Here is a 56,600-nt window from a genome sequence, read left to right on the forward strand (position 1 = left end):
CGCTTGATCTTGTGCTGCCGCAGCCATTCCACCAGCACTTTATGGCCATCCGGCGTGTTGTCGGCCTGAAACCGCTCCGAACCACCATCAAGTGCAACATCGAGCTTACGTTTGCCGGTATCGATCCCGGCACACATCGTGATACGCTTGGCCATCTTCGTCGACCCTCCCTTGTTACGCGAACCTGAAGTTCGTTCAACCATCCGGGTCCCGATGAAGTGCCGATCGCGATCTTGCTACGTCTGACAGCCCTCAAGGCTTCGGTGGGCATCGATCCGATCGAACGGCGACCCAGCTCGGGCGGCCACCCGGGCTGGGCCATTCCTCACGGAACGCCCCCATTATATGCCGGCGCGCTGATACAAGGCTGGGCAAAGGCGCGTTCGCCCCGTGCCCATCATCTCGCCTTGATTTGCGAAAGTGGTTGGCAGGCTTCCGCCTTCGCTCTGCGAGCTAGTCGCGCGGCCGGACCTTCCAGGCACCGGCCGCCGGCCGCTCGAGCCCGAGATTCTCCCGGAGTGTCTTGCCACGATAGTCCTTCTGGAACAGGCCGCGGCGCTGCAGCTCCGGCACGATATGCTGGACGAAATCGGCGTAGGAGCCGGGCACACAGGTCGCGGCGATGACAAATCCGTCGCAGCCGCGCTCGACGAACATCTCCTCCAACTTGTCGGCGATCTCCTGGGGCCCGCCGACCATCGCATCCTGAACCTGGCCGCGGCCGGAAAAGGTGACGAAGTCGCGCGCGCTCGGATTGCTCTTGCCGGACGCCTTCAGCACGCCATCACGGATACCCAGAATGCCCTGCATGCTCTTCAATTCGTCCGTCGTCAGCGGCTCGTCGAGGTTCTTGGAAGCAAAGTCGTAGTTGAGCGCTTCGGCAAGCAGCGACAGGGCGTCGATCTCAAGCGGCAGCTTGTTGATCAGCGCCATCTTGTCCTCGGCCTCCGCCCTGGTCGCAGCACAGACCGGCGTCGTCAGATTGCAGAGGAACATCCGGTCGGGATCGCGGCCGGCCTTGGCGGCTTCGTTGCGCACGGCAGCATAGCCCTCCTTAGCCGCGGAGAGATTTCGCGCGGCCGTAAAGATCACCTCGCCCCATCGGCCCGCAAAGCGCTGGCCGCGGCCGGAGGCGCCGGCCTGGATGATCACGGGATGGCCCTGTTGCGAGCGCGGCACGGTGAACGGGCCGCGCGACTTGAAGGCCGGCCCCTTGTGATCGAGCCGCTTCACCTTGCTCGGATCGGCAAAGCGGCCGCTTTGCTTGTCCATGATGAGCGCGCCGTCTTCCCAGGTGTCCCAATGACCGAGCACCACCTCCATGAACTCGTCGGCGCGATCGTAGCGGGAATCGTGTTCGGGATGCGAATCCCGTCCCATGTTGAGGGCTTCGCCGTCGTTGAGCGAGGTCACGACGTTCCAGCCCGCACGCCCGCCGGACATCAGATCGAGCGTTGCGAAACGGCGTGCGACGTCGAAGGGTTCGTAGTAAGTGGTCGAGCAGGTCGCGCCAAGGCCGAGCTTGTCGGTGACCATGCCCATCGTGGTCAGCACGATCAGCGGATCCATCTTCACGCAGCGGATGCCGTATTCGACGGTGTGGGCGTGGTCGTTGCCGTAGCGGTCCGGCATGGCCAGGCGATCGTCGAAGAAGGCCATGTGGAATTTGCCGGCTTCGAGAATTCTGGCGATCTCCTGATAATAGTCGGCCGACATCGAATCGTCGCGGGAGTCCGGATGCCGCCAGGAGCTCGGCAGGTTGGTGCAGTTCTGCGCCTGGAGGAAGCCGACCAGGACCATCTGTCGCGTCATGCTGTTCTCCCTTCCGTCACGCCAGACCGAGGCCGGCGTCGAGCCGGTATTCCCTCGCCAGCGCGCAGCCTTTGCCACGCGGCACCCTCGACCTCGATCCTGTCGCGCAGGCGCTGTTGCGCGCGCAGGCCTTCGATCTCGCCGGGATAGGGGACGCCCGGCGGAGCAGGGGCCGCGCTGACGTGCGTGAGACGATCGGCCTTGGCGATCGGCATGGCGTTCCCGGAGATTCCTGCCCTTCGCGGGCAATGGTTGTTGAGGCCATCGTCTCAAAGCGCAGTTGCGATATCAACCGGCTGTAAACCAATACAGGGCTGCAAATTCCAAGAGAGACCGCCTTCGGTGGAGGAATCGTCCACGCTGCGGTATTTTCCGGCAGTCTGGCGCGGTCGTTCGCAGCTCGTTCACTTTGATTGACAGTTTGCAGCGCGCAATAACGACCATTTAGGCGATGGGCCTTCATAAGGTCACCTGGGAAAAACAGGCAGAATGCCCCGGGAGCTGAGATCGTGACGACGACACTCGCGCGCACCTTTGCGGCGTTGAGCGCCATCAACGAAGCGATTCTCTATGCGACATCGCCGGACGAGCTGTACCAGAAGGTCTGCGACGCCGGGTTCTCCAGCGGGGATTTCGTGGCCGTCGCCGTGTTCCTGGTCGAACCGGACGGTCGCCGTTTGCGGTTCGCGGCCGGCTCCGGCGACGACCTCCCGCGACTTCGCTCGATCGTCATCACCACGGAGGCCGGCACGCCCGAGGGTTCGGGCGTCGGGGGCGAGGCGTTTCGCCAGCAGAAGCTGTGCATCAGCAACGATTACCTCAACGATCCGCGCTCGCTGGCATGGCGCGAGGGCGCGGCTTCGGCCCACATCGGCGCGGCTGCCGCGCTGCCGCTGCTCTGCAACGGCAAGAGCGTCGGCGTGCTCTATGTGACCCGCAGCGAGGCCAATTCGCTAGACGACGAGATGGTGTCGCTGTTCGAGCGCATGTCGGCCAATATTTCCTATGCGCTGGACAATTTCGCGCGTGAGACCGCGCGGCAGACCAGCGAACGGGCGACGCGGCGGCTCAATCGCATGTTCGGCGCGCTCAGCGCCACCAACGAGGCCATCCTGCGCGCCAAGACCGAGCAGGAGCTCTATCAGCGCGTCTGCGACGCCTCCGTTCATGGAGGCAAATCGCTCTCGACCGTCATTTTGCTGAAGGAGCCGGATTCCGATTGGCTGAAGCCGGCTGCGGGTACCGGCCAGAACCTGGAATTGGTTGCTCGAACCCGGTATTCCGTCGATCCGGCAAATCCCTATGGCCGCGGAATTACAGGGGAAGTATTCCGCTCGCAGAAGCCGTGCTTGGAAGACGATCTGCCCGGCCGGATCAAGGGGACGCCGTGGGAGCAAGCCAACATCAATACCGGCGTCGCCGCCTGCGTCGCAGCGCCTCTGATCAAGCATGGTCAGAGCGTCGGCGTCATGCTGTCCTTCATCAGCCGGTCCTGGGCCAAGGACGAAGAAGTCGTCGCGCTGATGCTCCGGCTTGCCGAAAACGTCTGCTTTGCTCTCGACAATTTCGATCGTGAGTCCGAGAAGACCAGGATTGCGGTGGAGGAGGAACGCCTGGCGCGCATGTATGCCGCGCTCAGCGCCACCAACGAAGCCATCCTGCGCGCTCACTCGCGTACCGAGCTGTTCGATCTCGTCTGCGAGGCGACCGCCAAGGGCGCCAAGTTCACCTCGGCCAACATCGCGCTGGTCGACCATGAGGCCGAGCTGCTGCGCGTCGTCGCCTGTTACGGGCCGAATGCGAACGAGGTTCGCAACTTCAAGTTCTCCACCTCCGAGCAGGTGCCGGAAGGCCGCGGCCTGACCGGCACCGCCTATCGTACGCGCCGGCCCGCCGTCAGCAACGACGTGTTCGCGGACGAGCGCATTGCGCCGTGGCACGCCAGCGCGCGCCGCACGGGAATCGCATCCTCCGCCGCCTTGCCGCTGTTCAGCGGCGACCGGCTCGAGGGCGTGTTCCTGTTCAACTCTCCGGAGGTCGGTACCTTCACGGACGAATTCGTCGAGCTGCTGAGCAGGCTCCAGGCCAACGTCGCCTTCGCCCTGGAAAGCTTCGATCGCGCCGAGGAGAAGGCGCAGGCCGACAGGCAGCGCAATCGCCTGAGCGGAATGTTCGAGGCACTGAGCGCAACCAATGAGGCCATCATCCGCGCCAAGACGCGCGAGGAGCTGTTCGAGGCCGCCTGCCAGGCTGGCGTCCTCGGCGACGTGTTCGCTTCGGCCACGATCGGCATCATCGACAGGGACAACGAAGTGCTTCGTGTCGCCGCGGTGAAGGGACGTCTGCGGGAGCAGATGGTCGGGCGCACCTGCAATCTCGCCGCCGGCCATCCCGAGGGTCAGGGCATCATCGGGATGTCGATCCGGACCCGCCGGCCCAGCGTCATGAACGACTATCTCAACGACCCGCGCTCGATGCACTGGCGGACGAAGGCGATCGAGGACGGAACGCGCGCTGCCGCCAGCTTTCCGCTTCTGAAGGCAGGCCAGGAGCCGATCGGCATCCTGCTTTTCCTTGCGACCGAAGACAACACGTTCACGCCCGATCTGGTCCAATTGCTTGGCCGCCTCGCCGAGAACGTGTCGTTCGCGCTCGACAATTTCGACCGGGCCGAGGAGAAGGCCCGCACCGAGAGCCAAAAGGAGCGGCTGACGCGCATGTTCGCGGCCCTCAGCGCGACGAACGAGGCGATCATGCGGGCGAAGTCGCGCGCCGAGCTGTTCGATCTCGTGTGTCTCGCGGCCTCGAATGGTGCCAAGTTCACCTCGACGACCATCGCGCTGGCCAGGGCCGAGAGCGATCAGCTGGAAATCGTTGCGAGCGCGGGCCCGTCTGCCGATACCACGCGCAACGTCCGCCTCTCCATCGATCCGGAGCGGCCCGAAGGGCGCGGGATGAGCGGCACGGCGTTCCGCACGCGCCAGCCCTGCATCAGCAACGATTATCTGAACGATGATCGCGTCCGCGCCTTCCACGCCATCGTGCGCAGCGACGGCGCCCGCTCGGGCGCGGCGTTTCCGCTCATCGTGCACGACCAGGCCGTCGGCGTCATGATCTACATGTCGACCGAGCCCGGCACCTTCACGGCAGAGTTCGTCGAGCTGTTGCAGCGTCTCGCCGACAACGTTTCCTTTGCGATGGAGAATTTCGATCGCGCGGACGCCAAGAACCAGGCCGACGAGCGGATCGAATACCTCGCCTCGCATGACAGCCTGACCGACCTTCCGAACCGCGAGACCTTCAACGGGCTGTTGCGCGAGGCGATCGCCACGGCAGAGCGTCACGATCACCGCTTTGCGGTGCTGTTCATCGATCTCGATCGCTTCAAGGTCATCAACGATTCGCTGGGGCACGAGGCCGGCGACCTGCTTCTGCTCGAAGTGGCGAACCGCCTGCGCGGCGCGTTGCGGGCAAGCGACGTGGTGGCGCGGCTCGGCGGCGACGAGTTCGTGGTGATCCTCGACCAGTGCGGCAGGATCGACGACGTCCAGCGCATCGCGACCGAGCTCCTGGCCGCGCTCGCCAAGCCCATGGAGCTGGCCGGCCACGAATGTCACACCACGGCGTCGATCGGCATCGCGATGTATCCGGCCAACGGCGCCGACGCGCAGACGCTGACCAAGAACGCCGACATGGCGATGTATCTCGCCAAGGAAGACGGCAAGAACGGCTATCGCTTCTTCTCCAAGGAAGTGAAGACCCAGTCGATCGAACGGCTGTCGCTGGAGAGCGCGCTGCGCCGGGCGCTGGAGCGCGGGCAGTTCTCGCTGAACTACCAGCCCAAGGTGGAGATGGAGACCGGCCAGATCACCGGCGTGGAAGCGCTGCTGCGCTGGGCCCATCCCGATCTCGGCAACGTCTCGCCGGCGCAGTTCATTCCGCTCGCGGAAGAAACCGGACTGATCGTGCCGATCGGCCGCTGGGTGCTCAACGAGGCCTGCGCGCAGGCCATGGCCTGGCAGCGCAGCGGCCTGTTGCCGTTGTCGATGGCGGTCAACCTGTCGCCGCGGCAGTTCGCCGACGAGCATCTGTTGCAGGACGTCGACGAGGCGCTGGCGGCCAGCGGCATGTCGCCGGTGCTGCTCCAGCTCGAAGTCACCGAGAGCATGATGATGCGCAATGTCGGCCGCGCGCTCAAGGTGCTCGACGCCATCCAAAGCCGCGGCATTCGCCTCGCCATCGACGATTTCGGCACCGGCTATTCGTCGATGTCGCTGATGAAGCACTTCCCGATCGACACCATCAAGATCGACCGCTCCTTCGTGCGGGACCTGCCGCAGGATTCGGAAGACCAGGCGATCGCGCAGGCGATCATCAGCATGGGCAAGGCGCTCGGCATGACCGTCGTCGCCGAAGGCGTCGAGAACGCCGAGCAGGAGGCGTTCCTGCGCGCCCATGGCTGCGACGAGATGCAGGGCTTCCTTGTCTCGAAGCCCCTGCCGGCACGGCAGATGGCCGAGCTGCTGCGGCCGATGGTCCTGCCTGTCGCCCCGCCGCTCCAGCCGGAGCCGGACGCTGCCGCCACGGAAGCCGCGGCGTCACGGCTGAAACGCGCCGCTGTCTGACGGCTGCGGCTCGTTCACCTCTCCCGCTTGCGGGGGAGAGCGAGCGCAGCTCCGATGTGTCGATCAGACCTGATCCGAAGGCCCTATCGCGCCCTGAACGGATGTGCCTTCTGGTGCCAGGCCCAGGCGGTGCGGATCACATTCGCCAGGTCGGAGTGACGCGGCACGAAATTCAGCACCTTTCTCGCTGCCGACGGATCTGCGACCAGATACGTGGGATCGCCGGCGCGGCGCGGCTTGACGGTGTGCGGCACCTCGCGCCCGGTCTCCTGCCGGATGGCATCGAGGATCTGGCGCACCGAGAATCCGGAGCCGGTGCCGAGATTGAAGCTGCCGCCGGCGTGTCCGCCTTCCAGAAGCTTCAGCGCCGCGACGTGCGCCGCCGCGAGGTCGGTGACGTGGATGTAGTCGCGGATCGCGGTGCCGTCGGGCGTGGCATAATCGTCGCCGAACACTGCGAAGTCGACATGTCCCTGAAGCGCCATCATCGCGCGCGGAATGAGATGGGTCTCGTTGTCACGCAGTTCCCCGATGCCACCGCCCGGATCGGCGCCGCTGGCGTTGAAATAGCGCAGGCAGAACGCGCCGAAACCATAGGCGGTGCGATAATCAGCAAGCATCCGCTCGATCATCAGCTTCGATGCGCCGTACGGATTGATCGGCGCGCAGGGGAAGTCTTCCGGCAGCTCCCTGGAATCGGCGTTGCCATAGACCGCGCCGGTCGAGGAGAATACGATGCGATGGCAGTTCGCGTTGCGCATCGCCTGCAACAGCGACAGCGTCCCTTGCACGTTGTTGACATAATACTTCTGGGGGTCGGCCATGGACTCGCCGACCAGGCTCGCCGCCGCGAAATGCATCACCGCCGTGATCTTGTGGTCGGCGAAGGCACGTGCCAGCGCCGTGCCGTCCAGCAGATCGCCTGTGACCAGGGGGCCGGAGACGAAGCTGCGATGGCCTGTCGAGAGATTGTCATAAACGACGGGCTGATAGCCGGCGGCGGTCAATGCGCGGCAGGCATGCGAGCCAATATAGCCCGCGCCTCCTGTGACGAGGACAGTCGGTCGGTCGGTCATGTCGTCTTGTGCTCTTCTCTTAGCGGACGGGTCGGTTGCGGCTGAAGAGAAGATAGAGCGCGCGGGGGTTGGTGGTCAAATAGCGCCAGAGCAGGCGGCGTGGCTCGAGCAAGGTGCGCCAGGCCCATTCGAGTCCGACTTTCTGCATCCAACGCGGCGCGCGGGAACGGCTGCCTGACAAGAAATTGAAGAGGCCGCCGGATGTCTTGATAACGCCAACATTGGTGAGATGCGGCGTGAATTCCTTCACGAATGCCTGCTCGTTGGGCACGCCGAGCGCGACCCACAGATAATCCGGCGCAAGCGCGTTGATCTCCTCGACCTTCGCGCGCAGCTCTTCGCCGCGCAGATAGCCGTGGCTGTGCCCGACGATCTTCAGATTTGGATACATCTTCCGGACGTTCGCGACCGCCGCGATGTTCTCGGCCTCGCTGGCGCCGAACATGTAGAAGGTGCGGCCCAGCGCTTCCGCCTTGCGCGCGACGACGTGGAACAGGTCCGTGGTCGCGACTCGCTCCGGCAGCGGAAACCAGGATTGCAGCTTCGAAGCGGCGACCAGCGGCTGGCCATCGGCGTTGATCAGGTCGGCGGCGCGGAACAGGCGCTCGGTCTGCGGCTCGGTCGAGCAGCGCGCCAGCACCTCGCCATTGGCCGATGTCAGGAACAGCGGACGGCCGATGCGGCTGTCGGGATCGGTCGCCTCGATCATGAAATCGGCGGTCTCTTCCAGATCGATCGCGGCCATGCGAAGCCCGCCGACGGTGATCCGCGGCACGTCGGCAGTTGCTGCCCGTCCGTCGAGGTTGACGCGGCGCTCAAGCATATTGTCTGCCTCGCTGACGCGTTTCAATTGCAGGGGTGAGCTCGTCGAGCACGACGCCGACGAGCTTGCGCTCGGCGCGGCCGAGCGCGGTCAGGATCTCTTCGAGACTGTCGTTGATGTCGAGGCTGGTCGGCAGCACCGCCACCAGCGCGTCGGTGTCGTCGAGCAGCTTGCGGCTGCCGGCAAGAAGCGGCATCGCAGGGCCGTCGAGGATCACGAGGTCGTAGCCGCCTGCGGCGCGCGCCTGCGCGATCGCCTTGCGGATCGCGTCGGCGGCCTTGCCGGCATCGCCCTCCCCGGCCGGCAACACCGAAATGCCGTTGACCGTCTTGATCTCGCGTGCGGCCTTGCTGCCGATCGAGAGCCAGCCGAGCCTGCTCGGCTCGTTCCTGCCGGGGCGGGCGACCTTGTTCGACAGCGTGTGGGCCCGATGGTCGGCGTCGATCATGAGCACGCGGGCGCCGTCGCGCGCCGCCGCGAGGGCGAAGTTCAGCGCACTCACGCTGCGCCCGGCGGTCTCGCTGCTGCCGACCAGCGCAATGACGGGCATCGTCTTGCCGCCGGCGCGCCGGGCCGCGGCCGTGCGCATGTCGCGCCATGCGTTGAGCAGCTTCGTCAGCGGAAAGCCGGGCCGCAGCGTCGGCCAGCCCAGCCGGGTGAGATCGACGCCGCCGCCGGTGGCGAGGATGGCACCGAGCGTGTGAATGACGTCGGCCTCCTGAAGGCGCGCGATCAGCGGCTTCTCGATCAGGGGGTTTTCGACCATCGCGGGCTGCAGCGGTGGTGCGGCAAGCTCGGGCGGGAGCTGCGCGATCTCGGGGGCCCGCGACGGCTGTTCGGGCCACGGAGCTTCCAGCGCCCGCGAAACCTCGGGAGCGCGTGCTGTCTCCGGTACGGGCTTGCGTTCGCGGCGGGCTGGCGCGGGCACTGGCGCGTTGGCGCCGGCGAACAGAAGCTCGACTGCGACGAACCAGCTCGAGGCCGCAAGCGCGCCGAAGATGAAGCCGATCATGGCGAACAGGCTCATCGCGGGCGGGAACGAGCGCCGCTGCGGCACGGTCGCCTCGCCGATGACGCGGGCCGCCGAGGTGTTCAGGCTCTCCTGCTCCTCGGTCTCGCGGGAGCGCTTGAGGAAGGATTGGTAGACGTCGCGGCTGGCATCGGCCTCGCGCTCCAGCTCGCGCAGGCGCACGGCGGCCTGGCTGAGCTGGACGCTCTGCCGCTTCTGCGCTTCCAGCGCCCGGTTGAGCGAAGCTTCATAATCGCGGGCGCGCGTCAGGTCGTTCCTGGCGGCCTGGGCGAAACGGTCGATCTCTTCGCTGATGGTGCGCTTGAGGTCCTCGACCTGCTTCTCGGTCTGGCGCAGCGCCGGGTGGCGTGGCCCGAGCTCGCCGGCCTGCTCGGCGTATTTCTTGCGCGCATCGGCATATTGCGCGCGCAGATTCGCGATCGTCGGCGATTGCAGCGCTTCCGGAATCGCGCCGGCATCGGCTGCGGTCCGGCGGCTCGCCTCGATCTGGTCGAGCCGTGCCTGGGCATCCATCGTCGCCGCGCGCGCCGCGGAAAGCCGCTGGTTGCTGGCGGAGAGCTGCTGGTCGCTGATCAGCGCATCCTGGGTGCCGACGAAATTGTTCTGCGCCTTGTAGGTGGCGAGCGCGGTCTCGGCGTTGCGCAGCCGCTCGCGCAGCTCCTTGAGGCGGCCGGAGAGATCGCTGGTGGCGCGCCGTGCGGCCGAAGCCTGCGAATTGCGGGATTCCGCGAGATAGGCACTGGTCAGCGTGTTGGCGAGCATCGCCGCCTTCGCCGGATCCGTCGACCAGACCTCGATATCGACGATGAAGCTCTTCTCGGTCTTGCGAATCGTGATGTGCCTGTTCAGCGCCTCGAGCGCCGCAAGCTGCACCTCGGTGTTGGCTGCAGAGGAGGGCGCCCGGGGCTGAAGGCCGACCAGGCCGAGCAGCGAGGACATCAGGCTCCTGCCGTCGCCGCCGCCGAATTCCGGATCCTTGTCGAGACCGGCCTGCTCGATCACCTTGAGCAGGACGCTGTTGGCGGTGATCAGGCGCGCCTGGCTCTCCACCACCATGGACATGCCGGAGACGTCCTGCGCGCGCGGCGTCAGCTCCCGGTCGACGAGCTGAAGCTCGCGCGGGTCGACATAGAGCTGGGCGGTGGCGGTATAGCGGGGCGTCAGGCTCTTGCCGATGGTGACGGCAAGCGTTGCGCCGAGCAGGGCAGCCGCAGCAATCGCGACCTTGCGCCGCCACAGCAGATGGGCGAGCTCCACCACGTTGAAGCCGACCTGGGATCTCTGATGCAGAGGCTCGGGTCTCGCCCGATCGATCGGCTGGTTATAGTCAAGCATGATCCCCAGCTTTCATTCCAAGTGCCGCAGGCTGAGGGGTTACTCTTCGCTCTACGCCACGCACCCGGGATATAGGTGCCCAATCAACGCAACAGGGAAAATTAACCATACTCATTGAGGGACTATTCACCGAAATGGCAAACAAAGCGTTTAAGCGCCTGCCGGCCAGCACAGCCCCCTTGTGACGTTCGAGCCGCGGGGGCTCTCCGGAGATTAACGGTTCGTTACCGCGCACGGCGCTGCCGCGCGACTCCGCTTGCTCTGTGATGGGCCGCGCGCGTGCCATGATGTCAGCGTTTCCGCAGGATGACGTGATAGTCGCCGCGGCGGACGTCGACGCCGCGCGGAAGCACGGCGTTCAGCACCGCGGCGCCGGCGTCCACGAGAGAAGCAAACAGCGGCTTGCGCCGGCGCATCTCGGGATAGCGCGGACTTTCCACCTCACGGCGGTAGATCATCTCGAGGCCGTTGGCGGCCGCGAATGCCTCCAGCCGGGGCAGCGTCACCAGCGGGTGAAAGAAGGTCGGGAATGGCGGCTCGCCGGGCAGACCGGCATCCTTGATGCCGCGAATGTGCCGGTAGAACCAGACGTGGAACCAGTGCGGCGAATATTTGGTGACTATTCCGGACAGCGAGCGGGGATTGGGTGCGCCGATCAGGATCAGGCCGCCGCGCTTGAGGGCGTCGCGGAAATTCAATAGCGCGGCGTCGACCTGGGGCAGATGCTCGATCACGTTGTAGCAGATCACGAGATCGAAGCTCTCGCGCCCGAAACGGTAGGTCTGCACGTCGCCCAGGATCGCCTCGTCCGCGTAGCTGTTGTTGCGGACCTGGTCCTCGTCGATGTCGACGACGGTGACCTTGCTGCGGCGGAGCAATTCCGGCGGGAGCACGCTGCACGAACCGCCGCCGGCTTCGTAGATGGCGAGCTGGGTGGTCGGCAGTTCGCTGCGCAGCACCTCGTGCACGGCGAGCAGGCTGTCGCGGGCTTCACCGGGGACGAGATCGTGCAGGGCCTGGACGGGTGCAGCGGCGGGGATACGGATCGCCGTGGCTGTCGCGAAGTCGATCGTGGCTGGCTTGTTCATGTTTTTTGACCGCGCTTGTTCTAATCAAATTTACAGGAAAAGACTCCCTTGCCCGAAGAGCAAATCCGATGCCGCGCCGTCTCACCGGTTGCGGTGCTTACGGTCGGGTTAATGCGCACACGCATTAACTACGGCATTGTTCATGTTGGGGCTCCGTCGGCGCGTGGACCGCGAATTGCAGCATCACGCACGCATCATTGCGCGGGAGAAGCAGGCGAAAGCGGTCAAGCGTGCGATGATGCTTCAGCACGGCCGGCAGACCGGCGCGAGGGCGCGGCACGCGCCTTCGCCGGGCTGCCCATTTTGGCACGCATCTGTCCCGCGGCGGTGTGCCGTCGCGGGATGCACGATTGAAGCAGGGCTTTCTCAACATATCTCGGACATCTAGAACGTCATGACATTGATCCCGACAGACCTGTCCGCCACGCACATCTCCGATGCCGTGCGCGATCCCAACCGGGAGATCGCGGCGAGCTCCCGCGTCATCGACCTGTCGGTCGGCATTGTCGTCTGCATTCCCTGCTTCCGCCGGCCGCAGCACCTGCGGCTGACGCTGGAATCGCTGGCGAACCAGCGTACTCCGCGTTCCTTTGCCGTCGTCATGGTCGAGAACGACGCCGCGCGGCGCGAAAGCGCGCCGGTCGCTACCGAGTTTCTGGCCGCCGGCCGGCTCCAGGGCGTGTGCCTTGTCGAGAAGCGGCAGGGCAATTGCCAGGCGATCAACGCTGCGTTCGAGACCGCGCAGGCGCTGTTTCCCGCCGCGACCCGCTTCCTGATGATCGACGACGACGAGATCGCCTCACCCGACTGGCTCGAACTGATGGTCCGCACCGCGGAGGCGACCGGCGCCGACGTGGTCGGCGGGCCGGTGCTGCCGGTGTTTGAGGATGACAGCAAGCCGTGGCTGTCGGGTCATCCCGCCTTCCGCCCGGCCTACGACTATTCCGGCGCGGTGCCGCTGATCTACGGCTGCGGCAATTGCCTGATCACGCGCGCGGTCTTCGAGCGGTTCGGGCGTCCCGCGTTCGACCTGCGGTTCAACTTCCTCGGCGGCGGCGATTGCGACTTCTTCGTTCGGTGCCGTGATGCCGGAATGACATTCCACTGGACGGCGGAGGCCGTCATCACCGAGACCGTGCCGCAAAGCCGCACCAGCCTAGGCTGGATCGCAAAGCGCGGCCTGCGCATCGGCGCGATCAATTATCGCGTGCAGTCCAAGGCTGCTCGCAGCGCAGGGGCGCGCGCATGGGTATTTGCGCGGATGCTCGGACGGCTGCCGCTGTCGTTGGTCCGGTCCGTTCGCCTGCTGGCGACGTCGAAGGCCGTCGTGGCCATGCATCCGGCGCTGGTGGCGCTCGGCTCCATGCTCGCGGCGTTCGGCTTCGCGCCGAAGCCCTATGAAGCCTCCAAGATCGTGTCGTGACGGCTAGATGCCGAATCGGGCGAGGGCGGTCCTTGCCGCGGCGCGCGGCAGCGCCTTGAGCGAACGCCGGCCGATCATTCCGAGATAGCCGAAGGCCTGGCGATATCTGCCGAAGCGAACGGCCTGCATCGCCGCATAGGTGATGAGGTGCAGTTCGGCGGCAAGGCGCAAACCGGGTGCGGTTCCCGCCGGTAGTCTCGCCAGGATCAGGCCGTCGTCGAACACCCGCGCGATGGCCGGGAAGAAATCCTTCGGCGTCCGGACCGCCGCGTTCATGGTGTTGGCGGTGTGGAGACGATAATCGAGCAGCAGCTTCGGCGCGAACTCGAACTCGCCGATCGCGGCGAGGCGGCACCAGCAATGCCAGTCCTCGCAATATCGCAGCGAGGTGTCGAAGCCACCGACGGCGCGGAACGCCTCCGCACGCGCGAGCGCGATGCCGCCGTTGACGATGAAATTGCCGGCCGCGAGCCGCGTCAGCACGTCGCCGGACGGCTTGCGGCGTCCCTTCAGGAGGCCGCGCCGGCCGATCTGGCGTCCGTCGCTGTCGATCGTGTTGTAGTCGCCATAGACCAGAACCGCCCGCGGTGCGCCGCGCGCCGCCGCCAGGAGCGCAGCCACCGCGCCGGGGCGGAGGCGGTCGTCGGCATCGAGGAAGAGCAGCCATTCGCCGCCGGCATATCGTGCACCGAGATTGCGCGCGGCCGATACGCCGGTGGAATCATTCGTCGCCAGGCGCAGTCGAGGGTCGTGAATGGCGCGGACGATCGCCGTGGTGTCGTCGGTGGAACCGTCGTCGACGACGATCACCTCGCCCACCTCGCGCTGCGCCAATGCGCTGGCCAGGGTCTCGCCGATATAGGCGGCAGCGTTCTTGGCGGGAATGACAACAGATACCGATGTGGTCGGGTTCGACGGCAGCGGCTGGCGCGAAGCCGGCACGATGCGGGTGGAGGCCGGCAAATCGAGAACCTGTTCGGCGGTGATCTGAACCACGGCTCGCCCTTAAGAGTCTGTTAACCAGGGCGCGTCTGCTGAATGGACGATACGATCGAGCGCAGCGTTGGCCCCTTGCGAATGATACCCGCATTACGGCCTGATCGTTGACGCGAAGGCGTATGTCGGCGTGCTTTCGTCAATTAGCGTTAAGCCGCTGGCATTAAGCCTGTGGCAAATTTGGAAGAGGGCGTCAGCCGGTCCCATGCGAGAATGCGGATACGGTTGCCGCGGATGGATCCAGTGCCCGCCAAGACGTTCGAACACGACCCCGATGCGATGATCCTCAACCTCTTCTACGAGGACAAGGACGATCGCTGGTTTCCCGGCGACCGGCATCTGCGGCGCACGGCGCGCCGCTTGCTGCTCGGCGAGCCGCGCATGAGCGGACAGCTTCGCGTGTTCCTCAATCTCTGCGCGGGGCTCGACCGGCTCGGTATCCGCTACCGCGTCAACGATTACCGATACATCGCGCAGCATCCCGACGAGCTCGCCTGCATCATCGGACGGACCTTCCTGCTCGACAAGTTCGCGTGGAAGAATCCGATCCTGCTCGGTGTCGCCGCCCACAATCATCCGCTCGACGATCCTGATCTGTTCAAGCGTCTGCCGGTCAAGAAGGTCGTGGTGCCCGGTTCCTGGTACGTCGACATGTACCGGCCGTACTGGCCCGACACCGAGGCCTGGCCGGTCGGCATCGACACCGATCTGTGGGCGCCGTCGCAGGCCGCGCCGAAATCCGTCGACGTGCTGATCTACGATAAGGTGCACTGGGATCGCGCGCGCTATGCGCCGGAATTGATCGAGCCGGTCCGTGCCCGGCTCGCCAGGGAGGGACGCTCGTTCACGGAGTTACGCTACGGCAGCTACAAGGAGGAAGAATATCGGGAGGCGCTGGCGGCCTCGCGCGCGATGATCTTCCTGTGCCAGAGCGAAAGCCAGGGCATCGCCTATCAGCAAGCTTTGGCTTGCGGCATACCGGTGTTCGCCTGGGATCCGGGCGGGCCGTGGCGAGACCCCGATTATTATCCGCACCGCGTGCAGTTCGCGCCGGTGTCCTCGGTGCCCTATTGGGACCAGCGCTGCGGCGCCAAGTTCGTCGACGTCGCGGGGTTCGAGGCGGGATGGGACGAGTTCTGGGCCGGCTGTGCCGCGGGCGCGTTCGACCCGCGCGGCTATATCCTGGACAACCTCACGCTCGAGCAGCGAGCGATGCAATATTACGAGATCGCGCGGAGCATCGTGCGGCCGCACGCCGCGCAGAGCTCCGGCACGGCTGTTGACGGCCGCTCGACGGCGGTGAGCCAGGACCCGGAGCCCCACCGGCGTCTCCAGATGTCTTGAGCGATGGACCGCAGCATGGACCGCAGCATCGCCGATACGACCGACCTCGAGACCCGATCGCTGGGCGGTGTCCTGCGCGATGGCCTGGCGGAGTTGAACGCGGCGCGGGCCGGGCGCTGCCTCGTCGCGGTCGCGTCGCTGCTGCTGGTGCTGGTGACGCTCGATCCGTTCCCGGACCTGCGCAATCCCGACGTCACCACGATCGTCGGCGGTCGAATGGCCCTGACCTACGTCTCCTGGGGTCTGTTGGCCGCGGTCGCGGTGCTGTTCGCAGCTCGCACCGATGCGCCCGCGCTGAAGACCCTGGTGACGCCGCTTCATTTCTGTCTCTTGGGCTGGCTGCTGATCAATATCGTCCTGTCCGAGAGCCGCGGCGTGTCGATGCAGCGCTTCGTGCTCCTCGTCAGCATGACGTCGCTCGCCGTCCTGCTGCCATTGCTGCCGCCGACGCAGCGCAGCTTCAACCTGTGCCTGGGTGCTGCCGCGCTGGTGTTGCTCGCGCTCTGCTATCTCGGCGTCCTGCTCGCGCCGCAATACTCGATCCACACCGCGCTCGATGTCACCGAGCCGCAGCTCGCCGGCGACTGGCGCGGCAGCTTCGGCCACAAGAACGTCGCCTCGCCCGTGATGACGATCCTGGTCTATGTCGGCATCTATCTGTCCGCCGTCGGCTCGTTCGTGATGGGGCCCGCGATTGCCGCGCTGGCCGGCCTGTTCCTGATCTTCACCGGTGGCAAGACCTCGTCCGTGCTGTGCCTTGCGATCTATGCGCTCGCCTCGCTGGTCTATGTCACCCCCAGCCTGTGGCTGAAGCGGATCATCTGCTTCGTGCCGCTGATCGCGATGAACCTGCTGACCGTCGGCAGCGTCCTGAGCCCGGCGCTCGGAGTCATGACGCGGCTGCTTCCGCTCGATCCCACCTTCACCGGCCGCTCCGCGATCTGGGAGTTTGCGCTCGCGGCCGTGGCCGAGAAGCCGATCATTGGTCACGGCTATGCGGCTTTCTGGGACGACGTCACGGCGCGGCAGACCGCGCAGGGCGCCGAATGGGCGACGTCCGCGGCGCACAGCCACAACGCTTATCTCGACCTCGCGGTCACCATCGGTCTGCCGGGGCTGCTGCTGGTGGTCCTGGTCTTCGTGCTCGCACCGCTCGGCAATTTCCAGTTGGCCCAGGCCCATAGCCGCAGTGGGGCACTTGCAAAGCTGTTCCTGACCGTCTGGCTGTTCGGCCTGTATTACGGCACGACCGAGTCCTTCCTGCTCGAACGGCAGAATCCGATCTGGTTCATGTTCGCGCTGGCCGTGGCCGGCCTGCACTTCCTGGCGCGGTTCCAATGCGTCGCGCACGCGGATCCGAAGCCATGACGTGTCTCGGCGTCGAGCAATTGGATGGCCTTGTCGCCACCACGTCGGGACTGGCGATCGATTTCGTGCGTGACTGGCGGCAGGCCGCTTCCCGCCTGAGCGCCGGGCATCGCACCGCCTTCCAGCATGGTTACTGGCTCGATGCCTGGTATCAGGCGTTCGATGACGTCGCGCCGTTGATTGCCGTGATCTGCGATGCCGCCACCGGCAAGGAGATCGCGATGGTGCCGATGATCAGCCATGTCAGGCGCGGCATCCGCATCGTCGAATTTGCCGATCTCGGCGTTTCCGACAACAATGCGCCGATCGTGGCGCCCGATGCGGCGTTGGACGCGGCGGCGGCGAATGCAATCGGGATGGCGCTGGTCGAGGCGTTGCGCGCTTTGCCGGACCGCTTCGATCTGCTGCGGCTGAGGAAGATGCCGGTCCAGGTCGGCGGCAAGCCGAACCCGCTGGTGGCGCTCGGGCGGATCGGATCCTGCTCGCTCAACGGCAATCTCGTGCTGATGGGCGATGACTACGGGACCTATCAGGCGTCGATCAAGCGCATGCAGATGCCGCGCTGCTGGCGCGTCTTCGACCGGCACCAAGGCGCGCGGTTCGAGATCGCGACGGACGTTGCGCGCGCGCGTGAGCTGCTGGACGTGATGGACGTGCAGCAGCAGGCGCGCATGCAGAAGCTCGGCTCGCCGTTCGTTCTCAACGACGAGACCCACGCGCGATTTTATCGCGAAGTCGTCCGTCAGGGCCTGGACGAAGGCTATGCCGTGGTTTCGGCATTGGTCTGCGACGAGGGTGTCATCGGCACCTCGTTCGGCATCAGGCAAGGCGCGACTTATTACTTGCTGCGCATCAGTCACGCCGGCGATTCCTGGTCGAGCTGCTCCCCCGGGCTGCTCATCATCGAGCGCACCATGGCGGCGCTGCATGCAAAGGGCGTGCGCCGCTTCGACCTCAGCATCGGCAACCAGGACTACAAGCGCCGTTTCGGCGCCGAGCGGATGCCGCTGACCGACGTCAGTATCGCGCTGTCATGGCGAGGCCTGCCCTTCGCATGGCGCGATCATGCCGCGCAGGGCCTGCGCCGCTATCCCGCGGCCGCTTCCCTTGCGGCGCGAGCCATGGGAAAAGGCATACGCTGAAGCGGCATTCCCGGATGGGAATGCCGCGGGCGCATCGGCCTTGCGGCCGTGCAGCTCAACCATGAAGCTTCCTGGCGGTCTCCGCGACCTGGCGGCCCTGGTAGCGCGCGCCGGCGAGCTCGTTGGCGCTGGGCTGGCGGCTGCCGTCGCCGCCGGTAATCGTGGTGGCGCCGTAGGGCGCGCCGCCCGTGACCTCGTCGAGCTTCATCTGGCCGGCAAAGCCGTAATTCATGCCGACCACGACCATGCCGAAATGCAGCAGGTTGGTGATGATCGAGAACAACGTCGTCTCCTGGCCGCCATGCTGGGTCGCGGTCGAGGTGAAGGCGCCGCCGACCTTGCCGTGCAGCGCGCCCTTGGCCCAGAGCCCGCCGGCCTGATCGAGGAAGTTCGCCATCTGCGAGGCCATGCGGCCGAAGCGGGTGCCGGTGCCGACGATGATCGCGTCGTAATTGGCGAGGTCATCGATCTTGGCAACGGGAGCGGCCTGATCGAGCTTGTAGTGCGAGGCTTTAGCGACCTCGGCTGGCACCAGCTCGGGCACGCGCTTGATGTCGACGGTCGCGCCGGCCTCGCGCGCGCCTTCGGCGACGGCATTGGCCATCGCTTCGATATGGCCATAGGCGGAATAATAGAGAACGAGAACTTTGGTCATGGTGGTCTCCGTTGGTGTTGGTCTAATTGTTGAGGTCGTCATGCCCGGTCCCGGGCATCCACGTTCTTTGTGCTCCGGGCCAGGCCGTGGATGGCCGGGACAAGCCCGGCCATGACGGGGAGGGTGGCTTACGCCGCGTCGACGAGCACGAGCTCGGAGTCTTCGAGCGCGGTGATCTTCAGGTGCGCCTCGTCGCGGATCGCGGCGCCGTCGCGGGCGTTGACGCGGACGCCGTTGACCTCGACGGCGCCTGCCGCGGGCACCAGGTAGAGGTGCCGCGCTTGCTGCGGCGCGTACTCCGCGCTCTCGCCGGCTTTCAGCGTGGTGGCGAGCACCCGTGCATCGGCGCGGATCGGCAGCGCGTCGGTATCGCCCTCGAGGCCGCTCGCAATGGTCACGAGCTTGCCGGAGCGATCGGCCTTCGGAAACGGCTTTGAGCCCCAGGTCGGCTGTCCGCCGCGCTGCGTCGGCTCGATCCAGATCTGGAAGATGCGCGTCCTGGTCGGCTCCAGATTGTACTCGGAATGGCGAATGCCGCTGCCGGCGCTCATCACCTGCACGTCGCCCGCTTCGGTGCGGCCCTCGTTGCCGAGGCTGTCCTGGTGGGTGATCGCACCCTCGCGCACATAGGTGATGATTTCCATGTTGGCGTGGGGATGGGCGGGAAAGCCGGTGTTCGGCGCGATCTCGTCGTCGTTCCACACCCGCAGGGCGCCGTGACCCATGTTGTTGGGGTCATAATGGCTGGCGAAGGAGAAATGATGCTTTGCTTTCAGCCAGCCGTGGTCGGCGCCGCCGAGCTTGTCGAAAGGTCTGAGTTCGATCATGCGGAGATCCTCGGTGAAACGTACGAAGCAGTTGGTCTGCGGTTGACCCCTTGGATAAGCCGTCGGCCGTGGTATAGAAATAGAAACTATCGAAACACATTGTTTCCTAGAATAACCCAGGCATTGCTCTCATGGCGAAACTCCCGGATTTCGAGGCCCTCGCGATTTTCGCAAAAGTCGTGGAATTGCGGTCGTTTGCGGGAGCCGCCGGCGAGCTGGCGACGTCCAAGGCGACGGTGTCCAAGGCGGTCACGCGCCTGGAGGAACGGCTCGGCGCGCGGCTGTTCAACCGCACCTCGCGCCGGCTTGCGCTGACCGATGCCGGCCACAAGCTGGCCGAGCGCGCCGCGCGCCTTCTGGCCGACGGCGAGGCGGCGGAGAACGAGGCGCTGGCGCAGTCGGTGGCGCCGCGCGGCCTGGTGCGGCTCGCCGTGCCCATGACGTTCGGCGTCAAGGCGGTGGCGCCGCTGCTGCCGGAATTCTTCGAGACTTATCCGGAAGTTTCGGTCGATCTGCACTTGAGCGATGCGACCGTCGACCTGATCGGCGAAGGCTTCGACATGGCGGTGCGGATCGCGCGGCTGCCGGACTCCTCACTGATCGCGCGGCGGCTCTTCACCATGCCGCGCTTCACCGTGGCCGCGCCGTCCTATCTCAAGCGCCATGGCCGGCCGACGCACCCGATGCATCTGGCCGCGCACAAATGCTTCAGCTACGCCTACATGTCGACGCCGAACGTCTGGCACTACACCAATTCAGCCGGCGAGCAGGCCAGCGTGCGGCCGGGTGGACAGCTCCGCGTCAACAATGGCGAAGCCGTGATGCCGGCGCTGATCGCCGGCCTCGGCATCGCCGAGCTGCCTGAATTCATCGTCGGCGAGGCGATCTCCTCCGGCGCCGTCGAAGTGATCCTGAAGGACTGGAAACAGGCCGAAGGCGCGGTGCACCTGGTGACCCCGCCCGGCGGCCCCCGGCCGGCGCGCGTCGAGGCGCTCGGTGACTTCCTCGCGGCCAAGCTGCCGGGCACATGCAAGCGGCGGACGCGCGGGAAGGTCAAGGCGTCGTAAGAGAGCGAGCAGCTTCGACGCCCGTCATTGCGAGCCGAGCGAAGCAATCCAGAGTGTCTCCGCGGAGAGATTGGTTGCTTCGTCGCAAGAGCTCCTCGCAATGACGAAGCGTCCCCTCGTGCTGGCTACGACACCTTCACGCCGTCGATCGCGACGACGCGCAAGCTCGGCTTCAACGTCTCGTCGAGTTGCGTCTTCAATTCGTGAACGCGCGGGTCGCGCGATCGTGCGGCGCACACGCCGTATTGACGGACCGATTGCGTCAGGGCGCGCCGCGCCTCCGGCGTCCGCGTCAATTCGGGCTGTGCAAGCCGCAGCACGATCGCGGCGAGATTCACCAGCATCTCGTCGAGCGCGACGTCGATGGCCGCCGGATTCCGCATCGCTCACTCTCCTCGATCCGGCAACGGCGGGTCCAGACATGCGTTCCAGGCGAAGCCGGAGATGGTGAACGCTTCGTAAACGCCTTGTTCTCGCCGCCTGACGCGTTAGGCTGGCAGCCAAACAAGATCAGGGGGAGGCACCATCATGGATCGACGCGGTCTCCTGCGCGCCGCCGCAGCATTGCCGTTGTTGCGCATTGCCTGGCCTGCTCCGGCCTTCGCGCAAGCCTATCCGGCGCGCAACATCACCATGATCGTGCCGTTCCCGGCCGGCGGTCAGGCCGATCTCGCGGCGCGTCCGGTGGCGATGGCGCTGGAGCGGATCCTGGGCAAGCCCGTGGTCGTCGACAACCGGGCCGGCGGTGGCGGCGGATCGGTCGGCAATGCCGCGGCGGCGCGCGCGGAGCCCGACGGCTACACGCTGCTGATGACGCTGTCCTCGCTCGCGGTGCTGCCCGAGGCCGACCGGCTGTTCGACCGTCCCGCCGCCTACGAGGTCTCGCAGTTCATGCCGATCGCGCGGGTGCTCGCCGATCCCACGCTGCTGGCGGTGCCGGCGTCGGCTCCATGGAAGACGGCGCAGGAATTCGTCGAGGATGCGAAGCGGCGCCCCGGTCAGATCACCTACGGCTCGTCAGGGCCGTACGGCACGCTGCATGTGGCGATGGAGATGTTCGCAAGCAGCGCTGGCATCAAGCTGCTGCACGTGCCGTTCCGCGGCGCAGGTCCCGCGCTCACCGCGATCCTCGGTGGTACCGTGCAGGCGATCGCCGCAGCGCCGGGGACGTTGAAGCCGCAGGTGGACGACGGCAAGCTGCGCGTGCTCGGCAATTGCGGCGCGCAGCGCATCGCGAGCTTTCCCGACCTGCCGACCTTCCAGGAGCTCGGCTACAAAGATGTCGAGTTTTACATCTGGGCCGGGCTGTTCGCACAGAGCGCGCTTCCCGCGCCGATCGCGACCCGCCTGCGCGAGGCGATGGCGCAGGTGATGGCGAGTCCCGACGTGCTCAAGGTGTTCGAAACCTCGGGCAGTCTCGTCGCCTATCAGGACGCACCCGCCTTCGCGCAGTTCGTCGCCGCGGACAGCGCGCGGCTGATCGCGGCGGTGAAGAAGATCGGCAAGGTGGAATAGGTTCCGAACCTGTTTTCACATTTTGTTGTTGGTCCAGAACCGGCTGCCGCCTCATTGATTGATGAAAGTCGACGGCAATCGAGAAGGATCGGGACATGCGAACAGAGCGGATTGCGCTGAGTATGGCGCTCGCGATCGGCGGCATCCTCGCGCAGAGCGCGGCTTCCGCGCAAGAATACCGCGGCACGATGGAGCAGCAGATGGCCTGCACGCCGGATGTGTGGCGCTTGTGCAGCGACCAGATTCCGGACGTGGGCCGCATCACGGCCTGTCTGCAGCAGAACACACCGCAGCTCTCCAGCGGCTGCCGTGCGGTGTTCCAGGCCAACAACCAGATGCCGCCGCAGCAGCAGGTTCCGCGAGGTCGCGCCGCGCCGCCCCCGCGCTACAATGCTGCGCCGCCGCCAGCTCCGCCGGCGCAGCCGGGTCCCTATGATCGTCCCTATGATGACGAATAGACTCGTGGAAGCTTGATCGGGAAACCACGCGCGGCACGGGGCCAGATCCGGCCGCGCCGCCTCGTTCAGCGCTCTGGTCTGCTATCCGATTCCGGTCGGTTTCCGAGCACCATCCGCATGACCGCTCCGAACAGAATGGCTGCCACGGGCCAATGGAACCAGATCGTACGGCTTGTGAGCAGATTGATCACAATCAGCAAGGCCGACACCGTGAGGGCCGCCGCAACCGGACGGGGCAGCCTTGCGAGCCAGGCCGAGACGACATTCGTCGCCGAAATTGGCAGGCCCCTGTTTTCCATCCGCGCAGCACGCGCACGCTCTGAGGGAGCCGCGCTCGCCGCGGTCGGGAAGCTCCGGTGTGCGGCTTGGCCGCCCAAGGTCAGGCGATAACTGGTCAGGGGAGCGATGTTCTTCAGCGGGCGCTGGCCGAGACAGTCGAAGCCGACGGACAATTTGTTGTGGACCTGATCGTAGACGGAGCTCGAGATCACGACGCCGCCGGGCTCGGCGAGCTCCTGCAGCCGGGCCGCGATATTGACGCCGTCGCCATAGATGTCGGAGCCGTCCACCATCACGTCGCCGAGGTTGATGCCGATGCGAAACTGCATCGGGCTCGCCTGCGGCGCGTCCGACGCCTGACTGGAAATTTCCTGCTGGATCTCGACCGCGCATTGCACGGCTTCGACGACGCTGGCGAACTCGGCGATCACCGCATCGCCCCAGGTATTCACGATGCGGCCGTCATGGCGCTCGACCAATCGCGCAATGGCCGCGCGGTAGCGGCGCAGCGTCTCCAACGTTCCGGTCTCGTCCGCTTCCATGAGACGGGAATAGCCGTACACGTCAGCGCACAGCACGGTGGTCAGTCGTCGTTTCACCTTGTCGTCGGCCATGGTCGCCATGCTAGCCTCCCTGGCCGGCAAATGCATCAGGCATCCTGCCCGGTGCCGCCGTTCGCCCTGACCTCGCAGACATCGACCCATTCGGCCGCGGTCAGCTCGGCCATCCGCTCCGGCGTGATGCGCACCGCGCTGTGGGTCGAACCCGCGGCCGGCACCACGACGTCGAACGCCTTCAGCGACACATCGCAATAGACCGGCAGCGGCGACTTCAGCCCGAACGGGCAGACGCCGCCGACCTCGTGGCCGGTGATGGCGGCGACCTCCTCCAGCCCCAGCATCTTCGGCTTGCCGCCGAACTGCGCCTTGACCTTCTTGTTGTCCATCCGCGAGGTGCCGGCCGCCACGATCAGGATCACGCGCTCGCCGACGCGCAAGCTCAGGGTCTTGGCGATCATGCCGGGCTCGACGCCATAGGCCTCGGCGGCGAGCGGCACCGTGGCCGAGCTGATCGGTGATTCCATCACGGTGATGTCGGGGGCTTTTTCGGCGAAGAAGGCGCGAACGGATTCCAGGCTCATTCCAGGCAGCTCATGTCAGACGTGCGGGCGGCGATGCCTAAGCAATCCCTGGGTCATCCGTGGATGATCCCTGGCAGCTCGGACAGCGAACGGACGCGGTGGTCCGGTGCAAAGCCAAGCTCGTCCATCTGGGTGCGGATCGCCTTGAACATCGTCAGCGGTGCCACGAGTTCGGTCTCGACGCAAGCCAGCGCCATGGCTTCCGGCGTCACCCGCTCGATCCAGGCGACGTTGAGCCCGAACGACTTTGCCCCCGCCGCGTCCCAGGGATTGGAGGACACGAACAGGACCTCGTTCGGCGCCGTGCCCAGCGCCTCGCCGATCAGCTCGTAGGCCGCCGGGCTCGGCTTGAAGATCTTCTTGGCGTCGACGCTGATGGTGGCATCGAGCAGGCGGTCGAGCCCGGAATTGCGCACCAGCGCATTCAGCATGTCCGGGCTGCCATTGGAGAGGATGGCCAGTCGCCGCGGCCTCAAGGCGGTGAGCGCGGCGGCTGCATCCGGATAGAGATCGAGATGCAGATATCTCTCGATCACCCGCTCGAACGCCTCGCTCTCATAGGCAAGTCCCAGCATCCGCAGCGTATAGGCGAGGGAGTCGCGGGTGACCGCGGAGAAATCCTGGTAGCGTCCCATCAGCGAGCGCAGCCAGGTGTATTCGAGCTGCTTGATGCGCCAGACCTGCGTGATGATCCCGCCATAGCCCGGAAACGCATCCTCGGTGACGTCGGCGACCGACTGGATGTCGTACAGCGTCCCATAGGCGTCGAACACGACGGCTTTGATGCTCATGGGCTGTCCTTCCAGGCAGTTGCGGTCACAAGAACTCCGCTTCAGGGAGTGCGCATCATCGTCAGCTTACCAGAGCAAAGCGGAAGTCTGCCACTGCAAGTGTGATCGGCGGCTCGTGACCCAGAGCGGTCGATTGCCCTTTTCGACCTCCATGGCTTACGTTCGGAGCACAGCACGATCCCGCAAACCAGCCGAGAGCCAGAATGCCTAGACTTGTGTCGTTCACACACTTCCTTGCGCTGATCGCTGTTGTTCAACCGACCGCCGCTTTTGCCCAAGACAAGGAATGCGTTCCAATTTCTTGCCGCGCAGTATACCGACTTACGACATGTGATAAGCCAAGATCGGGCGCCACGATCTTTTCGGGACGCGTGGTCAGCGTGTCGAGGGAATGCTCGAATGATGTTGTCCAGGTGCAAATTGAAGATGGGGAGACGAACAGGGTGCCGCCAGTGGTCGAGATCATCGTTCGGCCCTGCGGGCACTTCGTTGGAAAGGTCGGTGATCTTACTCGGGTTGCTGTGATGAACCCAACACCCACCGTCCGGCGCTATGATCTCGCTTGCAGATACTATTGAGGTGCGATTTCCGCTTCTGGCCCTTCTCGACCATCCGTGGCAGTTACTCGAATGTCGGTTGTCGGCTGCAATTCCGACCCGGCCGGGAGCGTCGACGAAGGGCTGGCGTAGCCTCAAGCGCCTGAGGGTGAGGGCTTCGATCATGGGACCGAAGCCCTCTTTTCGATGACGAGTCCGAGGCTAGATCCCCAGCAGCTTCCTTGCGTTGGCCTTCAGCACCTTCGGCCGGACCTCGTCGCGGATGTCGATCTTGGCGAAGTCCGACAGCCAGCGGTCCGGCGTGATCACCGGCCAGTCGGAGCCGAACAGCATCTTGTCCTGGAGGATCGAGTTGATGTAGCGCACCAGGATCGGCGGAAAGTATTTCGGCGACCAGCCGGAGAGATCGATATAGACGTTCGGCTTGTGGGTCGCGACCGACAGCGCCTCTTCCTGCCAGGGGAAGGACGGGTGCGCGAGGATGATCTTGAGGTCGGGGAAATCGGCCGCGACGTCGTCCATGTACATCGGGTTGGAATATTTCAGCCGCATGCCCATGCCGCCGGGCATGCCCGAGCCGACGCCGGTCTGGCCGGTGTGGAACAGCGCGATGGCGCCGCCATTGTTGATCTCTTCGTAGAGCGGATAGGCCATGCGGTCGTTGGCGTAGAAGCCCTGCATGGTCGGATGGAATTTGAAGCCGCGCACGCCGTATTCCTCGATCAGCTTGCGCGCTTCGCGCGCCCCGAGCTTGCCCTTGTGCGGGTCGATCGAGACGAAGGGGATCAGGACGTCGAGATGATCGGACGCGATCTCCAGCATCTCCTCGTTCTTGTAGCGGCGGAAGCCGGTCTCGCGCTCGGCATCGACAGGGAAGATCACCGCGGCGATGTTCTTGGAGCGGTAATAGGCCGCGGTCTCCGGCACGGTCGGCGGATGCTTGTGCGGCGACTTGAAATACTCCGCCATCTGCGCCTGGAAGTCGTCATAGCCGTCGTCGGGATGGGTGCCGCAGGGCTCCTCGGCATGGGTGTGGATGTCGATCGCGACGACCTTCTCGATATCAGGCAGCTTCAGCTTCGGCATGGGTGTCCTCCCGACGGGTTGCCGAATTGATTATAGGATATAACGAATTTGGCAAGGCGTCGCGAGAGGCGACATTGTTGCCTGCAAGCGGTCCTGACTCCCCTCGGCTGGTCGGGAGGGCAGATCGGGCCGATCCGGCCGCTTTGACCGTGCATGGGGTTGTCTTCGAGAATTTGCCGGTTCGGAAGGCGGCAGTGAACATTGACATCACCTGCCGCCATGCCTTAAGAACCGCCCCGTCCCGGGCGGTCGTCCGCCAGCGGGAAAAATCTCATTTTGCCACATTCGCGCGTGCCGCAACGGTAGTGCCGAACACGGCCTTTCGAACGTTCAGGATTCCGCCATGAAGGTCCGTAACTCGCTGAAATCGCTGCGCGGTCGCCATCGCGCCAACCGCTTGGTCCGCCGCAAGGGCCGGGTCTATGTGATCAACAAGGTGCAGCGCCGCTTCAAGGCGCGCCAGGGCTGATCTCAAGGCTGATATCAGCCCGGCCGGACGCCCTCGCGCGTTCCCGCAACACCACGGCTCACACGAGTTTGACGCCGCCTTTGCTTTGCAAGGGCGGCTTTGCGCGTTTAGACTTTCACCATGGCAGTGAGATTCCCGCATCCGCGCACGTTATGTCTGGCCCTTGTGCTGGGAGCCGTCGGGCTCGCTCCGGCGCTGGCGCAGCAGATCGAACCGCCGAACCCGCCCGGCAAGCAGAAGAAGCTGCCGGAGGCACCAGCCAAGCTGCCCAAGGTCGATCGCACCAAGAATCTGGATTTCCTGTTCGGCGCGCTGAAGGCGGCGCCCGACGAGGTCAGCGCCAAGCATGTCGAAGCGCGGATCTGGGCGATCTGGCTCCAGACCCCCAGCGACACCGCGGCGCTGTTGATGGCGCGCGCCAAGACCGCGGTCGACGCCAAGAAGATCGAAGTCGCGATCAAGCTGCTGGACTCGGTCATCAAGCTCAGGCCCGACTATATCGAGGCCTGGAACCGGCGCGCCACGCTCTATTACATGCAGAACGATTATGGCCGCTCGCTCGCGGACATCCAGCAGGTGCTGATCCGGGAGCCGCGCCATTTCGGCGCGCTCGCAGGTCTTGGCATGATCATGCAGGAGGTCGGCGACGAGAAACGCGCGCTCGACGCCTACCGCAAGGCGCTCGCCGTCAATCCGCACCTCGAGAAGATTCCCGACCAGGTCAAGTCGCTGACCGAGAAGGTCGAGGGCCGCGATATCTGAAGCGGAATGGGCTTTGGTCGAATCGATGCGTCTCGGAGAACTCGGATCTCCTCTCCTGTAGGGAGAGGTAATCGCCCGTGCCGATCGAGTCTCGCTCCATCATGCTTTAGCCGACAACTCGATCATTTCTTGAGGGAGCGCGGCGTCTTCGGATTAACCACGATCGCAGGCGCGGCATCGTGAGCACTATTGCCCGGGCCGCCGCAGGCCTACCTGCATGGCAGGAGCGAAAGCCATGAAGCGTTTGATTTTTGCAGGGTGCTTGCTGCTCGCGTCGGGGACGGCGAGTCTGGCCGACGGATTGTTCTGGGTGGTCGGCAACCGCGCCACCGGAAAATGCAATATCGTGACCAGCAATCCGGTCATCATCGGCGATATCTGGTTCGGCGACGGTCCCTACAAGTCCAGGGCCGATGCCAAGCTTGCCCGTTCGACGATCCGCGTCTGTCCCGCGCTCACGCCGGACGAGGAAAAGGACGAGGACGGCACGAACTAGCCTGCCTTCAATGCAGGACGCTGCCGCCGCGCTCGACCAGACCGCGATCGGCCGCTGCCGCATAGGCCCTTGCCAGCTCCGCTTCGAGATGCTCGTTGATCAGCAGCAGCGCCCGCACGGCACCGCGCAGGTCGCCGTTGCAACTCGCGACGATTTCGTCGATCGCAGTGTCGTTTGATCTGAAGCTCATCGAAAATCCTCCGGTTCAAACCAGGACAATTTCTGCCGGTCTTTCCCACATCCCCTGGGGCCTGCGAGGAGGATCGGCGCCCACCCGCGCCTAGATGGCGGAACCGACCATGGCGATTATATGGACGCCGCGATGACGGCTGCATGAAGCCGTTCCGGGCTTGCGTATGCCCGTGGAATATTGTTGATTCCATTGAGCTTTTACGTTCTGCAATTGTGCACATATCCACAGCCCCGGCATTTCGGTGGACCACGGAAAGCCGGTGGCGCGAAACTGCCGCCCTCCAGACCCGTAACTGCCCTGTGCCCAGGATCACCCGGATTCTCCCCATGATCGTGATGTCAGTCGTGACGGCGCTGGTTGTGCTGGCGCTGGTCACGCAGGCCGGGATCGTCGCCGTGCAGCGCGCCTTTCCGCCGCAGGGCGAGATGGTGGACGTCGACGGCGCGACGCTTCACGTCGTCGACATCGGCCCGCGCGGTGCCGGCTTGCCGATCGTGATGCTGCACGGCGCGAGCTCCAATCTGGAAGCGATGCGGCGCCCGCTCGGCGACATCGTTGCCAGGGACCATCGCGTCATTCTGGTCGATCGCCCCGGTCATGGCTGGAGCACGCGTGCGCGGCGGCAGGATTCCACGCCGCAGATCCAGGCGCGGATGATCGACGAGGCGCTTGAAAAGCTCGGGATCGAGCGTGCGGTCTTCGTGGTGCATTCCTGGAGCGGCGCGCTCGGCGCGCGGCTTGCGCTCGATCATCCCGGCCGCGTCGCGGGCCTCGTCATGCTCGCGCCCGTCACCCATCCCTGGCGCGGCGGCGTCGGCCGTTACAACGAGATCATCGCGACGCCGGTGATCGGTCCGCTGCTCGCCTACACCATCACCCTGCCGCTCGGTTACTTTCTCGCCGAACCCGGCGCGCGCAGCGTATTCCTGCCGCAAATGATGCCCGATGGATTCGTGCGGGATTCCGCGACGCCGCTCTTGCTGCGCCCGCGCGAGTTCATCGCCAACGCCTATGATCTGGTGACGCTGAAGCAGGCGGTTGCGGCGCAAGTCGCACGCTATGGCGAGATCGAGGCGCCGGTGACGGTCATCGCCGGCGAGCCCGACAAGACGGTGAAAACCAACATCCACGCCCGCCCGTTCGCGGCCACGGTGCCGAATGCGAAGCTGATCGTGCTGCCCGATCTCGGCCACATGGTGCAGAATGCCGTGCCCGACCGCGTGAAGGCGGAGATCGAGGCAATGATCGGGAGGATCGTCCCGGCACAGGCCGCGGCCGATTAGAGTTCTTGCGGGCGAGTTGATGCTCCCGTAGCCCGGATGGAGCGAAGCGCAATCCGGGGCCCGCTCGCACCGTCCCGGATTACGCTGGCGCTCCATCCGGGCTACGGCACCGTGCCTGTGTCGCCTCTGTCAATCCCATCGCGCGAAAATATTCCACTTTACCGAAATTCGGTTTTGACGTATGTGTCGTTCATCCCGGCTCAACCAGGAGGGGCGATCTCGAGGTCGTCTTGATCGCGAGCCGGGCTTGCGGTGGACGCGGCAGCGTCGGCACGAGATGGGACGGGCAGGGCGGGTAGTCCCTGTGAGCCCGAACCCCGCGTGTGACGAACGGCGCTGCTAGGCTTCGTCTCGCTTGTAAGTTTCCGGCTTCGTCGACAGGGCTGGAAATACTGCAGCGAAAGGACGGGCCGTGCGTACGGCAAAACCGTGTGGTCCTGGCCGTCGTTGCTACGGTCAAGCCTACCGCGGAGGTGCGAGCGAGCCCAACCGGGCAGACTGCATCATCCAATCCGCGGGGCGAGGGAGGCCAGAAGGACATTCGGCTCCCGGGAGAGCACGGCATAAGCCGTCCGACCACCGCGCAGGGAAGGCCGAGTGATCGGCACCACCTGTATGCTGCTGTGCGGTTCTTCCTGCGTGTGCATTTCGCGCAGCGGACCGCGGGTGCGTTGTCAGCACCCGGCCTTCCCTGCGCCCTCTTGGATCAGAGGGTGGAGACGCAAGCAAAGCTCGGGCGAATTCAGCCGCGAGAACAAGAAGGCGTGTCTGCAAGCGAGCTGGTGCGGGAAGAGCGGAACCGTTGCGTCACACTCCGTCATGGCGAGCGCAGCCACTTGTCCGCCGAAGCCTTGGCGAAGGCGGAGCAATCCAGAATCGCTCCGCGGGGGCGGTCCTGGATTGCTTCGTCGCATCTGCGCAAAATTGCTTCGCAATTTTGTCGCTGAGCCCCTCGCAATGACGTGAAGAGAGTCTGCGTCACAACAAAAAGCCGCAGCTCCGGTCCTGATGCGATCGGAACCGAAGCTGCGGCGGCCGTTTCAGGCGAAGCTTACTGCTTGATCTTCCCGTCCTTGTCGTATTGGGCAAGGAAGGCCCAGAGATTGTTGATCTCGGTCTCGTTCTTGATGCCGGCGAACGCCATCTTGGTGCCGGGGATCTTGGCCTTGGGGTCCTTGATGTATTCCTTGAACACGGCCTCGTCCCAGGTGATGCCGGAATTCTTGTTCGCGTCCGAGTAATTATAGCCCTCGACCGTGCCCGACTTGCGGCCGTTGAGGCCGTTGAGCTCGGGGCCGACCTTGTTCTTGGCGCCTTCGCCGATCGCGTGGCAGGCCAGGCATTTGTTGAACGATGTCTTGCCGGCCGCGACATCCTGCGCCATCGCGGCGGGTGCGGTGGCAATCATTGTGAGGATCGTCAGTGCGCCAAAGGTCAGTTTTGTCATAAGTGTGCTCTTCGTCTCTTCCCGGGTCAGATGGAGGGCCGTGTTTTGGCAGGTCCGATGCAATTGGACAAGCCGCGAAACCTTGACAGGTTTCCTGCTAGCAGGCTTGTCCCAGAGAGAACTTGCGCTGCAACAAAGCAATCCGACCTTCGGAGGACCTACCCAAAGCGGGCAAGACATGATTGATTTGCTGCGACTTTTTCATCTGGCGGACGAGAGCTTCTGAAAATGGCCATCATGATGCCCGCAAGCGACCAGGCCGTGCTCGCACGCCGCGCCGAGATCGTTGCTGCGCTGCGCGCCATCGTGCCCGGCGAGGGCGTGATCGATACGCCTGCCGAAATGCGCGCCTATGAATCCGACGGGCTCACGGCCTATCGGCAGCCGCCGATGGTCGTCGTCCTGCCCGACACGACCGAGCAGGTCTCGCTCATCCTGAAATATTGTGCAGGGCAAGGCATCAAGGTGGTGCCGCGCGGTTCCGGCACCTCGCTGTCCGGCGGCGCGCTGCCGCTCGAGGACGGCGTGCTGCTCGGCCTCGGCAAGTTCAAGCGCATCCGCGAAATCGATTTCGACAATCGCGTCGTCGTCACCGAGCCCGGGGTCACCAATCTCGCCATCAGCCAGGCGGTCGCCCATGCCGGCTTCTATTACGCGCCCGACCCGTCCTCGCAGATCGCCTGCTCGATCGGCGGCAATGTCGCGGAAAATTCTGGCGGCGTGCATTGCCTGAAATACGGCATGACCACCAACAACGTGCTCGGCTGCGAGATCGTGCTGATGAGCGGCGAGATCCTGCGCATCGGCGGCAAGGGGTGCGAGAACCCCGGCTACGATCTGATGGGCGTCATCACCGGTTCCGAAGGCCTGCTCGGCGTCATCACCGAGATCACGGTGCGCATCCTGCAGAAGCCGGAGACGGCGCGCGCGCTGATGGTGGGCTTTGCCGAGGTCGAGGCCGCCGGCGAATGCGTGGCGCGCATCATCGGCGCCGGCATCATCCCCGGCGGCATGGAGATGATGGACAGGCCGGCGATCCACGCCGCCGAGGCTTTCGTCCATGCCGGCTATCCGCTCGACGTCGAGGCGCTGCTGATCATCGAGCTTGACGGCCCCAAGATCGAGGTCGACGAGCTGATCACGCGCGTCGAGACCATCGCCAGAGGCTGCGGCTCGGTGACGCTGCAGATCTCCAATTCGGAGGCCGAGCGCAATTTGTTCTGGGCCGGCCGCAAGGCCGCATTCCCGGCGGTGGGGCGCATCTCGCCCGATTATCTCTGCATGGACGGCACCATTCCGCGCGGCGCGCTGCCGAAGGCGCTGGCGCGCATCCGCGAGCTCGGCGAAAAATACCAGCTCGGCTGCGCCAACGTGTTCCACGCCGGCGACGGCAATCTGCACCCCCTGATCCTCTACGATGCCAACAAGCCCGGCGAGATCGAGCGCGCCGAAGCCTTCGGCGCCGACATCCTGCGCGCCTGCGTCGAATTCGGCGGCGTGCTCACCGGCGAGCACGGCGTCGGCATCGAGAAGCGGGACCTGATGCCTGACATGTTCAGCGAGATCGACCTGAACCAGCAGCAGCGGCTGAAATGCGCCTTCGATTCTCAGGGCCTGCTCAATCCCGGAAAAGTGTTCCCGACCCTGCACCGCTGCGCCGAGCTCGGCCGCATGCATGTTCACGCGGGCAAGCTTGCGTTCCCCGACATCCCGCGGTTCTAGCGCGATCGTGGCAAGCGTCGAATTGCTTTTCGTTGTAAACTTGGATACCGCCTTTTCCCGTGGATACGCTCAAAGTCAGAGACGCCAAAGACGTCGAAGAAGTCGTGCGCGCGGCGATCGCGAACGAGCAGCCGCTCGAGATCGTCGGTCATGGCAGCAAGCGCAACATTGGTCATGCGATGACGACCAATGCGGTGCTCGACCTCTCCGCGCTGAATGCCGTCACCTCCTACGAGCCCAACGAGCTCATCATCACGCTCCAGGCCGGTGCGCCGCTCGCCGACGTGCTGGCGCTGATCGATGCCAAGAACCAGCAATTCGCCTTCGAGCCGATGGATACCGCGCCGCTGCTCGGCACCGCGCCATCAGGCACCATCGGCGGCATGATCGCGGCCGGGCTCGCCGGTCCGCGCCGCATCAGGGCGGGCGGGGCGCGTGATCACCTGCTGGGGGCGCACGCCGTCTCCGGCTTCGGCGACAGCTTCAAGACCGGCGGCAAGGTGGTGAAGAACGTCACCGGCTACGACCTCTGCAAGCTGCTGGCGGGGTCCTGGGGCACGCTGTCGGTGATGACGGAGGTCACCCTCAAGGTGATGCCGAAACCGGAGGCGGAGCGGACACTGTTGTTCCGCGGCCTCGACGATGCCACGGCCAACAGGGCCATGACCGCGGCGCTCGGCTCGCCCTTCGACGTCTCCGCCGCCGCGCATCTGCCGTCTCAGACGTTCCGCGCCAAGGCCGACGGGCTTGGCGATCTCGCCGGCGAGGGCGAGGCGCTGACCCTGCTGCGGCTCGAGGGCATCACGGCCTCCGCCGCCCACCGCGCCGGTTCGCTGCGCGAATTGCTGGCGCCGTTTGGAACCGCGACGCTGATCGAGGACGTCGCTTCCGCGGCGCTGTGGACCGCGATCCGCGACGTGCTGCCGTTCGCGGCCGGCGGCGCGCTCGGCGCTTGGCCGGTGTGGCGGATCGTCTGCCCACCCGCCTCGGGTGCTGTGCTCGGCACGCAATTGGCGCGCGAGACCGGCGGCGAGGTGATCTACGATTGGGGCGGCGGCCTGATCTGGGCGGCGCTGCCACCGAAGGGCGATGCACACGGACCGGCCCTGCGCGCCCGCGCCAACGCGCTCGGCGGGCACGCCACGCTGATCCGGGCGGCCGAGGAGGTCAGGCGCAATGTCGACGTGTTCCATCCGCAGGCCTCAGGCATCGCCGCCCTGAGCGAGCGGGTCCGCGCTAGTTTCGATCCGAAGACCATCCTGAACCGGGGACGGCTCACGCGGAGCGCTGCCGAATGAAGACCGAATTCTCCCTGGCGCAGCTCGCCGACCCCGACATCGCCGAGGCCGACAAGATTCTGCGCGCCTGCGTCCATTGCGGCTTCTGCACGGCAACCTGCCCGACCTATGTGCTGCTCGGCGACGAACTCGATAGTCCGCGCGGACGCATTTATCTGATCAAGGAGATGCTGGAGAAGGACCAGACCCCGACGGCCGAAGTGGTCAAGCACGTCGACCGCTGCCTGTCGTGTCTGGCCTGCATGACGACCTGCCCCTCGGGGGTGAACTACATGCACCTCGTCGACCAGGCCCGGGTCAGGATCGAGCAGCGCTATCAGCGGCCTCTGGCCGAGCGGCTGCTGCGTCAGGTGCTGGCTTTCGTCCTGCCGGACCCGCAGCGCTTTCGCTGGAGCATGATGCTGGCCCGGCTGGCCCGGCCGCTTGCCGTGTTCCTGCCGACGCCGCGCCCCTCGGCCACGCCCGGCCTGATCCAGCGCATCAAGGCGATGCTGGCGCTGGCCCCGCAGCGGCTGCCGTCACCGGGGCCTCTCCCGGGCAGCGTGTTCGCAGCGCTCGGCAAGAAGCGCGGCCGGGTCGCGCTGCTGCAGGGCTGCGCCCAGCAGGTGCTGGCGCCGCGCATCAACCAAGCCGCCATCAGCCTGCTCACCCGTCACGGCATCGAGGTCGTCCTCGTCAAGGACGAGCAGTGCTGCGGTGCGCTGACCCATCATCTCGGCGACGACCGCGACGCCTTGGCCCGCGCCCGCGCCAATGTCACGGCCTGGCAGAAGGAAGCGGCAGGCGAGGGGCTCGACGCCATCCTGGTGACCACGTCCGGCTGCGGCACCGTGATCAAGGACTACGGCTATCTGCTGCGGGAAGACAAAACGTTTGCGGCCGATGCGGCAAAGGTGTCTGCGCTCGCCAAGGACATCACCGAATATGTTGCCGGCCTCGGACTCGAACCGACCGCGCGCCAGGACAACATCGTCGTCGCCTATCACTCAGCTTGTTCGCTGCAGCACGGGCAGAAAATCACGGCCCTTCCGAAAGAATTGCTTTCCAAGAATGGATTCGTGGTGAAAGATGTGCCGGAGAGCCATTTGTGTTGCGGTTCGGCGGGGACTTACAACATTCTCCAACCCGAGCTTGCGGGCCGGTTGCGCGATCGCAAGGTCGCCAACATCGCGAGCATCAAGCCGGACATGATTGCCGCGGGCAATATCGGCTGCATGGTGCAGATTGCCAGTGGCACGTCAGTTCCGGTCGTACACACGATTGAGCTTCTCGATTGGGCGACGGGCGGGTCGCGGCCGGCACTGAACGCGTCAGTTTGAGCTTTCAGAGCCTGAACTTTCCTCCCGAGGTGACGACTGAAGACGCCCGATCACCATTGTTCGGCGGCAACAGGAGGACCACGATGGCGAAAGCGAAGAAGAAGAAAAGCAAGAAGGCCAAAAAGGCCAAGAAGGTTGTAGCGGCGAAGAAGTCCGCCAGGAAGGCAACCAAGAAGTCCGCGAAGAAGTCGGCCAAGAAATCTGCCAAGAAATCGAAGAAGGCCGTTCCCAGGAAGGCCGGGAAGAAGTCTGCGAAGACGTCGGCCAAGAAGGCTGTGAAGAAGGCGGCCAAGAAGGCTGCACCGAAGAAAGCCGCGAAGAAAGCGGCACCGAAGAAGGCGAAGGCAGCTCCCGCGCCGAAGCCGTCAGCACCGCCGGCCGCCCCGGCTCCTGAGCCGGCAGCGGAGACGAGTTGGGCGATGCCTTCGTCTTCTGCGGAAGCGGCGCCGGCCGAGGAGCAACGCTAAAGCACAATCCGGAAAAGTGCTGCCAATGAAGGCCGCTGCGGTGACGCTGCGGCCTTTTTGCATCGCGACCAGCATCTCCGGCAAGGCGTTCCCCTTTGGGGCGGCTGATTCGTAGCTGGATTGTCACGCTGGCCGCCTTCTCCGTACTTGCACGGGCTGCTCGGTGCACCTTGGAATGCAAATGATGTGATCAAGAAGTCACACCGGCCGACAACCTTTCGTGGAATCGTCAAAACGCCCAAAAAGGCGGCAGATGCCCGTGATTTTTGCTTCACGGGTCCCATCCCACCATCCAGATTGTCGCAGTAACGTGATTTTGCACACAGGTCGTTCGCCGGGGGGCTTCCGGGATCCGACTGCGTAGAACTGGCGATGGGGATCGAAATGAAGAAAGTGGCTTTGTTAGCAACGGCGCTGGCAATTGTGACGACGGGATCGGCTTTCGCGGCGGACATGCACGTGAAGGCGCTGAGGGCCCCGCCGCCGCCGGCGTTCGATCCGTGGGATATCGCCTTCGGCGGCGCGATCATGAGCAACTACGTCTTCCGCGGCATCACGCAGTCGAACAACAAGCCGTCGGTCGCCGCCTATTTCGAGCCGCGCTACAACGTCACCAAGGACCTCCAGCTCTATATCGGCGTGGCCGGTGAGAGCATCTCCTTCCCGAACCGCGCTGCGGCCGAAATCGACATCTACGGCGGTATCCGCCCGACCTTCGGCGCCTTCGCCTTCGACATCGGCGTCTGGGGTTACCTGTATCCGGGCGGGACCTGCTACTACGGTGGCACTGGCGTCGACTTTGCGGGCAACTTCCAGGGCGCCAATTGCGCCGCGAATGCCCTGCCGAATGGCAACGTGATGAAGAAGGACGTCAGCTTCTTCGAAGTCTACGGCAAGATGACCTACACGGTGAACGACAACTGGGCGTTCGGCATCAACGAGTTCTACTCGCCGAACTTCCTCAACACCGGCGCCTGGGGCAACTACGCCTCGATCACGGGCAAGTGGACGGCGCCGAGCACGACCTTCGGTTCGAGCGGCGTCGGCATGTATGTGTCGGGCGAATTCGGCCGTCAGTGGTTCGGCACTTCCGACTCCTTCTACGGCACGGGCCCCGCAGCAGCGGGTCCGGGCTATGTCGGCCCGTTCTTCCCGAACGGCATCAAATATGCCGACTATAACACCTGGAACATCGGCGTCGGCTTCACCTACAAGGTCATGACGCTGGACCTGCGTTACTCGGACACCGATCTTTCCAAGGCGGACTGCAACGCTTTCACCAGCGACTACACCTCCACCTTCAACGGCAGCTACAGCAGCATCAATCCCTCGGGCGTCGGCTCGAAGTGGTGCGGCGCGACCGGTATCGCCAAGCTCTCGTTCGATCTGACGGCGATGACCAACCTGAAGTAAGCTTCTTCCCGGAACGACTTAGCGAGGGCGGCAGGGCAACCTGCCGCCCTCTTGCTTTGAGGGCCTGAGACAACGCGAGGCGCCAAACGCGAAGGGGGGCCGGAGGCTGCCGGGGGTCCGCTCGCAAGACGGACGCCGGAGCGAGCTGCTCCCTTTCCGGCCGGCCCTCAGCGCGCCGTGGTCGGCTCCGGCGCCGCCTCGCCGCGCGTCCCGAGCACGTGGATATCGCCATCCGGCACCAGCGCCACCTTGCGGGTATGGAAGGCGTCCAGCGTCGAGCGGTGGCCGATCGAGACGATGGTGGCCTGCGGCAGCTTCTCCGTCAGCAGCCGGTAGAGCCGGTCCTCGGACGGCTCGTCCAGCGAGGCGGTCGCCTCGTCGAGGAAGAGATAATCGGGCACGTGCAGCAACGCGCGGGCAAGGCCGAGGCGTTGCTGCTCGCCGAGCGACAACGTCCGATTCCAATGCGCGTCCTCGTCGAGCCGGTCCGCCAGGCGCGGCATGCCGACCGCAACCAGCGCGTCGCGGATCTTCTCGGGCGGGATCGAGCCGTGCCCGGCCGGATAGATGACGGCGTCGCCGAGCGGGCCGATCGGGAAATACGGCCGCTGCGGCAGCATCATCAGCTTCGCCTTCTCAGGGATCGCGATCGTGCCGGTGCCGAACGGCCAGATGCCGGCCATGGCCCGGAACAATGTCGATTTGCCGGAGCCCGACGCGCCGGTCACCAGCACCCGCTCCGACGGCTGGATCGTGAAGGCGTTGGCCGCGACCAGAGGCGCGCCGTTCGGCAGCTTGACGAGCAATTGCTCGAGCGTGATGGCCTCGCCCCTCGATGGCACGACGTCGATAGCCGGTTCGAGCGTCGCGCCGCGGGCGGCGGCGCTGACCGACATCTCGAAGCCGTCGAGGCGGGCGATCACGGCACGCCACTCGGCGAGCGAGCGATAGGCCGTGACGAAGAACGACAGCGCGTCCTGCACGCTGCCGAACGCCGAGCCGGTCTGCATCATGTCGCCGAGCTGGATGCGCTTGGCGAAATAGGCAGGCGCCACCACCACATAGGGAAACAGCGTCGCAGCCTGGCCGTAGCTGGCCGTGAACGCGGTCAGCCGCTTGGTCCGGCTCATGATCTCGTACCAATTGCCGATGACGAAGCCGAAGCGTTGCAGCAGCCGCCCGCGCTCGGCGTTCTCGCCCTTCAACAGGGCGATCTGCTCCGAATTCTCGCGCACGCGGATCAGGTTGAAGCGGAAATCGGCCTCGAAGCGCTGCTGCTCGAAATTCAGGTTGATGAGCGGGGCGCCGATCCAATGCGTCAGCGCGGTGCCCGCGATCGCGTAGGCCACCGCGCACCAGACCAGAAAGCCGGGGACGATGATGTCGGTGCCGTAGATGTACAAGGGCGCCTTGTAGGACAGGCCCCAGAGGATGACGATGAACGAGGCCAGCGTCACGATGGAGGACAACAGGCCGAGGCCGATGCTCAGCGTCTGTTCGACGAAGGTCTTGACGTCCTCGGTGATACGCTGGTCCGGGTTGTCGGCGGCGTCGCCCTTGAGCTGCATGCGGTAATGCGTGGCGCCGTCGAGCCATTCGCCGAGATAATGTCGCGTCAGCCATTGCCGCCAGCGGATCTGCAGCCATTGGTTCAGATAGAGCTTGTAGACGGCCAGCGCGACGAAGGTGAAGGCAAGGCCCAGGAAGATCCAGACCTCCTTGACGAATTCGGGCAGATCGTAGGCCTGCAGCGCGCTGTAGAACCGGTTCTGCCATTGATTGAGCAGCACGTTGATCGCGACCAGCACCAGCTCCATCGCGACGATGACGGCGAGCAGGCCGCGGCCGGCCCATTTGTCCTCCGACCGGAAATAGGGAGCGGCGATTCGCCAGACGATCGCGAGCGTGGCGCTGATGTTCTTCACAGAGCGGGGTCTCCTCGGGGAATGTGGACAAATAGCCGGAGCCAAGGACTTGAAACCATGGCGGAAAGCGGCGCGCCTAGACTAAAGTCGCAGGTTCTGCAATTTGCGTTGTCTTGTCGCACCCCGCAACCCTAGCATGGCCTTCGACGGCGCGGGCCAGGGGCGCTCGGGGATTTCGCGACCTTGTGAGCGGGCGGGAACCGCTGCATTCGCGAGGCATTTGCCTCCAGCGCGGGGGTATCGCTTCGAACATCAAGCAGGATCGGCTCTCCACGCGGGCCGCCTGCCGCAACATGCGTGGGGAGAAGACCATGTGGAATCAAATCTATGATCCATTGCACAGCCCGGTCCTGTCGACGATTGCGGCGGCAGTGCCCGTCGTCACGCTGCTGGTGCTGATCGCGAGCGGCCGCGTCCAGGCCCATATCGCGGCTATCGTCGCCGTGATCGTGACCAACCTGATCACGATCTTCGTTTTCACCATGCCGGCGAACATGTCGATCCGCGCCTCGGTGCTGGGCATCGTCACCGGGTTCTTCCCGATCGGCTGGATCGTCCTCAATGTCATCTTCCTCTACCAGGTGACGGTGAGCACCGGCCGCTTCGAGTTGCTCAAGCGCGCGGTCGGCGGCGTTACCGAGGACCGGCGGCTGCAATTGCTGCTGATCGCGTTCTCGTTCGGGGCGTTCTTCGAGGGCGCCTCGGGCTTCGGTACGCCGGTCGCGATCACCGGCGCCGTGCTGATCGGGCTCGGCTTCTCGCCGCTCGCGGCCTCCGGCCTGTCGCTGATCGCCAACACCGCGCCGGTCGCCTATGGCGCGCTGGGCACGCCGATCCAGGGCCTTGCCTCGGTCACCGGGCTCGATCCCTACATCCTCGGCGCGATGGTCGGACGGCAATTGCCGTTCTTCTCGCTGCTCGTGCCGTTCTGGGTGGTGTGGGCGTTCGCGGGCTGGAAGGGTATGAAGGATGTCTGGCCGGCGATCCTCGTTACCGGCGTGTCGTTCGCAATCCCGCAATTCGTGATCTCGAACTACATCAATCCGTGGATCGTCGATATCGGCGCATCGCTGATCTCGATGGGGGCGCTGATCCTGTTCCTGAAGGTCTGGCGGCCGAGGGAGCTCTGGCTGTCGCCGGCGCTGCGCGGCCGCGACGAATCGGCGGCCACCATGGCGGCCGCAAAGCCGCTCGACCGGACGCCGCTGACGCAGAGCGAGCTGTTCAGCGCGCTGTTGCCGTGGGCCATCGTCTGCATCGTGATGCTGATCTGGGGCAACGGCGCCTTTAAGGGCTGGGCGAATTCGATTTTCGTCTGGAACTATCCCGTCCCCGAGCTGCATCAGATGATCAACAAGATGCCGCCGGTCGCGCCGGGGCCGACCAAAGAGAGCGCGGTGTTCGCCTTCACCTATCTCTCCTTCACCGGCACGGGCATGCTGATCGCGGCGATCATCTCCGGCGTCCTGATGGGGGTCGGTCCCGGCCGGCTCCTGACCGAATACGGCCGGACCATCCGGCTCTGTGCGATCTCGCTGGTGACGATCTCGGCGATGCTCGCGATCGGCACGCTGACGCGCCTGTCGGGCGTCGACGCGACGCTCGGCCTCGCCTTTGCGGCCACCGGCGTGCTCTATCCCTTCTTCGGCACGCTGCTCGGCTGGCTCGGCGTGGCGCTGACGGGATCGGATACGTCGTCCAATATCTTGTTCGGCAACCTGCAGAAGATCACCTCCGAGCAGCTCGGCCTGTCGCCGATCCTGATGAGCGCGGCGAACTCGTCCGGCGGCGTGATGGGCAAGATGATCGACGCCCAGTCGATCGTGGTCGCCTCCACCGCGACCAATTGGTACGGGCATGAGGGCACCATCCTGCGCTTCGTGTTCTGGCACTCGATCGTGCTGGCGTGCCTCGTCGGCGTGCTCGTGACGTTGCAGGCCTATGTCTGGCCGTTCACGGCGATGGTCCTGAAGTAGCGGGCCACGTCCGGCTTTCGACGCAGATCCCCGCGAGGTTCGCCCTCGCGGGGTTTTGCAGCTTGATTGAGCGAACCTTCTCAATGGCGCCGCCGTCTTATAGAAGGTGCGCAAAATCAGGTCGGACGAGAGGTCTCATGGTTGGGTTCAAGCGGTTGGTGTGTGCGGCGGTTGCAATGGTCGCGATGTCCACGCCCGCGCGTGCCGAGGACGGTTTTCCGTTCGGCACCGAGATGACGCTGGAAGCGTTGCCGCAAGCAGGCTCCAAGCGGATTCCGAACATCGAGATCGGCGACCACGGCGAGGTCGTGCTGGAGCTCTGGTGCAAGGGCGGCAAGGGCCAGTTCTCGGTCGCCGGCAACACCGTGATCTTCGTTCCCGGGCAGATCCAGGACCGCTCCTGCCCGCCGGCAAGAGCCCAGGCCGACGACGAGCTCGTCGCCGCGCTCTCCAGCGTCGAGACCTGGAAGCGCCAGGGCGATGTGCTGACCCTGATCGGCCCGAAGTCGTTGCGCTTTCGTACCACGGGGAATTGAGTCCCGCTTTCGTGTCCCGGACAAGGCGCATCGCTCAAGCGATGCGACGCAGAGCCGGGACCCAGTTTCTCATCCGCAAGTGCGCTTGTGGCCTTCTGGGCCCCGGCTCTGCAGCGCTTCGCGCTGCGTCCGGGGCACGATAGCGCCGATTACTTCCACACCGACTGGTCGGCATCCCACCGCTGCCCCTTCAGCTCCTTGACAAGCGCCTCGATCGAGCCGTTGTCGTCCGGCAGATCGCCTTCTTCGTCCAGGCTCGCATCATCCGAGAGCTTGAGCTTGGCGCCGCTGCTCTCATCGGCGGTCGTCGTCGCGGGGCTGCCGATCCAGAGCATGAGCTTGTCGGTGGCGCCCGGCTTGTCCGGCGAGACGAGCCCGGCGACCTCGATCGTGTCGGTCAGCTCGAGCGCCGGAAAATCCTGGTTCGGCCGCTTGAAGACCAGCATGAGCTTGCCCGTGGCGGAGTTGAAGCTCTGCGAGACCGGCTTGGCCGCGAGCGTTCTGCTCAAGACGTTCGAGACGGCCGCCGCCAGCTTGCTGCGGTTGATCTTGTCGCCCTCGCGCCAGTCGGCCGCGGCAAAGCGGATGGTGCGGTCCATCTCGGTCATGCCGGCGGTCCAGCCTGCGGCCGTGACGCCGGGCATCGCCTTGAACTTCGCCAGCAGCGCGCCGGCGCGCTCGGGATCGACCGACATGTTGATGGTCTGCTCGCCGGCGCGCAGCGCGTCGCAGCCGACATTGAGGCTGGCCAGCGTCACCTCGACATCCTGGCCCTTCAGGCTCTTCAGGAAGTCGGTCGCAGCCTCGAGCTTGACCTTGACCGCGATCGCCTCCGGCGAAACGTCGGTGAAATCCTTCGGCTGCGGCGTGATGCCGTCGTCGGAGGTCTGGTTGTCCAGGAATTCCCTCTCGCTGAGATCGGAATTGTCGGGCGATGTGACCTCGGTCACCGCCTGGCCGATGCTGATCTGGCCGCGAAACTCGAAGCTGTCTCCGCTCTGCTTGCGCAGCAGCTTGACGCTGACGGGCGCCTTCTCATTGACGCTCTGCGTGGTGCCGGTCAGCGTCTGGCCAGCGACCTGGAGATTGACGACGAAGCGGTCCTTGCGGTCGGAATTCTTCGCGATCGGGTAACAGACGTCGAGCACGGCCGCGGTGACCGTCTTGCCCTGGCGCGTCTCCTTCAGGATCACGTCGGCATTGCCGTCCATCAACCCGTCGAGGGAGGTGAAATAGCGCGTCTCCACGCCGCCGGGCGCCGTGGCCTTGGGCGACAGCTTCATCTGGGCGGAGGCGACCTCAGGCGCAACCGCAAGCAGGGCCGCCAGGACAATCGTCAGACAAACCGGAAGCGCGCGCATCGCGAAAATCCCTGATCAAGAATCGGCGCGCCACCGTAGTGGGTTTCGGCCGTCGGTTGAATCGGAAAGCTGAAGGCAGGATCGGCAAAAAAGAAGGCCGCCCGGAGGCGGCCTTCACAACATTGTAATGCAAAGACGGACTTAGAAGCCGCCCATGCCGCCGCCGGCGGGCATCGCGGGCGGGGCTTCCTTTTTCGGCGTCTCGGCGACCATGGCCTCGGTGGTCACCAGCAGGCCGGCCACGGAGGAGGCGTCCTGCAGCGCGGTGCGCACCACCTTGGCGGGATCGATGATGCCCTTCTCGACCATGTCGACATAGTCCTCGTTCTGGGCGTCGAAGCCGAAGGTCTCGGACTTGTTCTCCAGGATCTTGCCGACCACGATCGAGCCTTCCACGCCGGCATTCTCGGCGATCTGGCGGATCGGGGCTTCGAGCGCCTTCAGCACGATGTTGATGCCGGCCTGGACGTCGTCATTGTCGTTGGAGAGGCGGCCGACGGCCTTCTTGGCGCGGAGCAGCGCGACGCCGCCGCCGGGGACGATGCCTTCCTGCACCGCGGCGCGGGTGGCGTTGAGGGCGTCCTCGACGCGGTCCTTCTTCTCCTTGACCTCGATCTCGGTCGCGCCGCCGACGCGGATCACCGCGACGCCGCCCGCGAGCTTGGCGAGGCGCTCCTGGAGCTTCTCGCGGTCGTAGTCCGAGGTGGTCTCCTCGATCTGGGCCTTGATCTGGCCGACGCGGGCCTCGATGTCGGGCTTCTTGCCGGCGCCGTTCACGATGGTGGTGTTCTCCTTGTCGATCACCACCTTCTTGGCGCGGCCCAGCATCTTGACCGTGACGTTCTCGAGCTTCATGCCGAGGTCTTCGGAGATGAGCTGGCCGCCGGTCAGGATCGCGATATCCTCGAGCATGGCCTTGCGACGGTCGCCGAAGCCCGGCGCCTTGACCGCGGCAACCTTGAGGCCGCCGCGCAGACGGTTGACGACCAGGGTGGCCAGCGCCTCGCCCTCGACGTCCTCCGCGATGATGACGAGCGGCTTGCCCGACTGCACCACCGCTTCCAGCACCGGCAGCATGGCCTGCAGGCCCGAGAGCTTCTTCTCGTGCAGGAGGATGTAGGCGTCCTCGAGCTCGGCGGTCATCTTCTCGGGGTTGGTGACGAAGTAGGGGCTGAGATAGCCGCGGTCGAACTTCATGCCCTCGACGATGTCGACTTCGGTGTCGAGCGACTTGTTCTCCTCGACGGTGATGACGCCCTCGTTGCCGACCTTCTGCATCGCCTGGGCGATCATCTTGCCGATGGCGGCATCGCCGTTGGCCGAGATGGTGCCGACCTGGGCGACCTCGGAGGAGGCGGCGACGGGCTTGGCGCGCTTCTCGATGTCCTTGACGACGGCCGCCACGGCGCTGTCGATGCCGCGCTTGAGGTCCATCGGGTTCATGCCGGCGGCAACCGCCTTGGCGCCTTCGCGCACGATGGCCTGGGCCAGCACGGTCGCGGTGGTGGTGCCGTCGCCGGCGAGGTCGTTGGTCTTGGAGGCGACCTCACGCACCATTTGGGCGCCCATGTTCTCGAACTTGTCCTCGAGCTCGATCTCCTTGGCGACGGTGACGCCGTCCTTGGTGATGCGGGGCGCGCCGAACGATTTCTCGATGACGACGTTGCGGCCCTTCGGGCCGAGCGTCACCTTGACGGCGTTGGCAAGAATGTCGACGCCGCGCAGCATGCGATCGCGCGCGTCTCCGGAAAACTTGACCTCTTTGGCAGCCATTTCTGCAATCCCTCGTTTTTCGTGATGTGTCTGCCGCTCGCTCGTCGCATCGCTTCCGGGATCCGGAGATCAAACCCGGCGGAATGATGGATGCCCGGATCGCGTTGATCCGGGCACGACATTCAGCGGCTGTTCAGGCGGATGGCCTTAGGCCAGCACGCCCATGATGTCCGACTCCTTCATGATCAGGAGCTCTTCGTTGTCGATCTTGACCTCGGTGCCCGACCACTTGCCGAACAGCACGCGGTCGCCGACCTTGAGGTCGATCGGGGTCAGCTTGCCGGTCTCGTCGCGGCCGCCCGGGCCGACGGCGACGACCTCGCCCTGGGACGGCTTTTCCTTGGCGGTGTCCGGAATGATGATGCCGCCCTTGGTCTTTTCCTCGGCGTCGATACGTTTGACCACGACACGGTCATGCAGCGGACGAAATTTGGATTTAGCCATGACGTTTCCCTTTGGAGGCTCGCTTCGGAAGTAGTGGAAGTGGGTGCGGCGGCGCTTCCGTCCATCCCCTATCCCGAAGATCGAACGGCGCGCTTAGCAATCGGGCTTTCCGAGTGCTAATAGTGGGCTCGGAAATATGGCTTGGCCGCGATCCTGTCAAGCAAAGGTGGTTAAGCGATTGGTGAGGCGGATATAGGATGGTGGCATTGGAAACTTGTTCGGGGCGCCGACCTGTCAAAGGACGTCATTGCTCCGGCAGCTTTTTTGCGCTTGGCTGCAGGAGGGGTGCGGCCATGGTCTTGCTCGGGGGAATGCCATGATCAGTTCAGCTCACGCGCGCGCGGTTGCCAATCTGGCGGCCGCATCTTGTCTGGCGCTGCTGCTGGGCGCCTGTGGCGGCGGCTTGAGCCTGCCGTCCTTCTCGTCGTCCCCGCCACCGCCCGAAGCGGAGCCGGGCGTCGCCCCGGAAATGCCTGCGACCATTCGCGCCGACGAGATCGTGGGCCGCTGGGGTCTGGCCTCGTTCCAGAACCCGGCCGACCGCGCCCGCACCGAGGCGGCCGCCCGGGCCCAGTGCAAGAATCCCTACGTGATCACCGCCGGTTCCTCCGGCGGCGTGATCATGCATCTGGCCGACCAGGCGACGCCCCAGGAGCTGCGGCTGAAGGGCTCGCCGAGCGGCAAGAACTACATCGGACCGGCGGGGCCGACCCCGGGCGACCAGGACCGCGAAATCATCTCCTTCGACGGCCGCGTCCTGATCACCCGCTTCATCGACAAGGACGCCGCCACCCGTTACGGCAACATGGTCTACGTCCGCTGCGCACCGAGGGCGTGAGGCGGCCTTCGGCCTGACCTCTCGTCATTGCGAGCGCAGCGAAGCAATCCAGGCTGCTTCCGCGGAGATGGTCTGGATTGCTTCGTCGCTTCGCTCCTCGCAATGACGAAGACAACAAAAAACGCCGGCCCAGGGGCCGGCGTTTTGTTCTGCCTGCCGCGTCCGTTCAGTCGAACAGTGCGTCGATGTCGTCCTGCGAGGCGTGACCGACGTCGCCGTTGAGCTTCGGGCCGTTGAGAAGCTTTTCGTCCTCGCTGCGATTGTCCACATGCGCCGGCACGTGGGACTTTATCGCGTCGACGCCGCCCCAGATGTCCATCATCGCATTGATGTGCTGCTCGATGAACTTCATCGTGGTCATGACCTTGCTGATGCGCTGGCCGGTCAGGTCCTGGAAGTTGCAGGCTTCGAAGATCGAGATGACACGCTCCTGGATGTCGTCGGCGAGCCGCTTCTGCTGGTCGATCGAGTCCACCTTGGACATCGCGCTGGCGGCCTGGTCGATCGATTCCGCGGCTTCGAGGATCTGCTGCGTCGCCTGCTCGGTGCCGCCGACCACCGCGCCGAGCTCGCCATTGACCTTGGCCATTTCGCCGCCGTCGAAGCTCTTGCCGTGCAGCGTCGCGATTTCGCGCTTGGTGCGGTCGATGGCGTCATGGATCAGGTCGAGCTCGACCTTCAGCTTCTCGCACTGCTCGATCTGGGCCCGATAGGTCTCGAGCATCGTGCGAGCCTCGGAAAGCTCGTGGGCGGTAGAGGCGTCGATCGCCGCCATGGCCGCGCTACCGGACAGCGGGGCCGCCGTGACGCCCTTCGCCATCTGCGCGCGGATCGCGCGTAGCTCGGCCATGATCTCGCTATGCATCGGGATTGCCTCTTCGGTTACGTCCAAAATCGGCATCTCGCCACCAGCGATATCCTCGACGCGAAAACGTTTGCGGTGAACAGCCATCAGGATACTCCCCCCACCTCACACACGCGTCTTTGTAGGCAGAAGCGATTTAACACGAAGTTCACAGCCGGAACTGTTGTGCGGGCGCCGCGCGCCGCATTGCAAAGAAGCGATTAACCATGGCCGCGCCGCGTTCATCGAAAATAAACGCTGATCGCCAAATTGCCGTTGCGCTCGCGACGTGGTGAATCCAAACGCGCCTTCCGTTTACCAAACAAAACGGCTTTTGCCTTTTATTGACCACGTCGAAGGGCGCGGATCAGCCACCGGCTCTCCACGACGCATGTGATCTAGACGAAACAGTACAGAGTACGTCGATGTTCAAGAAAATGTCTGTCGCGCTGCTCGGCAGCGCCTGCACCTTCATGGCCGGCGCGAGCGACGCCGGCGCCTTCGACAACAGCGTGCCGAGCGATCCGCCTGCGGTGCTCTATGCGCCGCAACTGCCGCCGGCGCCGGTGCGCGTCGCCTCCAATTCGAACATGGGCGGCGGCTTCATTGAATTCCTGTTCGGCGACGGCCCCGGCCGCGGTCCGGCCTACGCGCCCGAGCGGCCGGTGTATCAGCAGCAGCCGGCCTATTACGATCAGCGCCGCCTGCCGCCGATGGGCGAGCCGCAGATGCAGGGTGGGTATCAACAGGGCGGGTATCAGCCGGGGGGCTATCAGCAAAGTGCGCTCCAGCAGGAGGCGGTCGATCCGCGGCAGCGCCCGCTCGATCCGAAATTCGAGAAACAACTCGTTGACTATAGCGGCAAGGAAAGTCCCGGCACGATCGTCGTCGATACCCCGAACAAGTTCCTCTACCTCGTCGAGGGCAACGGCCGGGCGATGCGCTACGGCATCGGTGTGGGGCGTCCCGGCTTCACCTGGTCGGGCGTGAAGTCGATCACGGCCAAGCGCGAATGGCCGGACTGGACGCCGCCGGCCGAGATGCTGGCGCGCCGGCCGGATCTGCCCCGGCACATGGAAGGCGGCCCGGAGAACCCGCTCGGCGCCCGCGCGATGTATCTGGGCTCGACGCTCTACCGCATCCACGGCTCCAACGAGCCCTGGACCATCGGCACCAACGTTTCCTCCGGCTGCATCCGCATGCGCAACGAGGACGTCATCGATCTCTATGGCCGCGTCAATGTCGGCACCAAGGTCGTGGTGTTGTGATCGCCTGAGTTGCGAAATGAAAACGGCCGCCATCCGGGCGGCCGTCTTTGCTTGCGCGGCGATCGGACGACGTCACGCGTAGTCGCTGCCGCCGTCGTCGTCGCCGCCGAAATCGCTGTCGTCGGCCATGTCCATGTTGTCGCCGTGATCATCGTAGCTGTGATCGCTGTTGCTCCGGTCGTCGTTCGACGCCTGGTCGAAGAAGCCCTGGCGGGAATCCCGGTTCGAGCCGATGTCGTTGAGGCCGGCATCGCGCGCGAGCGATCCGCCGGACTGGTCGCTGCCGCCCCAGGGACTTCCACCGGCGCTGCGGTCGCCGAGCGAATTGCCGTCGCCGAAGCCCTGCTGGTGCGATCCGCCGCCCATCATGCCGCGGATGCTGGAGAGCAGTAGCGAGCCGCCGACGACGCCAGCTGCGGCCGCCGCGGCGGTGCCCAGGAACGAGCCGCCGCCACCGCCGCCCACGGGCGGGGCTCCGTAACCTTGCCCCGGACCTTGTCCGTAAGGCGGCGCGCCGTAGCCGGGTTGGGTCTGCATCGCCTGGCCGGTGTTCCACGTCGGCCGCGAATCGCGCGGCGGCACGTTCGGAACCGAGCCGCGCGAGGGGCCGCCGCCGAACAGCGTGTCACGCATGGTGTCGAGGAAGCCGCCGGACTGGGCCTGTTCGGGCCCGTGGGCCGCTTCCAGCTCCTGGATGCGGGCATTCGCGCGCTTCAGCGCCTCGTCCTGCACCAGCGTGGTCTGCACCAGCGCGTAGACCGCGCCAGGCGCCTTGCGCAGGCCATCGGAGATCGCGGCGATCGCATCGGGATCGCGCGGTGCATTTTCCAGCTTTGAGAGCCGGTCGAAAAGGTCGTCGACGAGCTGGCGTTCCTGCGGCGTCATGATCAGTCTCCCTCGCGCAACACAAGCGCGAGCCAGATGTAGGGTTCCATTGTGGCCCCAACAGTGCCGGCCGGATTAAATTTCGGTATGCGACAAGCTGCCCGCGGCTTGCCTTCCGCCGCTTTCACCCCAGCGTGGCGCGGCTGTCCGCCAGCAGGCGCGCGAAGGCGTCGCTGGCGAGAAACGCGTGCTCCCGCTCGCGGACATCCGTCATCGGGTCGAGGCCGGCAAGGACATCGTCGACGAAGCCGGGATGGCACATTACGAGGCCGCCGTCGGGGAGGCCTTGCAGGAATTGCCGCATCAGCGCGCCGAAATCGGCCGCCCGCGTGAAATCATAGGCGCCGGCGAAGCCGGGATTGAAGCTGAGGCCGGCGCTGCCGGCGCGGCGGCGAAACTGCGCGCTGAGACCGTCGAGCACCATGGCCTTGGGTGAGGCCAGCCGTTGCCTCAGCGGAAGATTGCGGCCGCCCTGGCGGACCCAGGCGTTTGGCGCAGCCTCGGCCACCGCATCGACGAAGCCGTCGCGCACCTGCGGAAAGAGCTGCACATGCTGGTGACCGTCGACGAAGTCGGGGGCGCGGCCGAACGCGTCCATGAAGGCGGCCAGCTGCGCCTTCACCTCATTGCGGACGAATTCGCGGTCGAGCCGCCGTAAGACGCCCGCGCGCAACAGCTTCGGAAACGGCATGAACATGTCGCCGTCCAAGGGTCGGAAATGCATGGTGAGCGGCCGGAACGGCGCCGACAGCGTCACGTGCAATCCGATCGCGCAGCGCGGGCTCGCAGTCGCGGCGGCCTGGAGCGCCTCGATCTCGCTGCGCGCGATCGCAGGTCCCACCATCATCACAGAGGTGGCGTTGAGGCGGCCACGTTCGATCAGGTCACGGATGGCGCGGTTGACGCCGGGGCTGATGCCGTAATCGTCGGCGCAGAGCCAGATCTGTCGCGCCGGCGCGGCCGCGCTCATTCGGCCGCCGTCCTCTTGGCATCGTTGTCTGCCTTGCCCGCCTCGAAGTGCTTCTCGCTGTGCTCGGCGACGAAGTAGATCGGGCGCGCCTTCAGCTCGGAGAGGATCTTGCCGATATATTCGCCGACGATGCCGATCATGATGAGCTGCACGCCGCCGATCGTCATCAGGCCGATCACCAGCGAAGGATAGCCCGGCACCTGCTTGCCGGTCGTGAGCACCTCCCAGAGGATCGAAAGGCCGAACAGGAAGGCGCCTCCGGCGAGAATGACGCCGAACAGGCTGGCGAAGCGCAACGGCGCCACCGAAAATGAGGTCAGGCCCTCGATCGACAGGCCGAGCAGGCTTGCGGCGTTGAAGGTGGTGACGCCATGGGCGCGCGCCGCGGGCTCGTAATCGACCCGGATCTGGCGGAATCCGATCCAGCTGGCGAGACCTTTGAAGAAGCGGTTGCGCTCGGGCAATTGCCGGAGCGCGGCGACAGCGCGCGGGGAGAGCAGGCGGAAGTCGCCGGCGTCCTCGGGAATCTTCTGCCGCGCGCCCCAATTGATCAGCGCATAGAAGCCGTGCACGGCGAGGCGGCGCAGGAAGGTCTCGTTGTCGCGATGCGCCTTGGCGGTGTAGACGACGTCATAGCCGTCTTCGATCCAGTGCCGCACCAGCTGCTCGATCAGGGCCGGCGGATGCTGGCCGTCACCGTCCATGAACATGACGGCGCCGAGCCGGGCATGGTCGAGGCCGGCCATCAGCGCCGCCTCCTTGCCGAAATTGCGCGACAGCGACACCACCTGGACGTCGATCGCATCGGCCGGCAGGCTGCGGGCGATCGCCAAGGTCGCATCCTTGCTGCCGTCGTCGACATAGACGATCTCGCAAGACAGCCGATAGCGCTCCCGCAGGGTTTTCGCGAGATCGCAGATGCGCTGATGCAGGCCGGCGAGGCCCGCCGCCTCGTTGTAGACGGGGACGACAATCGACAGCCCCTTCGCGGCGGCGGTGCTCGCGGTGGTCGTCATGCCCGATACGTCAGAGCCCAGCATCATCGGTCGAGGTTCCAGAGGCGTTCAAAGTCATCTCAACAGCATATGGTAGCTGCCGCTTGCTGTCGCAAAGCTGAACGGAAAAGCCGAACCGGCCCTGGGGCTCACCGCCGCAGGAACGTCTCGAGCTTCGCGAACAGCGGGTTCTCCCGGTCGAACACGTAGTCCAGCGAGACCACCGAGACGGTCTCGGCGCCATGCTCGCGCAGGAAGCTCGCCAGCGCATAGAGCTGCCCCGGTGGGCAGTGCAACGTCAGCATGCCTGACGAGGTCGGCCCGCCGAACGGAGCCTCGACGCCGAACCGGCTATGGGCTTCGCCGAGCAGGGCGGCGTCGCATTGCCGGAAGCGGGTGCGGACCTCGCGGTATTTGTTGGCCCGCGCCCTTGCGGCGATGTGATCGAGGATGATGCGCGCGGTCTCCCGCGCCTGCGGCGACCAGTCGGCTTCCTTCGAGGCGACCAGATTGGCCTGGCTGCGCAGGATCACGCCGTCGTCGAGCACCCGCAAGCCGTTGGCGGCGAGCGTCGCGCCAGTCGTGGTGATGTCGACGATCAGCTCGGCGCTGCCGGCCGCAGGGGCGCCTTCGGTCGCGCCGGCGCTTTCGACGATGCGGTAATCGGTGATGCCGTGGCTCTGGAAGAAGGCGCGGGTTAGATTGACGAACTTGGTCGCAACCCGCATCCGCATGTGATGCTGCTCGCGGAAACCCGTAGTGACGTCGTCGAGGTCGGCCATGGTGCGGACGTCGATCCAGGCCTGCGGCACCGCGACGACGACGTCGGCAAAGCCGAAGCCGAGCCCGTCGATCAGCGACACGCGCTTGTCGGCATCGGCGATGTTCTCGCGCACCAGATCCTCGCCGGTGACGCCGAGATGCGCGAAGCCGCGCGACAATTGCGATGCGATCTCGCTCGCCGAGAGATAGGCGACCTCGACATCGTCGAGGCCGGCGATGGTGCCGCGATAGTCGCGGGCGCCGCCGGCCTTCGACAGCTTCAGGCCCGCGCGGGCGAAGAAGGCCTCGGTGTTTTCCTGCAGGCGTCCCTTGGAGGGAACGGCCAGAACGAACGGCGCGCTCATGATCAGGCCTCCACCTTGCGGCCGATCCTGGTCAGCGCATCCACCCAGACCGAGAAGCCGACCGCGGCAATGGGTTCAGCCGACCCGAGCTGGGTCATCAGTCCGTCATAGCGGCCGCCGGCGACCAACGGCTCGGCGCCGTTGCCGCGGTGATGCAGCTCGAACTCGAAGCCGGTGTAATAGTCGAGGCCGCGTCCGAACGCGGTCGAGAAACGCGTCTGCTTCACGTCGATGCCGCGCGCGGCCATGAAACCGACCCGGCTCTCGAACTGGTCGATGGCCGCAGCAAGGTCGAGCTTGGCATCGGCGGTGAGCGCGCGCAGCGCGGCGATGGAATCGTCGGGATTGCCTGATATCGACAGGAAGCGCTTGAGCACGGTGATCGCCTCGCGCGGCAGCGCGCCGCCCTTCAGCGTCGACTGCTCGAGGAAGCGATCGGCGATCTCGGCGGTGGTGCGTCCCCCGACATTGGTGGTTCCGGCGATCGACATCAGGTCGGTGACGAAGGCGAGCGCGGCCTTGCGGTCCGAGCCGGCGAGCGCGGCGAGCACGCCCTGATATTCGCTGCGGGTCGCGGTGGTCGCAGCCGCCAGCCGCTCCAGGTCCTGCTCCAGGCTGATCTTGCGGTTGAAATCCTTGACCAGGCGGCGGCGCCAGACCGGATAGAGGTCGAGCGCATCGAGCAGCGCGTTGAACAGCGCGACGTCGCCGGTGCGGATCTCGACGTCGCGGACGCCGAAGGCTGAGGTCGCCTCCAGCGCCAGCGCCAGCGTCTCGGCGTCGGCCGCGGCACGGTCCTGGCGCCCGAACGATTCGATACCGGCCTGCAGGAATTCGCTGGCTTGGCCGCTGCGGTAGCGAAACACCGGGCCGAGATAGCTGAATCCGGCCGGCTGGCCGGCGCGGCTGGAGGCGAGGTAGTCGCGGGCGACCGGAATGGTCAGGTCCGGACGCAGGCACAGCTCCTCGCCCGTGAGGTCGGTGGTCAGGTACAGGCTCTTGCGGATGTCCTCGCCGGAGAGGTCGAGGAACGGCTCGGCCGGTTGCAGGATCGCCGGCTCGGCCCTGACATAGCCGGCCTGCGCGAACGACAAGAGCAGCGTATCCGCCCAGGCGGCGGAGCCGGCAGCATTTGAGGTGGCAGTCGCGGTCATGACGGAGGTCCATCGTCCCGGTGGAACCGGGCAGGGCAGGTAAGGAGAGGAATTGCGCAGCCCTTAGCATGGCCGATGCGCGGTTTCGACCTCCAAAGGATCAATCGCTTAACGAGTTTGGCGCGAAGCAGGCCGGTCGGTCAGGTCCGCAACGAAGGTCGGCCTTCAAGTCGACTTGAGTAATATAATACCGCGCGGTTTCGTTGTTGCGGCTGGCGAGCCGGCATCATTCGGTCGGCCGAGCGACGTCTCTGACCGGCTCCGAGGCATCGGTCGCGACAAGGGCTGGTGTGGCCGCAGCGGGCGGGGCTTCCTGAGCCAGCCGCTCTGCGCATTCGAGTACCTTCTGTCGTTTGCCGGGGTCGGTGAGGCGGAGAAAGGCCCTGATGAGGCGCAGCTCCTCGTACCGGCTCGCATCCGGCACGACATCGTCGTTCATCACCATCTCTCCCATCGCGATCGTCACCTCGATGTGACCCGCGTTCTTCGCGAACGCATCGACGCACGATGGGTCGATGCAGCCGACGCTCCGGCGTCACATTGAGAAACGGAGAACCGCTGGCAAGCCGCCGCATACTCATTTTGGGTATGGCGGGTGATCCGCTCGCCGCAGCCATCGTTTACAAGACAAAGGCTGGTTTCAGATTCATGCGCAATACTTCAGACATCATCCGGACGGTCTCGCGACACACGCTGGCCTACATGCTGTTCTCGATGAGCGAGCTGTTCCGGCACTATGACGAATTCGATCCGCTGGACCTTCTGATCATTCATGCGGTCCTGAACGCGAATGTCATTCATGTGATGAACGATCCGGTGCTGGACGAGAAGTTCTCCAGCATCCACGCGGTCGAGCCGGACGTGATCAAGCAAGGCGTCTCCCGGGCGGCACTGTCTCGCTTCCTCAGCCTGCCGCTCGAGACGGTTCGCCGCCGCGTCACCGGATTGAAGCGGCGAAAGATCCTCGAAGAGACCAAGGCCGGACTCATCGTGACCGAGCAGAACGCGTTCAGGTTCGGAAACAACCACGAACTGCAGAAGACCAACATGCTGCTGCTGACCAAGCTGCTGCGCGATCTCAGGCGTGCCGGCATCAACGGGCCGGATGATCTGCGCGCTTCCAAGGCAGCCGCGGCAAGGAAGGCAAAGTAAGCGGCACAACATGAATCAGGGCGATCTCGATATCGCGCGCACCGGAGCGGAAACGCCGGCGGGCAGCCGCTCGACATCCTTCCAGCGTCTCAAGCCCTCGTCGGCCCTCGAGCTGCGAGCCTATGACATCGACCATTTCGGCGAGACGGAGAGATATGCCGGCGCGTCCAGCATGCCTTTGTCGCCGGGAGCGACGGCAATCATGCGTGCGCGGCTCGACCTGCCGAGCCTGACCCTGTCCCTGGTGAAGACCTTTCCGCGGATCATTCGCGGCTATCAATTGACGAATGCCGCCGCCGTCGTGGTGCCGATGGATCACGTCACCTCGGCCCGTATCAACGGGCAATCGATAGGGCATTCCGTCGTGGTTCTGAGAGGCGTCTCCGATTGCCTGGTGTACGAGCCGGAGGGCCGTCTGATAGCCGTCGTGTCTTTTACCCCGCCCCGGCGCGAGCCCTGGACGCAACTGGGTGACGGCTACCATCTGGTGAACCCGGCCTCGGACGTCCTCGCCTCGTTGCGCCGTCTGGTCTGCGTCACGCTCGAAATCGCAGCGCATGATCCGGACTTTCTCAACGAGCCGATGTCGCAGACCGCCGTCGAGCAATCTCTGCTCAGCACGATGGACGCTGCGCTGAGCACCAGCGCAAAGGATAGACCCGTTTCGTCCACGACGGATGGCTATCGGCGCATTGTCGCGGACATGGAACGGCTGATCCGGCAGGATCTGACGATCTGGCACAAGACGCCCGAGCTCGCGGAGCAGGTGGGCGTCTCCGTCCGCACGCTCCAGAGCGCGACCCAGGCCATTTGCGGCCTCAGCCCGCATCGCTATAGCCGGGTTCTGCGCCTCTGGTCGGTGCGCAAGCAGCTGGGCAACGGTGGGGGGCACCGCAGTGTGAAGGCCTGTGCGCTTGCGCACGGCTTCGGGCATCTGGGCGAGTTCGCGGCGAGTTACAAGGCGGCCTTCGGAGAGCTGCCATCCGAGACCCTGCGCCGCCGAGCGGGACACGATCTAAGTTAGCCCCCTTTACTGCCCCAATCGCCCAATACCGCCTGGACCAGCGCCAGCGCCGCCACGGCGGCGGTGTCGGCCCGCATGATCCGGGGGCCCAGTGCGAGCCGGAGGATCTTGGGCTGCCGCAGCAGCAGGGCCCGCTCGTCCTCGGCAAAGCCGCCTTCGGGGCCGATCAGGACGTCGATACCTTGTCCGGCCGCGCGCACGGCTTGCAGGCTCTGAACCGGGTTTTCGACCTCGGCTGCCTCGTCGCAGAAGATCAGCAGGCGGTCGGCCGGGCGCTGGCTGAGGAAGCGCTCCAGGGCCACCGGTTCGGCGACTCTGGCGATGCTCAAGATGCCGCACTGCTCGGCTGCCTCGACGACATTGGCCCGCATCCGCTCGGTGTTGACGCGGGAGGCCTGGGTGAACCGGGTCAGAACCGGGTGCAGCGCGGCGGCGCCCATCTCGATGGCCTTCTGGACCATGTAGTCGAGCCGGGCATGCTTCAGCGGGGCGAAGACGTAGGCGAGGTCGGCAAGCCGGTCCTGGGGCCGGGTCTGCTGGAGGACGACGAGGCCGTCCGGCCGCTTGCGGCCTTCAATGGCGGCCTGCCACTCGCCGTCCCGGCCGTTGAACGCCAAGACCTCGGCCCCGGCGGAAAGCCGCAGCACGTTGCCGAGATAATTGCTCTGGTCGCGGTCGAGCGCGACCCTGGCGTCCTGGGCAAGGGGGGCATCGACGAACAGGCGGGGGGCTCGAAAATCGTGGGAGGGCATCGGTCAAAAGTCCAATTTGGCGCCGTTATTAACCGAAAGCGGCCATTTCGGGGGTAAATATTGCCAAGCCGCCGCGTCGGTGCGCCGCGCTCTTGCCCTATTCGGCGGGTTGTTAAGCGCCGGCGGGAATCGTAAAATCGCGAGCACGCTGGTTGCGCTTCGATTGGAAGACGCTGGACCCCGTAAGCTCCTGCCGGAGAGATTTTCTTGATGATCCGTCATTTGATGGTTCCGATCGCTGCCGCCATGGTCACCATGGGCGCCTCTTG

The 56,600-nt window shown here is 65.3% G+C and carries 51 protein-coding genes (1 of these 51 only partly in view); 23 read left to right on the plus strand and 28 right to left on the minus strand.

The genetic code is table 11. The annotated features are described in order from the left end of the window. Positions 1–453: 453 nt before the first annotated feature. Positions 454–1,812, minus strand: coding sequence for an LLM class flavin-dependent oxidoreductase (locus K410_RS0107555; RefSeq protein ID WP_028134283.1), 1,359 nt, complete (start codon positions 1,810–1,812; stop codon positions 454–456). A 509-nt stretch (positions 1,813–2,321) separates the two neighbouring features. Between K410_RS0107555 and K410_RS0107565 the strand changes: the two genes are divergently transcribed. Further along, entirely contained in the window at positions 2,322–6,437 is a 4,116-nt protein-coding gene (locus K410_RS0107565) for a sensor domain-containing phosphodiesterase (protein WP_028134285.1), read from the plus strand. Between the two features lie 83 nt (positions 6,438–6,520). Here K410_RS0107565 and galE read toward each other — a convergent pair whose 3' ends face one another. From galE to K410_RS0107585, 4 genes are all read right to left on the minus strand, one after another. Continuing rightward, a complete protein-coding gene (gene galE / locus K410_RS0107570; protein ID WP_028134286.1) occupies positions 6,521–7,513 on the minus strand; it encodes a UDP-glucose 4-epimerase GalE in 993 nt (330 codons plus the stop codon). 19 nt (positions 7,514–7,532) lie between these two features. Further along, a complete protein-coding gene (locus K410_RS0107575; protein WP_028134287.1) occupies positions 7,533–8,336 on the minus strand; it encodes a WecB/TagA/CpsF family glycosyltransferase in 804 nt (267 codons plus the stop codon). Beyond that, on the minus strand, positions 8,329–10,701 hold the full coding sequence (locus K410_RS0107580; RefSeq protein ID WP_028134288.1) for an exopolysaccharide transport family protein: 2,373 nt from the start codon (positions 10,699–10,701) through the stop codon (positions 8,329–8,331). Before K410_RS0107580 ends, K410_RS0107575 begins: the two co-directional genes overlap by 8 nt. A 290-nt stretch (positions 10,702–10,991) precedes the next feature. Further along, positions 10,992–11,789 carry a class I SAM-dependent methyltransferase gene (locus tag K410_RS0107585; protein WP_028134289.1) on the minus strand — a complete coding sequence of 266 codons (798 nt, stop codon included), beginning with the start codon at positions 11,787–11,789 and terminating at the stop codon, positions 10,992–10,994. Between the two features lie 394 nt (positions 11,790–12,183). On the opposite strand from K410_RS0107585, the gene K410_RS0107590 reads away from it, so the two are divergent. Then, positions 12,184–13,212, plus strand: coding sequence for a glycosyltransferase family 2 protein (locus K410_RS0107590; protein ID WP_028134290.1), 1,029 nt, complete (start codon positions 12,184–12,186; stop codon positions 13,210–13,212). A gap of 3 nt (positions 13,213–13,215) precedes the next feature. Here K410_RS0107590 and K410_RS0107595 read toward each other — a convergent pair whose 3' ends face one another. Beyond that, the gene (locus K410_RS0107595) at positions 13,216–14,208 is read right to left on the minus strand and encodes a glycosyltransferase (protein WP_028134291.1); all 993 of its coding nucleotides are present in this window, start codon (positions 14,206–14,208) and stop codon (positions 13,216–13,218) included. Between the two features lie 243 nt (positions 14,209–14,451). On the opposite strand from K410_RS0107595, the gene K410_RS36590 reads away from it, so the two are divergent. From K410_RS36590 to K410_RS40265, 3 genes are read left to right on the plus strand one after another with little or no spacing between them, the layout of a single operon-like run. Beyond that, entirely contained in the window at positions 14,452–15,552 is a 1,101-nt protein-coding gene (locus K410_RS36590; RefSeq protein ID WP_049820230.1) for a glycosyltransferase, read from the plus strand. 15 nt (positions 15,553–15,567) lie between these two features. Then, entirely contained in the window at positions 15,568–16,920 is a 1,353-nt protein-coding gene (locus K410_RS0107605) for an O-antigen ligase family protein (RefSeq protein ID WP_028134292.1), read from the plus strand. Beyond that, entirely contained in the window at positions 16,917–18,062 is a 1,146-nt protein-coding gene (locus tag K410_RS40265) for a GNAT family N-acetyltransferase (protein WP_028134293.1), read from the plus strand. Before K410_RS0107605 ends, K410_RS40265 begins: the two co-directional genes overlap by 4 nt. Positions 18,063–18,117: 55 nt before the next feature. Here K410_RS40265 and wrbA read toward each other — a convergent pair whose 3' ends face one another. After that, positions 18,118–18,717 carry an NAD(P)H:quinone oxidoreductase gene (wrbA, locus tag K410_RS0107615; RefSeq protein WP_028134294.1) on the minus strand — a complete coding sequence of 200 codons (600 nt, stop codon included), beginning with the start codon at positions 18,715–18,717 and terminating at the stop codon, positions 18,118–18,120. A 128-nt stretch (positions 18,718–18,845) separates the two neighbouring features. Continuing rightward, the gene (locus tag K410_RS0107620) at positions 18,846–19,544 is read right to left on the minus strand and encodes a pirin family protein (RefSeq protein WP_028134295.1); all 699 of its coding nucleotides are present in this window, start codon (positions 19,542–19,544) and stop codon (positions 18,846–18,848) included. Positions 19,545–19,675: 131 nt separating this feature from the next. Here K410_RS0107620 and K410_RS0107625 point away from each other — a divergent pair, with 131 nt between their 5' ends. Next, on the plus strand, positions 19,676–20,611 hold the full coding sequence (locus K410_RS0107625; RefSeq protein ID WP_028134296.1) for a LysR family transcriptional regulator: 936 nt from the start codon (positions 19,676–19,678) through the stop codon (positions 20,609–20,611). A gap of 125 nt (positions 20,612–20,736) precedes the next feature. Here the strand turns inward: K410_RS0107625 and K410_RS0107630 are convergent, their stop codons facing one another. Beyond that, positions 20,737–20,994 carry a hypothetical protein gene (locus K410_RS0107630; RefSeq protein WP_028134297.1) on the minus strand — a complete coding sequence of 86 codons (258 nt, stop codon included), beginning with the start codon at positions 20,992–20,994 and terminating at the stop codon, positions 20,737–20,739. Between the two features lie 145 nt (positions 20,995–21,139). Between K410_RS0107630 and K410_RS0107635 the strand changes: the two genes are divergently transcribed. Next, positions 21,140–22,126 carry a tripartite tricarboxylate transporter substrate binding protein gene (locus K410_RS0107635; protein ID WP_028134298.1) on the plus strand — a complete coding sequence of 329 codons (987 nt, stop codon included), beginning with the start codon at positions 21,140–21,142 and terminating at the stop codon, positions 22,124–22,126. A 95-nt stretch (positions 22,127–22,221) separates the two neighbouring features. Further along, positions 22,222–22,584 (plus strand): hypothetical protein, encoded by a 363-nt coding sequence (locus K410_RS0107640; RefSeq protein WP_028134299.1) that lies wholly within the window; start codon positions 22,222–22,224, stop codon positions 22,582–22,584. 65 nt (positions 22,585–22,649) lie between these two features. Here the strand turns inward: K410_RS0107640 and K410_RS0107645 are convergent, their stop codons facing one another. The 4 genes from K410_RS0107645 to K410_RS0107660 form a co-directional block, all read right to left on the minus strand. Beyond that, a complete protein-coding gene (locus K410_RS0107645; RefSeq protein ID WP_028134300.1) occupies positions 22,650–23,477 on the minus strand; it encodes an adenylate/guanylate cyclase domain-containing protein in 828 nt (275 codons plus the stop codon). A gap of 35 nt (positions 23,478–23,512) precedes the next feature. Continuing rightward, complete coding sequence (locus tag K410_RS0107650; protein WP_028134301.1) at positions 23,513–24,004, minus strand: YbaK/EbsC family protein; 492 nt, start codon at positions 24,002–24,004, stop codon at positions 23,513–23,515. Positions 24,005–24,057: 53 nt separating this feature from the next. Then, positions 24,058–24,795, minus strand: a complete 738-nt coding sequence (locus K410_RS0107655) for a haloacid dehalogenase type II (protein WP_028134302.1) — start codon at positions 24,793–24,795, stop codon at positions 24,058–24,060. Between the two features lie 758 nt (positions 24,796–25,553). Continuing rightward, positions 25,554–26,438 (minus strand): amidohydrolase family protein, encoded by an 885-nt coding sequence (locus K410_RS0107660; RefSeq protein ID WP_028134303.1) that lies wholly within the window; start codon positions 26,436–26,438, stop codon positions 25,554–25,556. A gap of 343 nt (positions 26,439–26,781) precedes the next feature. On the opposite strand from K410_RS0107660, the gene ykgO reads away from it, so the two are divergent. The 3 genes from ykgO (at position 26,782) to K410_RS0107675 (ending at position 28,165) form a co-directional block, all read left to right on the plus strand. Beyond that, positions 26,782–26,907, plus strand: coding sequence for a type B 50S ribosomal protein L36 (gene ykgO / locus K410_RS0107665; RefSeq protein ID WP_006611362.1), 126 nt, complete (start codon positions 26,782–26,784; stop codon positions 26,905–26,907). 120 nt (positions 26,908–27,027) lie between these two features. Then, a complete protein-coding gene (locus tag K410_RS0107670; RefSeq protein ID WP_028134304.1) occupies positions 27,028–27,669 on the plus strand; it encodes a tetratricopeptide repeat protein in 642 nt (213 codons plus the stop codon). A 235-nt stretch (positions 27,670–27,904) separates the two neighbouring features. Continuing rightward, entirely contained in the window at positions 27,905–28,165 is a 261-nt protein-coding gene (locus K410_RS0107675; protein WP_028134305.1) for a hypothetical protein, read from the plus strand. 7 nt (positions 28,166–28,172) lie between these two features. On the opposite strand, the gene K410_RS0107680 is transcribed toward K410_RS0107675, so the two are convergent. Then, entirely contained in the window at positions 28,173–28,355 is a 183-nt protein-coding gene (locus tag K410_RS0107680; protein WP_028134306.1) for a hypothetical protein, read from the minus strand. 329 nt (positions 28,356–28,684) lie between these two features. Here K410_RS0107680 and K410_RS0107685 point away from each other — a divergent pair, with 329 nt between their 5' ends. After that, complete coding sequence (locus tag K410_RS0107685; RefSeq protein ID WP_028134307.1) at positions 28,685–29,641, plus strand: alpha/beta fold hydrolase; 957 nt, start codon at positions 28,685–28,687, stop codon at positions 29,639–29,641. A gap of 1,051 nt (positions 29,642–30,692) precedes the next feature. Here K410_RS0107685 and cycA read toward each other — a convergent pair. Then, positions 30,693–31,088, minus strand: coding sequence for a cytochrome c-550 CycA (cycA, locus tag K410_RS0107695; RefSeq protein WP_028134309.1), 396 nt, complete (start codon positions 31,086–31,088; stop codon positions 30,693–30,695). Positions 31,089–31,316: 228 nt separating this feature from the next. Here cycA and K410_RS0107700 point away from each other — a divergent pair, with 228 nt between their 5' ends. The 3 genes from K410_RS0107700 to glcF are packed head-to-tail and all read left to right on the plus strand — an operon-like array spanning position 31,317 to position 35,427. Next, positions 31,317–32,810, plus strand: coding sequence for an FAD-linked oxidase C-terminal domain-containing protein (locus K410_RS0107700; RefSeq protein WP_028134310.1), 1,494 nt, complete (start codon positions 31,317–31,319; stop codon positions 32,808–32,810). Between the two features lie 59 nt (positions 32,811–32,869). Further along, positions 32,870–34,108, plus strand: a complete 1,239-nt coding sequence (locus K410_RS0107705) for an FAD-binding protein (RefSeq protein ID WP_028134311.1) — start codon at positions 32,870–32,872, stop codon at positions 34,106–34,108. Then, positions 34,105–35,427 (plus strand): glycolate oxidase subunit GlcF, encoded by a 1,323-nt coding sequence (glcF, locus tag K410_RS0107710; protein ID WP_028134312.1) that lies wholly within the window; start codon positions 34,105–34,107, stop codon positions 35,425–35,427. Before K410_RS0107705 ends, glcF begins: the two co-directional genes overlap by 4 nt. Before the next feature lie 4 nt (positions 35,428–35,431). Here glcF and K410_RS40270 read toward each other — a convergent pair whose 3' ends face one another. Then, positions 35,432–35,719 carry a hypothetical protein gene (locus K410_RS40270; protein WP_196235997.1) on the minus strand — a complete coding sequence of 96 codons (288 nt, stop codon included), beginning with the start codon at positions 35,717–35,719 and terminating at the stop codon, positions 35,432–35,434. Positions 35,720–36,278: 559 nt separating this feature from the next. On the opposite strand from K410_RS40270, the gene K410_RS0107725 reads away from it, so the two are divergent. Then, positions 36,279–37,307, plus strand: a complete 1,029-nt coding sequence (locus K410_RS0107725) for a TorF family putative porin (RefSeq protein WP_028134314.1) — start codon at positions 36,279–36,281, stop codon at positions 37,305–37,307. A gap of 167 nt (positions 37,308–37,474) precedes the next feature. Here K410_RS0107725 and K410_RS0107730 read toward each other — a convergent pair whose 3' ends face one another. After that, positions 37,475–39,232 (minus strand): ABC transporter ATP-binding protein/permease, encoded by a 1,758-nt coding sequence (locus K410_RS0107730; protein ID WP_028134315.1) that lies wholly within the window; start codon positions 39,230–39,232, stop codon positions 37,475–37,477. A 311-nt stretch (positions 39,233–39,543) separates the two neighbouring features. Between K410_RS0107730 and K410_RS0107735 the strand changes: the two genes are divergently transcribed. Next, positions 39,544–41,208, plus strand: coding sequence for an L-lactate permease (locus K410_RS0107735; RefSeq protein ID WP_028134316.1), 1,665 nt, complete (start codon positions 39,544–39,546; stop codon positions 41,206–41,208). Between the two features lie 137 nt (positions 41,209–41,345). After that, complete coding sequence (locus tag K410_RS0107740) at positions 41,346–41,744, plus strand: META domain-containing protein (RefSeq protein ID WP_028134317.1); 399 nt, start codon at positions 41,346–41,348, stop codon at positions 41,742–41,744. Positions 41,745–41,893: 149 nt separating this feature from the next. Here K410_RS0107740 and K410_RS0107745 read toward each other — a convergent pair whose 3' ends face one another. The 3 genes from K410_RS0107745 to K410_RS0107755 all read right to left on the minus strand — a co-directional run bounded on the left by K410_RS0107745 (position 41,894) and on the right by K410_RS0107755 (position 45,322). Next, positions 41,894–43,105: a hypothetical protein gene (locus K410_RS0107745; RefSeq protein WP_028134318.1), complete on the minus strand. Its 1,212-nt coding sequence runs from the start codon at positions 43,103–43,105 to the stop codon at positions 41,894–41,896. 141 nt (positions 43,106–43,246) lie between these two features. Continuing rightward, a complete protein-coding gene (gene groL, locus K410_RS0107750) occupies positions 43,247–44,878 on the minus strand; it encodes a chaperonin GroEL (protein WP_028134319.1) in 1,632 nt (543 codons plus the stop codon). Positions 44,879–45,025: 147 nt separating this feature from the next. Further along, positions 45,026–45,322: a co-chaperone GroES gene (locus K410_RS0107755; RefSeq protein WP_028134320.1), complete on the minus strand. Its 297-nt coding sequence runs from the start codon at positions 45,320–45,322 to the stop codon at positions 45,026–45,028. A gap of 316 nt (positions 45,323–45,638) precedes the next feature. Between K410_RS0107755 and K410_RS0107760 the strand changes: the two genes are divergently transcribed. Beyond that, positions 45,639–46,160, plus strand: a complete 522-nt coding sequence (locus K410_RS0107760) for a hypothetical protein (RefSeq protein ID WP_028134321.1) — start codon at positions 45,639–45,641, stop codon at positions 46,158–46,160. 166 nt (positions 46,161–46,326) lie between these two features. Here K410_RS0107760 and K410_RS0107765 read toward each other — a convergent pair whose 3' ends face one another. Then, positions 46,327–47,112 (minus strand): protein phosphatase CheZ, encoded by a 786-nt coding sequence (locus tag K410_RS0107765; RefSeq protein WP_028134322.1) that lies wholly within the window; start codon positions 47,110–47,112, stop codon positions 46,327–46,329. A 317-nt stretch (positions 47,113–47,429) separates the two neighbouring features. Between K410_RS0107765 and K410_RS0107770 the strand changes: the two genes are divergently transcribed. Further along, positions 47,430–48,272: a L,D-transpeptidase gene (locus tag K410_RS0107770; protein WP_028134323.1), complete on the plus strand. Its 843-nt coding sequence runs from the start codon at positions 47,430–47,432 to the stop codon at positions 48,270–48,272. Between the two features lie 72 nt (positions 48,273–48,344). Here K410_RS0107770 and K410_RS0107775 read toward each other — a convergent pair whose 3' ends face one another. The 6 genes from K410_RS0107775 to K410_RS0107800 form a co-directional block, all read right to left on the minus strand. Beyond that, the gene (locus tag K410_RS0107775; protein ID WP_028134324.1) at positions 48,345–49,157 is read right to left on the minus strand and encodes a DUF2076 domain-containing protein; all 813 of its coding nucleotides are present in this window, start codon (positions 49,155–49,157) and stop codon (positions 48,345–48,347) included. Between the two features lie 124 nt (positions 49,158–49,281). After that, positions 49,282–50,127 (minus strand): ChbG/HpnK family deacetylase, encoded by an 846-nt coding sequence (locus K410_RS0107780; protein ID WP_028134325.1) that lies wholly within the window; start codon positions 50,125–50,127, stop codon positions 49,282–49,284. Beyond that, the gene (locus K410_RS0107785) at positions 50,124–51,170 is read right to left on the minus strand and encodes a glycosyltransferase family 2 protein (RefSeq protein ID WP_028134326.1); all 1,047 of its coding nucleotides are present in this window, start codon (positions 51,168–51,170) and stop codon (positions 50,124–50,126) included. Before K410_RS0107785 ends, K410_RS0107780 begins: the two co-directional genes overlap by 4 nt. Before the next feature lie 101 nt (positions 51,171–51,271). Continuing rightward, on the minus strand, positions 51,272–52,249 hold the full coding sequence (gene hisG / locus K410_RS0107790; RefSeq protein WP_028134327.1) for an ATP phosphoribosyltransferase: 978 nt from the start codon (positions 52,247–52,249) through the stop codon (positions 51,272–51,274). Between the two features lie 2 nt (positions 52,250–52,251). Next, entirely contained in the window at positions 52,252–53,403 is a 1,152-nt protein-coding gene (locus tag K410_RS0107795; RefSeq protein ID WP_028134328.1) for an ATP phosphoribosyltransferase regulatory subunit, read from the minus strand. A gap of 226 nt (positions 53,404–53,629) precedes the next feature. Further along, on the minus strand, positions 53,630–53,842 hold the full coding sequence (locus K410_RS0107800) for a hypothetical protein (protein WP_196235998.1): 213 nt from the start codon (positions 53,840–53,842) through the stop codon (positions 53,630–53,632). Between the two features lie 209 nt (positions 53,843–54,051). Here K410_RS0107800 and K410_RS0107805 point away from each other — a divergent pair, with 209 nt between their 5' ends. Together K410_RS0107805 and K410_RS0107810 are read left to right on the plus strand one after the other, a co-directional pair. Continuing rightward, on the plus strand, positions 54,052–54,555 hold the full coding sequence (locus K410_RS0107805; protein ID WP_028134330.1) for a hypothetical protein: 504 nt from the start codon (positions 54,052–54,054) through the stop codon (positions 54,553–54,555). A gap of 202 nt (positions 54,556–54,757) precedes the next feature. Beyond that, entirely contained in the window at positions 54,758–55,579 is an 822-nt protein-coding gene (locus tag K410_RS0107810; RefSeq protein ID WP_245269338.1) for a helix-turn-helix domain-containing protein, read from the plus strand. On the opposite strand, the gene K410_RS0107815 is transcribed toward K410_RS0107810, so the two are convergent. After that, complete coding sequence (locus K410_RS0107815; protein WP_028134332.1) at positions 55,576–56,331, minus strand: 16S rRNA (uracil(1498)-N(3))-methyltransferase; 756 nt, start codon at positions 56,329–56,331, stop codon at positions 55,576–55,578. The two genes, K410_RS0107810 and K410_RS0107815, sit on opposite strands and share 4 nt — an antisense overlap. A gap of 210 nt (positions 56,332–56,541) precedes the next feature. Between K410_RS0107815 and K410_RS0107820 the strand changes: the two genes are divergently transcribed. Continuing rightward, positions 56,542–56,600, plus strand: the 5' portion of a protein-coding gene (locus K410_RS0107820; protein WP_028134333.1) for a hypothetical protein. It continues 595 nt past the right edge of the window; the window shows 59 of its 654 coding nt (coding positions 1–59); it begins with the start codon at positions 56,542–56,544; its stop codon lies off the right edge, out of view.

It is taken from the genome of Bradyrhizobium sp. 22 (assembly GCF_000482425.1).
GTDB classification, from domain to species: Bacteria; Pseudomonadota; Alphaproteobacteria; order Rhizobiales; family Xanthobacteraceae; genus Bradyrhizobium; species Bradyrhizobium japonicum_B.

Bases quoted from the DNA above. Each gene is read 5' to 3' on its own strand.
- K410_RS0107795 (WP_028134328.1), bottom strand. From the start codon at position 53,403: ATGACCGCGACTGCCACCTCAAATGCTGCCGGCTCCGCCGCCTGGGCG.
- K410_RS0107685 (WP_028134307.1), top strand. From the start codon at position 28,685: ATGATCGTGATGTCAGTCGTGACGGCGCTGGTTGTGCTGGCGCTGGTC.
- galE (WP_028134286.1), bottom strand. From the start codon at position 7,513: ATGACCGACCGACCGACTGTCCTCGTCACAGGAGGCGCGGGCTATATT.
- K410_RS0107670 (WP_028134304.1), top strand. From the start codon at position 27,028: ATGGCAGTGAGATTCCCGCATCCGCGCACGTTATGTCTGGCCCTTGTG.
- K410_RS0107575 (WP_028134287.1), bottom strand. From the start codon at position 8,336: ATGCTTGAGCGCCGCGTCAACCTCGACGGACGGGCAGCAACTGCCGAC.
- K410_RS0107770 (WP_028134323.1), top strand. From the start codon at position 47,430: ATGTTCAAGAAAATGTCTGTCGCGCTGCTCGGCAGCGCCTGCACCTTC.
- K410_RS0107655 (WP_028134302.1), bottom strand. From the start codon at position 24,795: ATGAGCATCAAAGCCGTCGTGTTCGACGCCTATGGGACGCTGTACGAC.
- K410_RS0107700 (WP_028134310.1), top strand. From the start codon at position 31,317: ATGGCCATCATGATGCCCGCAAGCGACCAGGCCGTGCTCGCACGCCGC.
- K410_RS0107650 (WP_028134301.1), bottom strand. From the start codon at position 24,004: ATGAGCCTGGAATCCGTTCGCGCCTTCTTCGCCGAAAAAGCCCCCGAC.
- K410_RS0107625 (WP_028134296.1), top strand. From the start codon at position 19,676: ATGGCGAAACTCCCGGATTTCGAGGCCCTCGCGATTTTCGCAAAAGTC.
- K410_RS0107760 (WP_028134321.1), top strand. From the start codon at position 45,639: ATGATCAGTTCAGCTCACGCGCGCGCGGTTGCCAATCTGGCGGCCGCA.
- K410_RS0107735 (WP_028134316.1), top strand. From the start codon at position 39,544: ATGTGGAATCAAATCTATGATCCATTGCACAGCCCGGTCCTGTCGACG.
- K410_RS0107580 (WP_028134288.1), bottom strand. From the start codon at position 10,701: ATGCTTGACTATAACCAGCCGATCGATCGGGCGAGACCCGAGCCTCTG.
- K410_RS0107800 (WP_196235998.1), bottom strand. From the start codon at position 53,842: ATGAACGACGATGTCGTGCCGGATGCGAGCCGGTACGAGGAGCTGCGC.
- glcF (WP_028134312.1), top strand. From the start codon at position 34,105: ATGAAGACCGAATTCTCCCTGGCGCAGCTCGCCGACCCCGACATCGCC.
- K410_RS0107555 (WP_028134283.1), bottom strand. From the start codon at position 1,812: ATGACGCGACAGATGGTCCTGGTCGGCTTCCTCCAGGCGCAGAACTGC.
- K410_RS40265 (WP_028134293.1), top strand. From the start codon at position 16,917: ATGACGTGTCTCGGCGTCGAGCAATTGGATGGCCTTGTCGCCACCACG.
- K410_RS0107645 (WP_028134300.1), bottom strand. From the start codon at position 23,477: ATGGCCGACGACAAGGTGAAACGACGACTGACCACCGTGCTGTGCGCT.
- K410_RS0107740 (WP_028134317.1), top strand. From the start codon at position 41,346: ATGGTTGGGTTCAAGCGGTTGGTGTGTGCGGCGGTTGCAATGGTCGCG.
- K410_RS0107585 (WP_028134289.1), bottom strand. From the start codon at position 11,789: ATGAACAAGCCAGCCACGATCGACTTCGCGACAGCCACGGCGATCCGT.
- K410_RS0107765 (WP_028134322.1), bottom strand. From the start codon at position 47,112: ATGGCTGTTCACCGCAAACGTTTTCGCGTCGAGGATATCGCTGGTGGC.
- K410_RS0107675 (WP_028134305.1), top strand. From the start codon at position 27,905: ATGAAGCGTTTGATTTTTGCAGGGTGCTTGCTGCTCGCGTCGGGGACG.
- K410_RS0107725 (WP_028134314.1), top strand. From the start codon at position 36,279: ATGAAGAAAGTGGCTTTGTTAGCAACGGCGCTGGCAATTGTGACGACG.
- K410_RS0107815 (WP_028134332.1), bottom strand. From the start codon at position 56,331: ATGCCCTCCCACGATTTTCGAGCCCCCCGCCTGTTCGTCGATGCCCCC.
- ykgO (WP_006611362.1), top strand. From the start codon at position 26,782: ATGAAGGTCCGTAACTCGCTGAAATCGCTGCGCGGTCGCCATCGCGCC.
- K410_RS0107805 (WP_028134330.1), top strand. From the start codon at position 54,052: ATGCGCAATACTTCAGACATCATCCGGACGGTCTCGCGACACACGCTG.
- K410_RS0107635 (WP_028134298.1), top strand. From the start codon at position 21,140: ATGGATCGACGCGGTCTCCTGCGCGCCGCCGCAGCATTGCCGTTGTTG.
- groL (WP_028134319.1), bottom strand. From the start codon at position 44,878: ATGGCTGCCAAAGAGGTCAAGTTTTCCGGAGACGCGCGCGATCGCATG.
- K410_RS0107590 (WP_028134290.1), top strand. From the start codon at position 12,184: ATGACATTGATCCCGACAGACCTGTCCGCCACGCACATCTCCGATGCC.
- K410_RS0107780 (WP_028134325.1), bottom strand. From the start codon at position 50,127: ATGAGCGCGGCCGCGCCGGCGCGACAGATCTGGCTCTGCGCCGACGAT.
- K410_RS0107620 (WP_028134295.1), bottom strand. From the start codon at position 19,544: ATGATCGAACTCAGACCTTTCGACAAGCTCGGCGGCGCCGACCACGGC.
- K410_RS0107660 (WP_028134303.1), bottom strand. From the start codon at position 26,438: ATGCCGAAGCTGAAGCTGCCTGATATCGAGAAGGTCGTCGCGATCGAC.
- K410_RS0107785 (WP_028134326.1), bottom strand. From the start codon at position 51,170: ATGATGCTGGGCTCTGACGTATCGGGCATGACGACCACCGCGAGCACC.
- K410_RS0107755 (WP_028134320.1), bottom strand. From the start codon at position 45,322: ATGGCTAAATCCAAATTTCGTCCGCTGCATGACCGTGTCGTGGTCAAA.
- K410_RS0107605 (WP_028134292.1), top strand. From the start codon at position 15,568: ATGGACCGCAGCATCGCCGATACGACCGACCTCGAGACCCGATCGCTG.
- K410_RS0107680 (WP_028134306.1), bottom strand. From the start codon at position 28,355: ATGAGCTTCAGATCAAACGACACTGCGATCGACGAAATCGTCGCGAGT.
- cycA (WP_028134309.1), bottom strand. From the start codon at position 31,088: ATGACAAAACTGACCTTTGGCGCACTGACGATCCTCACAATGATTGCC.
- hisG (WP_028134327.1), bottom strand. From the start codon at position 52,249: ATGAGCGCGCCGTTCGTTCTGGCCGTTCCCTCCAAGGGACGCCTGCAG.
- wrbA (WP_028134294.1), bottom strand. From the start codon at position 18,717: ATGACCAAAGTTCTCGTTCTCTATTATTCCGCCTATGGCCATATCGAA.
- K410_RS0107775 (WP_028134324.1), bottom strand. From the start codon at position 49,157: ATGACGCCGCAGGAACGCCAGCTCGTCGACGACCTTTTCGACCGGCTC.
- K410_RS0107810 (WP_245269338.1), top strand. From the start codon at position 54,758: ATGCGTGCGCGGCTCGACCTGCCGAGCCTGACCCTGTCCCTGGTGAAG.
- K410_RS0107640 (WP_028134299.1), top strand. From the start codon at position 22,222: ATGCGAACAGAGCGGATTGCGCTGAGTATGGCGCTCGCGATCGGCGGC.
- K410_RS0107630 (WP_028134297.1), bottom strand. From the start codon at position 20,994: ATGCGGAATCCGGCGGCCATCGACGTCGCGCTCGACGAGATGCTGGTG.
- K410_RS0107745 (WP_028134318.1), bottom strand. From the start codon at position 43,105: ATGCGCGCGCTTCCGGTTTGTCTGACGATTGTCCTGGCGGCCCTGCTT.